The sequence below is a fragment of the Scleromatobacter humisilvae genome, from assembly GCF_023231945.1.
In the GTDB taxonomy this organism is placed as follows: Bacteria; Pseudomonadota; Gammaproteobacteria; order Burkholderiales; family Burkholderiaceae_C; genus Scleromatobacter; species Scleromatobacter humisilvae.
Genome location: NZ_JAJLJH010000008.1, coordinates 167,452 through 224,444, shown reverse-complemented (window position 1 = coordinate 224,444; position 56,993 = coordinate 167,452). Strand labels below are relative to the sequence as shown.

The window sequence follows — 56,993 nt, the reverse complement described above, 5'->3', positions numbered from 1 at the left end:
GCGGGCGGCTGCACGGCGAGGTTGATGTCGGAGACGCCCTCGCCCATGGTCGCGGCGAGTTCCTTCTGCACGATGCTGACGAGCACCTGGCCCGGCGTCAGCGAGGCGACGACCTCCTGGCCCAGCGCCTTGTCCTTGACCCGCGCGATGAAGTCGCGCACGACGGGCAGCGCGACGTCGGCCTCCAGCAGGGCCATGCGCACTTCGCGCAGCATGTCCTGGACGTTGGATTCGGTGATGCGGGCCTGGCCGCGCATCGTCTTGACGAGGCGGGACAGGCGGTCGGTGAGTGCTGAAGCCATGGGTGCGTGGGGCAGCAAGGATGAGCGCGGCGCGCCCCAGTAAACTGCGAGGGTGATTCTAACTTCCGCTCCTATCCACGCGCTGGCCTGGGCCGCCGTCGCGGCCTACGTCCTGTCGGCGTTCTCGCGCCCGCCGTGGGGCACGCGCGCGCAGGTCCTCGCCCTGGTGCTGCACGGGCTGTCCATCGCGGCGTCGTTCGGTCTCGAAGCCGATGCGGGGCAAGGTATCCGCTGGGGCTTCGCGCCGGTGCTGTCGCTCACGGCCTGGCTCGTGCTGACCGTGCACTTCACCGAGTCGCGGCTGGTGCCGATCGCCGGGCTGCGACGCATCTTCGCGGCGATCGGCGCGGCGAGCGTGCTGCTGGCGCTGGCGTTTCCGGGCGACGTGGTGATCGTCTCGTACTCGGTCTACGCGCCGCTGCACTGGACGCTGGGCATCGCCGCCTACGCGCTGTTCGGCGTGGCGGTGGTGCACGCGGCCATGCTCGATCGCGCCGAGAGCCAGATGCGCCAGAAGGGCGGCGCGGGGCTGCTGGGCATGCCGCTGCTGTCGCTGGAGCGGCTCACGTTCCTGTTCGTCGAGGCCGGCTTCGTCGTGCTGACGCTGGCCATCGTCATCGGCCTGCTCACGATGGGGCACTGGCGCTGGGGCGACCACAAGACGGTGCTGTCGCTGGCCAGCTGGGCCACGTTCGCGGCGCTGATCGTGGGGCGCCGCACGCGCGGCTGGCGCGGCCGGCAGGCCACGCGCTGGGTCTACGCCGGGGCGGTGCTGATGCTGCTGGCCTATGTCGGCTCGCGCTTCGTGTTCGAGGTCGTGCTGCAGCGCGCGCCGACCGGGCTGGGTGGCTGATGGTGGGACGCGTTCTGCTGTGGGCGATCGTGGGCTTCGTGGTCTGGTGGCTGCTGCGGCCGCGCCGCAAGGTCGCTGCGCCGCCGCGGGCCGCGGCCGCGAATCCCGTCGCGCCGCCCGAGGCGATGGTCGACTGCGCGGCCTGCGGCCTGCACTTCCCGGCGTCCGAGGCCGTGCGCGACGGCGCGCTCGTCTACTGCTGCACCGCGCATCGCGATGCGGGCCCGCGTGTCGAGTGATCCTGCCGTGAGCGGGACGGAGGCCGTCCATGTGGGGTAGCCGCCAGCGCAGGGAACGTCGCGCCGCGCAGTCGCGCGAAGGCGCCAACGCGGGCCTGCCCGAGGAATCGTGGTTCAGCGCGCTCGAGGGCCAGGCCGACGAGGCCGCCGCGGCCGACGGCAGCCGCTGGAACGCCAACCGTCCGGTGCTGCGGCCGCTGGCCGGCCATGCGCTGCGCCGCATCTTCGGCACCTACGTCGCGGCCCGCGCCGCACTCGGCGTCGCGCTGGTGCTGGCGATCTCGCTGATGGGCGCGCTGACCGCGCGCTACCTCACGCCCCCGCTGATCCTGTGCGCGGCCTACGTCGTGCAGGCCTTCATCTGGTGGCTCACCGACCAGCTGCGCGTCTTCAAGGCGTTGCAGTCGGCGCGCTGGCAGTGGTGGATGACGATCGGCGTCGACCTGCTCGTGTTCGGCGCGATCCACTGGATCGACCCGACCTCCAACCTCAACTTCACCGCGCTGCTCGTGCTGCCCGTGCTGATGGCCGGCATCCTCACGCCGCGGCTGCCGGCGCTGGCGACCGCGGCGGGCGTGGCGCTGATGCTGCTGGCCGCGGCCGGGCGCGTCGCGGGCTCGGTGCCGGACTCCGCGGCGCTGATGTCGCAGGCCGGCCTGAGCGGCATCGGGCTGTTCGTGGTGGCGCTGTTGTCGGGCGAGCTGTCGATGCGGCTCGCGCACGAGGAGCGCACCGCGCGCGACAGCCGCGAGCGCGCGCGCCAGCAGGCCCAGCTGAGCCGCCTCGTCATCGAGGACATGGCCGACGGCGTGCTCGTGATCGACCGCCAGTTGCGCGTGCGCGCCGCCAATCCGTCGGCGCGCCGGCTGCTGGTGGCGCAGGCCGCGCGCTGCCCGTCGCCGCCGTTCTCGCTGCGGCTGCATCCCGGCTGGCTGGTGCTGGCCGACGAGGTCGACCAGGCCTTCGCGCGCGGCAACTGGCCGTCGGCGCCGATGGATCTCAACATCCAGCTGGAGGACGGCTCGCGCCGGGCGCTGCACATCCGCGCGCGCTTCACGCGCAGCCGTTCCGACGGCAACGACACCGCGCCCGCCGACGAGCCGCTGTGCGTGCTGTTCATCGAGGAGCTGCGCGCCGTGCAAGCGCGCCTGCGCCAGGAACGGCTGGCCGCGATGGGCCGCATCTCGGCCGGCGTGGCGCACGAGATCCGCAACCCGCTCGCGGCGATCTCGCAGGCCAACGCACTGCTGGAGGAAGACGAGCTGCGCCCCGACCAGCGGCGCCTGATCCGCATCATGACGGACAACATCGACCGCCTGCGACGCATCGTCGACGACGTCATGGAGGCGGCGCCGGGCTCGCTCGCGCCCTCGCGCACGCTGGACGTGACCGCCGAGATCGCCAGCATCTGCAGCGAATGGGCGCGCACGGTGGGCCTGATCCTCGGCAGCGCGAGCCGGCTCCAGGTGCTGCTGCCGCCGGCGCCGGTGGGCGTGGTCTTCGACTCCGACCACCTGCGCCGCGTGCTGGTCAACCTGCTGGACAACGCGATCCGCCACGCCAGCCCGCGGCCGGGCGGCGTGCGCGTCTCGCTCGAGCCCAGCGAGGACGGCGCGTGGGCGCGGATGTCGGTGGCCAGCGACGGGCCCCCGATCCCGCAGGACGTCGAGCCCTACCTGTTCGAGCCCTTCCATTCCACACGCAGTCGTGGGACAGGCCTCGGGCTGTACATTTGTCGCGAACTCTGCGAGCGTCACGGCGCCCGCATCGATTTCCGGCGCCACGACGAGCGCCATTGCAATGTGTTCGAGGTGATGATGCCGCGTGAGTCGCTGACTTCGGCTGAAGGACGTTTGGTGCTATGAGCGTACGCACGGCCGCTCCGAAGGGAGCTCGCACCGCAGGCCGCAGGCCGGAGGTCTGTCTATGACCGCCACTGCGAGTGCCACTCCAACCGGGACGAGCGCCGTCCAGGCCAGCAGCGTGCTGGTGGTCGACGACGAGCCCGACCTGCTGACTCTCTATGAGTTGACGCTGCTGCGCGAGGGCCTCGAAGTCGAGACGGCCTCGAGCGTCGCGCAGGCGCGCGAGGTGCTGCAGTCGCGCGTGTTCCGCGCGGTGATCAGCGACATGCGCCTGCCCGACGGCACCGGCCTGGACCTGCTGCAGTGGCTGGAAAAGAGCGGGCGGCCCGAGAAGGTGATCGTCGTCACGGCCTACGGCTCGCCCGAGAACGCGGTCACCGCACTGAAGGCCGGCGCGTTCGACTACCTCACCAAGCCGGTCGACCTGCGCCAGTTCCGCGCGGTCGTGGCCTCGGCGATGGGCCGCTCGCGCGCGACGCCGCCGCCCGCCGCCGACGCCGCGCCGGCCGACGGCCGTGGCGATCCGCTGCGCCGGCTGGTCGGCAATTCCGAGGCGATGGCGCAGGTGCGCAGCCTGGTCGAGAAGGTGGCACGCAGCATGGCGCCGGTGCTGGTGCAGGGCGAGTCGGGCACCGGCAAGGAACTCGTCGCGCGCGCGATCCACGACGTCAGCGCACGCGCCGGCCAGCCCTTCGTGGCGGTCAACTGCGGCGCGATTCCGGAGACGCTGCTCGAGTCCGAGTTCTTCGGCGTGCGCAAGGGCGCGTTCACCGGCGCGAACGCCGACCGCGACGGCTTCTTCCAGGCGGCCAACGGCGGCACGCTGTTCCTCGACGAGATCGGCGACCTGCCGTTCGCCATGCAGTCCAAGCTGCTGCGGGCGATCCAGGAACGCGCGGTGCGCGCGGTCGGCGGCACGTCCGAGCAGACCATGAACGTGCGCATCGTCAGCGCCACCCACAAGGACCTGGCCGCCGAGGTGCAGGCCGGCCGCTTCCGGCAGGACCTGTTCTACCGGCTCAACGTGATCGACATCAAGGTGCCGCCGCTGCGCGATCGCCTGGTCGACCTGCCGGCGATCGCCGACGCGCTGCTCGCGCGCCTCGCGCGCGACGTCGGCGTGACGCCCGCGCGCCTGACGCCCGACGCGCGCGCGCTGCTTGCGCGCTACGCCTTCCCGGGCAACGTGCGCGAGCTCGAGAACCTGCTGCACCGCGCGGTCGCGCTGAGCGACGGCGAGGCCATCACCGGCGCCGACCTCGCGCTGCCCGAGGCCTTGCTCGCCGGCGCGTCCGCGGTGCGCGATCCGGAGGCGAGCGCGATCGCCGCGGTCGTCGTCGAGGATGCCGCCGGGCCGACCGTGGCCGAGGCGATGGGCGCGGCGCCGCCGGCCGGCCCCGCGACGCCGGCCGCCGAGGAGCCGGTGCCCGACGACCTCGTGCGCTATCTCGACGAGGTCGAGCGCGTGATCCTCGTGCGCGCGCTCGAACGCCAGAACTTCAATCGCACCGCCGCCGGCGCCAGCCTCGGGCTGTCGCTGCGGCAGATGCGCTACCGGATGGCGCGGCTCGGCATCACCGAGTCCGAGTCGTCCGACCCCTGACATGACCGACGCCTGGGAGGCGGGCTGGTGGCGCGGCGCCACGCGCGTGCCGTCGCCCAACTTCAGCGCGCGGCCGGCCGGCGCGCGCGTCGACACCGTCGTGCTGCATTCGATCAGCCTGCCGCCGGGCGAGTATGGCGGCGACGGCATCCGGCGGCTGTTCACGAACACGCTGGACTGGTCGGCGCATCCTTATTACGAGACGATCCGCGGGCTCGAGGTCTCCGCCCATTTCGTCGTCCGGCGCGACGGCAGCGTGCTGCAGTTCGTCTCCATCGACGAGCGCGCGTGGCATGCCGGGCGTTCGAGCTGGGAGGAGCGCGAGGCGGCCAACGACTGGTCGATCGGCGTCGAGCTCGAGGGTCTCGAAGGCGACACCTTCGAGCCGGCTCAATACGCCGCGCTCGAGAAACTGTTGCCGGCGATCGACGCTGTCCGTGCGATCCGTCACGTCGTCGGGCACGAGCACGTGGCGCCCGGACGCAAGATCGATCCGGGCCCGGGCTTCGATTGGACGGATCTCGCGGCGCGCCTGCAATGGGACGCGCAACGCATCCCCGCCGCCAAGCCGCGACAGGCCTGACGCTGCGCTGCAGCGAGCGCGGATCCATGCGGTCTCGCGGCGCGTGATGCGTGTCCGCGCAAGCATCCATGCGGGTCTGCGCGAGCCGGTCCCGCAACGGCGCGGGTTCGGCGCGAGGCCTGTCCGCGGCCTTGTCATCAAGATTTCGTCAATCGTCCGGTGACACTACGGGTAGTGCCTTAGAGGTTTTTTAACGCTACGTATAGCGTTCACTTGCCCCGGGTGGTAAAGTCATTCATCGGTCTAACCGGTTGTACAAACCTCAATGACTACCTCCGTTGACGCACTCTGCGAGGACGCTGCCGGCACCTGCCGGTGTTCGCCACGATGCAGAGCGCAGTCCTCGGCCGCGCCGAGCGGGTAGTCCCACACCAAACGTCGTCCAGCAAGCTCGCCTCGAGCGAGTCTGGGCGAAGCTTTGTGTGTTGAAAACCGAGGTTGCGCACACGGTACGCACAAGTCATCCACAGGTTTTCGTTTCAGACAATTCAGATAGAGGGGTCGCCATGCAAGGAATCGCATCCGCCATCAACGAGAGCAGCACCGTCGCGCGTGTCGCGCCGACCCAGACGGTCGCCGGCTCCCACAACGCCTACCAGGGCTACCAGATCCTGCGCCGCAACGGCGCGGTCGTCTCGTTCGAGCCGAGCAAGATCGCCGTTGCGCTGATGAAGGCCTTCCTGGCCGTTCACGGCACGCAGGGCGCGGCCTCGGCCAGCGTCCGCGAGACCGTCGACGGCCTGACCGAGAGCGTCGTGCGCGCGCTGCTGCGTTCGCGGCCGGCGGGCGGCACCTTCCACATCGAGGACATCCAGGACCAGGTCGAGCTCGGCCTGATGCGCGGGAGCCATCATGAAGTGGCGCGCGCCTACGTGCTGTATCGCGAGCGCCGCGCGCAGGATCGCGTCAAGGCCGGCGTGTCCGAAGTCAAGGTCGCCGAGCCCGAGCTGTTCGTCACCGAGAACGGCGAGCGCGTGCCGCTGGACGTGGCCCACCTGCACTCGCTGATCGTCGCGGCCTGCGCCAACCTCGGCCCGGACGTCACCGCCGAGCCGGTGTTCGCCGAGACGCGCCGCAACCTGTACGACGGCGTGCCGATGGACGAGGTCTACAAGGCCGCGATCCTGGCCTCGCGCACGCTGATCGAGAAGGAGCCCGGCTACACGCGCGCCACCGCGCGCCTGCTGATGCACACGATCCGCCGCGAGATCCTGAAGGAAGAAGTCTCGCAGGAGCAGATGGGCGAGCGCTACGCCGAGTACTTCCCCAAGTTCATCAAGCGCGGCGTCAAGGCCGAGCTGCTGGACGAGAAGCTGCAGCAGTTCGACCTCGCCAAGCTGGGCGCCGCGCTCGACGCGTCGCGCGACATGCAGTTCGACTATCTCGGCCTGCAGACGCTCTACGACCGCTACTTCCTGCACGACAACGACGAGCGCATCGAGCTGCCGCAGGCGTTCTTCATGCGCGTGGCCATGGGCCTGTCGCTGGGCGAGATCGACCGCGAGGCCCGCGCGATCGAGTTCTACAACGTGCTGTCGACGTTCGACTTCATGTCCAGCACGCCCACGCTGTTCAACGCCGGCACGCGCCGCTCGCAGTTGTCCAGCTGCTACCTGACGACCGTCGCCGACGATCTCGACGGCATCTACGAGGCGCTGAAGGAGAACGCGCTGCTGTCGAAGTTCGCCGGCGGCCTGGGCAACGACTGGACCAACGTCCGCGCGCTCGGCTCCTATATCAAGGGCACCAACGGCAAGAGCCAGGGCGTCGTGCCCTTCCTCAAGGTGGTCAACGACACGGCGGTCGCCGTCAACCAGGGCGGCAAGCGCAAGGGCGCGGTCTGCGCGTACCTCGAGACGTGGCACCTGGACATCGAGGAGTTCCTCGAGCTGCGCAAGAACACCGGCGACGACCGCCGCCGCACGCACGACATGAACACGGCGAACTGGATCCCCGACCTGTTCATGCGCCGCGTGATGGAAGGCGGCGACTGGACGCTGTTCTCGCCGTCCACCTGCCCCGACCTGCACGACCTGGTGGGCCTCGAGTTCGAAGCCGCCTACACCGCCTACGAGGCCAAGGCCGACCGCGGCGAGCTGAAGCTGTTCAAGCGCATCCCGGCCAAGGACCTGTGGCGCCGCATGCTGTCGATGCTGTTCGAGACCGGCCATCCCTGGATCACGTTCAAGGACGCCTGCAACGTGCGCTCGCCGCAGCAGCACGTGGGCGTGGTGCACTCCTCCAACCTGTGCACCGAGATCACGCTCAACACCAGCGAGACGGAGATCGCCGTCTGCAACCTCGGCTCGGTCAACCTCGCGCAGCACCTGGTCGCCACGGCCGACGGCACGATGGTGATCGACCACTCGAAGCTGCAGAAGACCGTGCGCACCGCGATGCGCATGCTCGACAACGTGATCGACATCAATTACTACGCGGTCAAGAAGGCGCGCGACTCCAACCTGCGCCATCGCCCGGTCGGCCTCGGCATCATGGGCTTCCAGGATTGCCTGTACCAGCTGCGCACGCCGTACGCGAGCCAGGCTGCCGTCGAATTTGCCGATCGCTCGATGGAAGCGGTGTGCTACTACGCGTACTCCGCGTCGACCGAGCTCGCGGCCGAACGTGGCCGCTACTCGTCGTTCAAGGGTTCGCTGTGGGACAAGGGCATCCTGCCGATCGACTCGATCGACCTGCTGGCCAAGCACCGCGGCGGCTACGTCGAAGTGGATCGCTCGACGACGCTGGACTGGGACGCGCTGCGCGCCAAGATCGCCCAGCACGGCATGCGCAACTCCAACTGCGTGGCCATCGCGCCGACCGCGACGATCTCCAACATCATCGGCGTGGACGCGTCGATCGAGCCGGCCTTCGGCAACCTGTCGGTCAAGTCCAACCTGTCGGGCGAGTTCACGGTGGTCAACGAGTACCTGGTGCGCGACCTGAAGCGCCTGGGCCTGTGGGACTCCGTGATGCTGATGGACCTCAAGCACTACAACGGCTCGCTGCGCGCGGTCGACCGCGTGCCCGAGGAACTGAAGGCGCTGTACGCGACGGCGTTCGAGGTCGACGCGACGTGGCTGGTCGAAGCCGGCGCGCGCCGCCAGAAGTGGATCGACCAGGCGCAGTCGCTCAACATCTACCTGTCGGGCGCGTCGGGCAAGAAGCTCGACGAGACCTACAAGCTGGCGTGGCTGCGCGGCCTGAAGACGACGTACTACCTGCGCACGATGGGCGCGACGCACGCCGAGAAGAGCACGGTCGACCGCAAGCAGCTCAACTCGGTGTCGTCCGGTTCGACGTCCGGCGGCCTGTCCGCGATGGACGTCGCCGCGGCCCAGGCACAAGCCATGCTCAGTGAAACACCGGCCACCGACATCAAGTTCTGCGGCGTCGACGACCCGACCTGCGAGGCCTGCCAATAAGGCTTCGCGACAACGAGTCCATCGCGCGCCGCGGCACGCGATGGACCTCGAGCCGCAACGCACACACGACTCATGCGATACCTCACTCACGTACCTGCACGCGCTCGCGATTCGAGCGCGCCGCGGATGCGTGACGAGGGCGATCGCGATCACGCGAAATGCTGCGAAGCACATGAGTCGAACGACGCTTCTTCGATGCGAAGCCGCAACAACGAGAGCGGCTCGCTGTCAATAAGTGCTTGGTGTTTCAACACAACACTCCGATAATTCAGAGCATAGGAAGCACACACATGCTGGTCTGGGAAGACGACCTCCGGTCTCCACAAAGTTCTCTGCCGACGACGTCCACCGCGTTCAACAACGATGGACGGATGGCCTCTCCGTCGCTTCGCGATGTGCAGTCCGCGCCGGTGCTCACGCAAGCCGTCGACTCTCGCGCCGTGCCGCACTCCGAGCCGCAAGTCTCGCCCGCGATCTCCATCGCCGCGACGCACGCGACGAAGTCCGCGCGTCGCGTCACGGCCGCCGAGAAGCGCATCATCAACGGCCAGACCGACGTCAACCAGCTGGTGCCGTTCAAGTACAAGTGGGCGTGGGAGAAGTACCTCGCCACGTGCGCGAACCACTGGATGCCGCAAGAGGTCAACATGTCGCGCGACATCGCGCTTTGGAAGGACCCGAACGGTCTGACCGAAGACGAGCGCCGCATCATCAAGCGCAACCTCGGCTTCTTCGTGACGGCCGATTCGCTGGCCGCCAACAACATCGTCCTCGGCACGTACCGCCACATCACTGCCCCCGAGTGCCGCCAGTTCCTGCTGCGCCAGGCCTTCGAGGAAGCGATCCACACGCACGCGTACCAGTACATCGTCGAGTCGCTCGGTCTCGACGAGAGCGAGATCTTCAACGCGTACAACGAAGTCGCCTCGATCCGTGACAAGGACCAGTTCCTGATCCCGTTCATCGAAGCGATCATGGATCCGAACTTCCACACTGGCACGCCGGAGAACGACCAGACGCTGCTGCGCAGCCTGATCGTGTTCGCGTGCCTGATGGAAGGCATGTTCTTCTACGTCGGCTTCACGCAGATCCTGTCGCTGGGCCGCCAGAACAAGATGACCGGCGCCGCCGAGCAGTACCAGTACATCCTGCGCGACGAGTCGATGCACTGCAACTTCGGCATCGACCTGATCAACCAGGTCAAGCTCGAGAATCCGCACCTGTGGACGGCCGAGTTCAAGAACGAGATCAAGGGCCTGTTCATGAAGGCCGTCGAGCTCGAATACCGCTACGCGGAAGACACGATGCCGCGCGGCGTGCTCGGTCTCAACGCGTCGATGTTCAAGGGCTACCTGCGCTACATCGCCAATCGGCGTGCACAGCAGATCGGCCTGGAGGCGCTCTTCCCGAACGAGGAAAACCCGTTCCCGTGGATGAGCGAAATGATCGACCTGAAGAAGGAACGCAACTTTTTTGAAACCCGCGTCATCGAGTACCAATCCGGTGGCGCACTGTCCTGGGACTGACCGTTCCGTGGCCCGCATTCGGCGGGCGCGATCGGTTTCAAGGGCGTTGTAGAGAGATCAAGATCCGCGGAGCCAGAAGAATCGCCGTCAGATGCGATTCGCTGGCACTGCAACCCAGTTCATCGTCATGCAAACCACCTGCTGCCTCGTGCGGTGGGCAAGGCAAGCGGGCGATGAATGCCGCACCGGTTTTTGGGGCGGCGTTTCATGCAACTTGATCAAGGAGATTGAAATGGCAACTGCGAAGAAACCGGTCGCGAAGAAGGCGGCTCCGGCAAAGAAGGCTCCGGCCAAGAAGGCGGCTCCGGCGAAGAAGGCTGCGGCCAAGAAGGCTCCGGCCAAGAAGGCGGCGCCGGCGAAGAAGGCCGCTCCGGCCAAGAAGGCTGTCGCCAAGAAGGCTCCGGCCAAGAAGGCGGCACCGGCGAAGAAGGCCGCGGCCAAGAAGCCGGCTGCGAAGAAGCCGGTCGCCAAGAAGGCCGCTGCGAAGAAGGCGCCTGCGAAGAAGGCCGCCGCCAAGAAGGCGCCTGCGAAGAAGGCTGCGCCTGCGAAGAAGGCCGCCGCCAAGGCGCCTGCGAAGAAGGCTGCTGCCAAGGCGCCTGCGAAGAAGGCCGCTGCGAAAAAGGCGGCGCCCGCGGCGCCCGCTGCGCCTGCTCCGGCTCCTGCGCCGGCTGCGAAGACCGCTCTGAGCCCGGCAGCCGCCTGGCCGTTCCCCACGGGCAACAAGCCCTAAGGACAGCGTTCTCGCTTGACTGGAAGCCCGGCCTCGGCCGGGCTTTTTCTTGGTTGACGCAATCCGAACATCGCGAAAAGCGCATGACCGATCAAGTACTCGACGACATCTTCCATGCGGGGCTGAGGCATCTTCTTGCAGACGATCCGTTGTCCGGGTGGAGTGGCCTGCCGGAAATCGTGGGCTTGGCGAGCGACAATATCCGCGGCTACGAGGCGGCGTGGGCCATTGTTGGCGCGCGGCTCTTTCTGGTTGCATTCAGCGGGATATCGAGTGACCAAGCCGATGTGGACATCGAGCACTTGTTTCCCGGAGCGGATTCGCCGGCCCCACCCTGCAGTCCCTGAACGCCGCAGGTATTCGGCGCGTCGGAGACCTCGTACAAATGCTGGAAGCCGACCTCATCAAGGCCTCGATCCTGGACGTCGATGCCGTCATTGCCGTTCGAGAAGCGCTGGCCTGTCGTGGATTCGCGCTCGGTTCGAGGCTGTCCGGTTGGCCGTCGAAAGGGTGAATCGACATGGAACTGTTGTTGCTCGTTGCCGCAGGCATTGTCGTGTTCGTCGGGCTCAAAGCCGCGCGCAGCCGCACGTATCCTCACAGGTTGATGGATCTGGAGCAGGCCCTGAGGCTACACGCGACCGCGAGACGGCAGAGCGACCCCGAAGGAGCCGCAGAGTTGATGCAACTCGCCGACGACTTGGCGCACGCGCAGAGACTTGTCAACGGTGGCGACATGGCTCTGCGCGCCGAATGGCGCCGGCTGCGGCCCCAGTTGCTGCATCTGACGGGCGAGGCCGCTCTGCAGCGCGTCGACCTGTTCTATTCGGACAGAAAGAACTCGATCCAGCAGGCCGTCTACGACCTGGTCAAGCGCATCGATGCCAGGACGAACTGAGCGCCCATGCCGGCAAAGACGGAGTCCTCCTGCCTGTCCGTCCACGGCAACGGCGTGCTGCTCCAACTGAGCGTCGTGCCCAACGCCAGGCGCACCGAAGTCGACCGCCTGCACGACGGCGCGTTGCGCGTGCGGCTCGCGGCGCCGCCCATCGACGGCCGCGCGAACGAGGCGCTGATCGCGTGGCTCGCCAGGTCGTTGGGCGTTGCCAAGCGCGATGTCGAAGTGCTGCGCGGCGAGTCGAGCCGACGCAAGCAGGTGGCGATCGCCGTGTCGCACGACGTCGCCGCGGCCTGGCTCAGCGCGGTACTGAGCGACGCCGGCAACTAGGCCTCAGACGCCCAGCGCCGCCTTGTCGACCGGGTGGTTCTGCCCGCCGCGATACGCGATCTTCACGGCACCGATCCTGTTGCCCAGCCTGACGCAATCGATCAACGGCCAGCCGAGTTCCAGCCCATACAGCAGCGCGCCGCGGAAGGCATCGCCGCAGCCGGTCGGGTCGATCACCTCGGTCGCGGCCACGCCCGGCACGTGCGTGCGCACGCCTTGCTCCCACACCTCGCAGCCCTGGTCGCCGAGCGTCACGATCACGCCCTTCAGGTGCGAGGTCGACAGCTCCGCCAGGCTCAGGCCGGTGCGGTCGCTGAGCATCTTGGCCTCGTAGTCGTTGACTGTGACCCACGTCGCCTGCGCGATGAACGCGCGCAGGTCGTCGCCGTCGAACATCGGCAGGCCCTGGCCCGGGTCGAACACGAACGGAATCTTCGCAGCGGCCAGGTCGCCGGCGCGGCGGATCATCGCGTCGCGGCCGTCGGGGCCGATGATGGCCAGCTTGATGTCGCCGCGCGCGGGCAGGCCCGCCTCGTGCGCCTGCATCATCGCGCCCGGGTGGAACGCGGTGATCTGGTTGTTGGCGGCGTCGGTGATGATGATGGCCTGCGCCGTGTAGTTGTCGGCCGCGACGTAGACGCTGTCGCTCGAGACGCCCAGCTTCTTGAGGTGATCGAGGTAGCTCGCGCCGTCGTTGCCGAGCGCGGCCAGCACCACCGGCTCGCCGCCCAGCAGCTTGAGCGTGTAGGCGATGTTGCCGGCGCAGCCGCCGAACTCGCGCCGCAGCGTCGGCACCAGGAACGACACGTTCAGGATATGCAACTGCTCGGGCAGGATCTGGTCGGCGAACTTGCCCGGAAAGACGGTGATCGTGTCGAACGCGAGTGAACCGCAGACGAGGCTGGCCATGGGATGCTTTCGAAAGTCCGGTAAAGGACGAGGTCAGGGATAGAACAGGTCGGCCTGGAAGCCGCTGGCCGGCAGCGTGCCGACCTGCAGCCGCGCGTGCACGTGCAGCTCGCCCTCGGCCGGCAGCGACGCCTGGTGGATGCCGATCTGCTCCGGCGTGAGCACCTTGCGCGCGACGATCTCGCCGTTCAGGTCCATGAACGTGACGTCGAACGACGGCACGCGCACTTCGTGGTCGGCGCGGTTGTGCAGGTCGGCGGAGAACAGCAGCACGTGTTCGGTGTCGGTGCGCGTCAGCGAGCTGCCGTCCAGCGCCAGGCTCGCGATCGCGCGCGGCGCCTCGATGCGGCACTCGGCCTGCTCGCACAGCCAGTCCCACGCGGGGCGCGTGACGGGCCAGCGCGCGGCGAGCGTGTCGCGCATCGGCCAGGCCACCTGGCCGGCCGCGGCGACGATCAGCAGCAGCAAGGCAACGCTCAGCGCCGCGCGCACCCACGGCCGGCGCCAGCGCGCGCCGCTGCGGGCCTCGCGCAGGAAGCGCGGATCCTTGGTCTTGTCGACGAGCGCGACCTCGGTCGACGCGGACGCCGGCTCGGCGGCGCGCCTCTTCGTGCGCTTGGGCGGCCACTCGCCGGCGTCCTCCGGCAGCATGGACGCGAGCGTCGGCGGGCCGGCGCGCGCCTCGTCATCGTCGACCGGCCGGCTGAGCGGCACCGCGTCCTCGGGAACGGGCGCGACCTCGGGTGACGCGGCGGGCGCCGGCTCGGAGATCGGCTCGGGCGCCAGGGCTTGCGGCGCCGGGGCGGCGAACTCGGAGGCCAGCTCCGCGGCGCTCGGCGCGGGCGACGGCTCGGGGATGGGCGTGACGAGCGGCGTCTGTGCGCGCGCAGGCTCGGGCGCGGGCTCGAGCGCGGGCAGGGCGTCGAGCTCGACCGGCGCGGTCGGCGCGAAGGCGGCGGGGATGGGCGTCGGTGCCGGCGCCTGCCCGCGCGCGGCGGCCTCCTCCGCGAGACGTGCCGCGAAGCGCGGCGCGATCGTGCCGCGCGTGGCCACCGGCTGGATCGGCGTGGGCGCCGGCGGCGGCAACGGCGCGGGTGGTGGAGGAGGCGGCGGCTGCATCGGCCGCGCCGCGGGCGTGAAGCCGGTGTAGCCGGGGCGGATGGGCGGCGGCGCCGGCGGGAAGCCGGAGCTGCCGAAGGCCGACGGCGTGGCCGGCACGGTGCGTGGTGCGGCGGGCGGGACGGTCGCCGACGGCCGCGCGGGAATCGCGATCGGAGACGGCGGCGTCGAGACCGGCGCCGGGATGGGCGCGTTCGCGCGCTGCTCGGCGAAGACGCGCGTCGGCGGCGGCGCGGCCGGCGGGCGTGCGGCGGCGCGGCGGGCCGCGATGGCGGGATCGCTGTCGAGATCGAACAGCGCCTCGATGCCGTGGAAGACCTCGTGGCACTGGCCGCAGCGCACCCAGCCTTCCGAGACCTTGAGCTGGTCCTGCACGACACGGAAGATCGTGCCGCAGGCGGGGCAGCGGGTGGCGAGGCTCATGCCTCAATCATACGATGCGACGAGGGAGATTCCGGGCTGGAAGAACCATGACGCGATACCCCATGGGGTACCAAGTCGTCACGTGCCGTAACGACACGTCAGGCCGGCTCTGCCGGGGTTGCACGATGCCCGCCTGCGGCGGTCGCCGTTCAACCCGGCTTGCGCCCCGGGGCTGCACGATGCCCGCCTGCGGCGGTCGCCGTTCAACCCGGCTTGCGCCCCGTCATCAGGATCCAGCCATCGACCGTGTTGCTCACCTCGAGCGCGATCCACGGCGCGTACGCGGCCTTGAGCTCGTCGGCCTGGCGATCGAGGATGCCGGCCAGCACGAGATGCCCGCCCTGTGCGACGTGGCCGCACAGCAGCGGGGCCAGCATCTTCAGCGGCGTGGCGAGGATGTTGGCCAGCACCAGCGGGTACTCGCCCGACGCCATGTCCGGCGCGCCGGAGCGCAGCGTCACGCCGTTGTCGGCCGCGTTCTGGGCCGTCGTGGCGATCGCGGCCGGGTCGATGTCGACCGCGTCGATCGGCGCGCCGCCATGCAGCGCGGCACCGATCGCGAGGATGCCCGAGCCGCAGCCGTAATCGAGCACGCGGCGGCCGCGGATGTCGGCCTCGTGCGCGGCGATCCAGCCCAGGCACATGCGCGTGGTCGGATGCGTGCCGGTGCCGAAGGCCATCCCCGGGTCGAGGCGGATCAGGCGCGTCGCGGCCGCGGGCGGCTCGTGCCAGGTCGGCACGATCCAGAACGTCGGCGTGATCTCCACCGGGTCGAACTGCGATTGCGTCAGGCGCACCCAGTCCTGCTCCGCGACCTCGTGCAGTGCGGTCATGCTGACGCTGGCGCCGGGCTGCGTGGCCCAGTCCTGCGCGAGCAGCAGCGTCGCCGCCTCGCTCGCGGCGGCCTCGGACTCGAACAGCGCCTTCAGGGTCGAGCGCTGCCAACCGGCGCTGGGCGCGGGCATGCCGGGCTCGCCGAACAGCGCCTTCTCGGCGTCGGTGTCGGCGTCGGAGTCCTCCACCGAGACCGACAGCGCGTCGAGCTCTTCCATCAACGCATCGGAGACCGACTCGACCAGCGACTCGGGCGCCTGCAGCACCAGCTCGAACATTAGCGCTGGTGCTGGGCCAGCCAGCCTTCGAGATAGTGGATGCTGGTGCCGCCCTCGATGAACTTGGCGTCCACCATCAGCTCGCGGTGCAGCGGGATGTTGGTCTGGATGCCTTCGACCACCGTCTCGGACAGCGCCACGCGCATGCGCGCGAGCGCCTGGTCGCGCGTGTCGCCGTGCACGATGATCTTGCCGATCATCGAGTCGTAGTTCGGCGGCACGTAGTAGTTCGTGTAGATGTGCGAGTCGACGCGCACGCCCGGGCCGCCCGGCGGATGCCACATCGTGATGCGACCCGGCGACGGCGTGAACTTGTACGGATCCTCGGCGTTGATGCGGCACTCGATCGAGTGGCCGCGCATCTGGATCTGGCGCTGCGTGAACGGCAGCGCCTCGTTTGCCGCGACCTTGATCTGCATCTGCACGATGTCGATGCCCGTCACCAGCTCGGTGACCGGGTGCTCCACCTGCACGCGCGTGTTCATCTCGATGAAGTAGAACTCGCCGTTCTCGTAGAGGAACTCGAAGGTGCCGGCGCCACGGTAGCCGATGCGCTTGCAGGCGGCGGCGCAGCGCTCGCCGATCTTCTCGATCACGCGGCGCGGGATGCCCGGCGCCGGCGCTTCCTCGAGGATCTTCTGGTGGCGGCGCTGCATCGAGCAGTCGCGCTCGCCCAGCCACACCGCGTTCTTGTGCTGGTCGGCCAGGATCTGGATCTCGATGTGCCTCGGATGCTCGAGGAACTTCTCCATGTAGACGTTCGGATTGTTGAACGCCGCGCCGGCCTCGCTGCGGGTCATCTGCACCGCGTTGACGAGCGCCGCCTCGGTGTGCACGACGCGCATGCCGCGCCCGCCGCCACCGCCCGCCGCCTTGATGATCACCGGGTAGCCGACCGCGCGCGCGATGCGAATCAGTTCCTTCGGATCGTCGGGCAGCACGCCTTCGGAGCCCGGCACGCAGGGCACGCCGGCCTTGATCATCGCCTGCTTGGCCGACACCTTGTCGCCCATGATGCGGATCGACTCGGGCGTCGGACCGATGAACGTGAAGCCGCTCTTCTCGACGCGCTCGGCGAAGTCCGCGTTCTCGGACAGGAAGCCGTAGCCCGGATGGATCGCCTCGGCGTCGGTCACCTCGGCCGTCGAGATGATCGCCGGCATGTTGAGGTAGCTCTGCAGCGAGGACGCCGGGCCGATGCACACGGCCTCGTCGGCGAGCTTGACGTACTTGGCGTCGCGGTCGGCCTCGGAGTAGACGACGACGGACTGGATGCCCATCTCGCGACAGGCTCGCTGAATCCGGAGGGCGATTTCCCCCCGATTCGCGATCAGGATCTTCTTGAACATGGCGCTGGTCCGCTTATTCGATGATGAACAGCGGTTGACCGAACTCGACGGCCTGGCCGTTCTCGACCAGGATCTTGCTGACCGTGCCGGACATGTCGGCCTCGATCTCGTTCATGATCTTCATCGCCTCGACGATGCAGATCGGATCGCCTTCCTTGATGGCCGCGCCGACTTCCGCGAACGGCTTGGAGCCCGGGCTGGCCGAGCGGTAGAACGTGCCCACCATCGGCGACTTGACGACGTGGCCGGTCGGCGCGGCGACGGGCTCGGCCGCCGGGGCGGCGGCGGGCGCGGCCTCGCCGGCGGGCGCGGCTTGCTGCTGCGGCGCCATCATCATCTGGCCCGCGGGCTGCATCATCATCGTCGTCGGGACGCCGTAGCCGGCCTTGACGATGCGGACCTTGCCTTCGGCTTCGGTAATTTCGAGTTCGGAGATGTTGGACTCCGAAACGAGGTCGACCAAGGTCTTGAGCTTGCGCATGTCCATGATGGAACGGTCTCCTGGATAGAAAGGCTTGTTGGCGGCGCGGGTGGCGCCGGGCCGAATGGGCTGAGCTAGCTGCGTGCGGGTGCGCGCGCCAGGGCGAACTTCAGCGCCAGGGAATAGCCCTGGGCGCCGAGCCCGCAGATCACGCCTTCGGCGAGGTCGGAAAAATAGGAATGGTGCCGGAACGGCTCGCGGCGATGGATGTTCGACAAGTGGACCTCGACGAACGGGATGGACACCGCCGCGAAGGCGTCGCGCAGCGCCACGCTGGTGTGCGTGAAGCCGCCGGGATTGATCACGATGAAGTCCGTGCCGTCCGTTCGCGCCGCGTGGACGCGGTCGATCAGTACGCCTTCATGGTTGCTCTGCAAGGTCTGCAGGCTGGATCCGGCTTCTTTCGCGATCTGCGTCAACTCGCGGTCAATGTCCGGCAACGTGGCGCTTCCATACACCGCCGGCTCGCGAGTTCCGAGCAGGTTCAGGTTGGGGCCGTGAAGCACGAGGACGTTCATGCGGTGCGCAGGGCGGCGTAAGAGCCGGACGTGTCAATTCGAAAGAAGCGAACTTTACGCTTTGTTGAGTACTGTTCACGCCACTAAGCGAGAATTTACCCTAAAAAGAGTGCTTGACAACTCTTGTCGCGATTGGCAACGCGGATGAGCGCAGATCGACGCTCCGGGACACTGCAGCGGGGCAACCGGCGCGCCGGATGCTGCGAGTTCGATCAGGAAGGGTGCACCCAGTCGGCCAGTTCGGCCGCGTTGGTCGCGCCGAACTTGTGCTGGGCGAGTTGCTGCGAGCGATCGAACACGGCCGTGAATGGCAGGGCGACATTGGGATCATTGCTGAGGCGCCTCGCCCAGGCAAGTCCCGCATACCCGAGGATGGAGATCGGATAAGAGACGGGATGCGCCGCGAGGAACTTGTCGATGGCCGGCTGCTCATCGATCGCCAGGCCGATCACCAGCGCGTTCCTGCCCGCCTCGGAACGCGCGAAACCGTCGATGTCGGGCATCTCGCGCACGCACGGCGGGCACCAGGGCGCCCAGAAATTGAGCACGACGAAGCGGCCGCCGATGTCGGCGTTGCTCAGCGTGCGGCCGTCGGTCGTGTGGATGGGCGACGGAATCGGCGTCAGCGGCGGGAGCGCGATGCCCGCCGCGGAGGCGGCGGCCGCGGTGGTGTCGCCCATCTCGACCGGCGCCTGGCGGTGGCGCATCCAGGCGCCGAAGCCGAGCGCCGCGGTGCCGAGCCCCAGGCCCGCGACCCATTCGCGGCGTGTCAATGCACTCATGCGCGTTCTTCTTCCAGCAGTCGTTGCAGCGCGGTGGCGTCGCCGCGCCAGGTGTGGCCGCGGGCATCGGGCTTGAGCGCGCCGCGCAGGTCGTCCAGGTCGAGCACGTTCAGGTGGATCGTGATCCAGTCGTCCAGCGCGGCACTGCGCTCGGCCAGCACCAGCGTCAGCGAGTGCTCGCCGCGGCCGAGGGGCTCGCTGACGGTCTCGTACTCGACGCCCTTGTTCAGCAGCGCGATCTCCGGCGCCTTGGTGTCGTCGCAATACAGGTCGATGCGGACGATGGACTGCCGCGTCGCCGTCCCGCGCCAGACCGCCCCGCCCACGTAGGGCCGGAATTCGGCCAGCCGCAGCATCCAGCGCAGCGCCGCCTCGCGCAGCGCGCGCAGTTCGACGGGCTGCGTATCGGCGCAGAAGATCGCGATGTGGGCGCGGACTTCGTCCTCGATGGCCTCGTTGCTGGGCGCATCGCGCAGGCGCCGACCGCCGTCGCCGTGTTCCTGCAGCGCCTTGCGGCGGGCGCTGGCGTAGTCCAGGCCGTCCTCGACGATCATCCGGGCGGCGGCCTGGGCGACTTCCTGTTGTTCTCGATCCAGTTCCATGGCGATGTCAGCGGCCCGTCGCGGGCCAGTCAACTCGCGACTATGGCAGGTCCACGCCGCCCATGCGGGCAACGATGGTGGCCGACCGCCCCAGCACATACGGCGACGCCGGCGACCTCTCGAACTTCTTGGGTGCCGGCAGCATCACCGCCAGCCGTGCCGCCTGCGCGGGTCCGAGCGTCGCCGCGCTGGTGCGGAAGTAGTGCTCGGACGCGGCCTGCGCGCCGAACACGCCCTCGCCCCACTCGACGCTGTTCAGGTAGGTCGTGAGGATGCGCTGCTTGCCCAGCACGATCTCGAGCATGTAGGTGATGACCAGCTCCTGGCCCTTGCGCAGGATGTTGCGCTCGCCCGAGAGGAACAGGTTCTTGGCGAGCTGCTGCGAGATCGTCGAGCCGCCGACGACCTTGGGCGTGACCACGCGCGGCTTGCCATCGGCGCCGCGCCGCGTCGACGTGCGACTCTGCTGCGCCTCGACCCGCGCCTCGGCCTTCTCGTTCTTGTTCCAGGCCTTCTCGACCGCACCCCACTCGACGCCGTGGTGATCGACGAAGCCGGCGTCCTCGCTCGCGATGACGGCGCGGCGCAGGTTGTCGGAGATGCGGTTGCCCGGCACGCTTTCCTGTGCCCACGGCAGCTGGTGCTTCTCGACGGCGATGCGCCAGATCTCGCTGCGCTGGAACGACGTCGACTCGGGCGCGACGACGAGCATCAGCGCGATGCGCAGCAGGAAGAACAGCTGCAGCGCCAGCACCGCGACGGCCAGCATGCCGAACAGCCGGCCGACGCCGCGCACACCGGCGTTCAAGCGGAGGCTCCGGCCTTCGCGGCCTGGGCGTCGACCTCGCGGCGCAGCTCGGTGAGCACCTGGAACGTGCTCGGGCGCACGCCCATCCAGACGAAGTAGGCCTCGGCGGCCTGCTCGACCAGCATGCCCAGGCCGTCGCGCGCGACCGCGCCTTGCGCGCGCGCCCAGCGCAGGAAGGGCAGGGCGGCGGCGCCGTACATCATGTCCAGCGCCAGCGCGCCGGGCTTGAGCGTGCCGGCCGGCAGCGGCGGCACTGTCGCCTGCAGGCTGGCGGCGGTGGCGTTGATCAGCACGTCGAAGCCGGCGCCGGGGGTCTCGAGCGCGGCGGCTGACAGCGGTACGTCGAGCCGCGCGGCACTGGCGGCGAAGCGTTCGACCAGCGCCTGCCCCTTGGCGAGCGTGCGGTTGGCGACGACCAGCGCCGCCGGCCGCGTGGCCAGCAGCGGATCGAGCGCACCGGCCGCGGCGCCGCCGGCGCCCAGCACCAGCACGCGCCTGCCGCGCAACCCGACGCCGGCGTTGAGTTCGATATCGCGCACCAGGCCGGCGCCGTCGGTGTTGTCGCCGAGCCAGCCCTCGCCGTCGAACACGATCGTGTTGACGGCCTGCGCGCGGCGCGCGCGCTCGCTCAGGCGCGCGCAGGCCGCGAAGGCCTCGCCCTTGAACGGCACGGTGACGTTGCAGCCGCGTGCGCCGGCGTCGGCGAACGCGCGCAGCGTGGCGACGAAGCCGTCCAGCGGCGCTTCGATGCGCGTGTAGTCCACCGCGTGGCCGGACGCCGCGGCAAAGCGCGCATGGATCTGCGGCGAGCGGCTGTGCGAGACGGGATTGCCGACGACGGCGAGACGGACGGGGTTCGCGGCGGCGCTCAAGAATCAGCCTCCGTTGTTGGTCATCGTGGCCTGCATGCCCTCGGCCTTCGTGAAGCGGAAGCGCGAGGTCACGACGATCTGGTCGGCCTTCTGCTTCATGTCGTCGCTGAAGTTGCCGAACGGCGCCGCCGCATTGGCGATGGCCAGCGCGCGCTGGTCGAGGAAGCGCGAGCTGGAGCTATGGATGATCTCGGACTCGACGATGCGTCCGCGCGCGTCGATCGTGAGGTTGACCGTCAGCTCGCCGTACAGCTTGTGGCCGTTGAGCGTCGGGAAGTTGGCGGTGCCCTTGTCCTCGATCCGGTGGCGCAGCTTGTCGTAGTAGATCGCGTAGACCTCTTCGCGCGTGGCCGGGCTGATGTAGCGGCGGCGCGGACGCGCGTTCTCCTCGTTGATCCGCTTCTCGATCACCGCGAGCAGCCGCAGCTTCTGCTGGCGCAGCTCCTCGGTCTGGCGCTCGGACTGGGTCATCGAGGTCTTGCGCGGATCGGGCACCGGCATCGCGGCGATGTCGCGCCGGATCTGCGACAGCAGCTGCTGCTGTTCCTGCTGCTGCTGCTGGATCGCCTTGGAGGAGTCCGATTGGTCGTCGCCGACCAGCTCGCTCGGCGACGGCGGCAGCGGCGACGTGGCGATGCCGACCTCGGCCTCGCCGCCACCGGCGAGGTTGGCCTGCGCGATGGCCTGCGCCTTGGTCGGCGCCTCGGTCGAGCGCGCGTTGACGAGGACGACCTCCAGCGGCGTGTCCTGGAACACGCGGTTGAAGTCCTCCGGATCGACGAAGCGCACGCCCAGCACCGCGGCATGCAGCGACACGGAGATCGCCAGCGCCAGCTGCATCACGCTCGGCCGCCAGGCGCGGAGACGGACCGACAACGGTTCCTGCGCGAACATCTCGCGCGGCTTCGGAGGCTTGAAGTTCTTGTCCATGCGGGGCGGGTTCAGGCCGGCGTGGCCGCGCCTTCTGCGGGCGGCGTCTCTTCGTTGACGTCGATGGCCAGCGTCAGCGGGCCGGCGCTGACCTCTTCGACGTCGTCGGCCTCCTCGGAGGTGGCGCCGGCATCGGTCGTCTCGTCATCGAGCTTGGCGATGAGACGGGCGTGCAGGTCCAGCGTGAGCAGGTCGACGCCGTCGACACGCACGCGCACGTGCGTCCCGCGCGCGAGGCCGTCGCAGCCGGCGGCCTTGAACACGAGCGGCAGCGTGTCGGCGCGCACCAGGCCGTCCTTCAGTACCGCGGCGTCGAGCTCGGTGACCTCGTTCTGCTGCAGCCAGCGCAGCGTCCAGAAGCGCTCGATGCCCGTCTGGAAGCCGTTGTAGGCGGCGTAGGCGGTGTCGAAGCCGGAGATGATCGAGAACAGCGTCGCGTCCTTGGGCTTGAAGTGCGCCGACAGCGGCGCCATGCGCCCGTTGCGCACGCACGCGATGATCTGCCACTGGTTGACGAGGTCGACGTAGCGCCGCAGCGGCGACGTGGCCCAGGTGTATTGCGCCACGCCCATGCCGGCATGCGGCGCGGGGCGCACGCCCATGCGCACCTTGACGCCCGGCGCGAGGCTCGCCTGGCTGCGGTAGATGCCCGGCACGCCCATCTCGGCGATCCAGCCGCCCCACGTGCTGTTGGCCAGGATCATCGCCTCGGAGACGATGAGATCGAGCGGCGCGCCGCGCCGGCGCTCGCTGATCGTGACCTTCTCGTCGCCCTTGGGCTCCGTCGTCGGCGACGTGCCGTCGGCGGTCTCGAGGCGGAAGTTGTAGTCGGGCCGGTTGAAGTTCTCCGGCTTGCCGCGCACGATCTCGCGCAGCGCCTTCAGGTGGCGCGCGAGGCGGAACGTGAAGGCGAGCTCGGTGGCGAACGGATAGTCGGCCGGCGCCTCGCCCAGCAGCGACGCCTCGGTGACGAAGGCGTCGAGCTTGTCGTGGCGCAGATTGGCGACGATGGGCACGAGCTCCAGCTTCGTCTCGCTGGACTTGATCTCCAGCGTCGCCTCGTCGAACGTGACGTACAGGCTCAGCGCCGGGCAGTCGCGTCCTTCGGCCAGCGTGTACTTCTCGACGATGCTGTCGGGCAGCATCGTGATCTTCCAGCCCGGCATGTAGACGGTGGACAGGCGGTCGCGCGCGACCTTGTCGATCGCCGAGTCCGGCAGGATCGCCAGGCCCGGCGCGGCGATGTGCACGCCGAAGACGACCGTCCCCGAGCCCAGGCCGCGCACGGACAGCGCGTCGTCGATCTCGGTGGTCTGCGAATCGTCGATCGAGAACGCGGCGACGTCGGCGCGCGGCAGGTCGTCCTTGATGGCCGGCGCCTCCAGCGGCGGGAAGCCGGTGCCCTTGCCCAGCTCCTCGAACAGGAAGCGGCGCCAGTGGAACTGGTACGGGCTCGAGATGGCGCCCGCGGCCTTCAGCAGGTCCAGGGGCGAGCGTTGCGCCTGCTTCGAGGCCTCGACGACGGCCTTGTATTCGGCGGCGTTCTTGTCGGGGCGGAACAGGATCTTGTAGAGCTGGTCGCGGATCGGCTGCGGCGTCTGGCCGGCGACGAGCTCCCTGGCCCATTCCTGGATCTGCAGCGCCTGCAGGCGCTTGCGTTCGATGCCCAGAAGCGCGGCCTTGACCGTCTCCTCCGGCGCCTTGCGGAAGACGCCCTTGGCCATGCGGCGGAAATAGTGCGGCGCGTCGAACAGGCGGAACAGCGCGGCGGCCTGCTGCACCGGGCCGGCGGACTTGTCGAAGTAGTCGCGCGCCAGGTCGGCGAAGCCGAATTCGCCCTCGCTGGCGAACTCCCAGGCGAGGTCGAGGTCGATCTCGCCCGCGAGCGCCTGGCCCTGCGCGATCAGTTCGGCGGGCAGGGGCTTGTCGAAGCGAAGGAGGACGTGCGAGGCCTTGACCTTCACACGCTTGCCGGAGTCGAGTTCGACCTGGATCGAGCTGTCCGCCTCGGACATCACCCGTCCGGCGAGGAACTTCCCGGAGTCATCGAAGAGAGCGTAATTCACCCGGCGATTGTCGCCGAGTTCGGCCGGGCGCCCGCCCGCCCGAGGACGGAATGCGACGGGCGTTGCGGCTGTTACGCCGAACGGCAGGATTCGCGCGTCCCGCTCGATGCCGAAGGCGCCGCGAAAGGCGCGCGCCCATGAAAAACGGGAGCCGAGGCTCCCGTCGATCGATCGAGCGCGAAAGGCTCAGGCTTGCGTGTTCGAGCGGCGACGCGCCAGCGTGGCGACCAGGCCCAGGCCCGCGAGCAGCATCGCGAAGCTCTGCGCTTCCGGGATCGCCGGCAGGCCGTCGGTCGCGCCGAAGGACGTGTACTTCGTGCCGTCGGTGCTGAACTGGACTTGCATGTTGCCCGAGCAGCAGTCCTCGAAGCCGTAGATCGTCAGCGTGTGGACGCCGACGGACAGATTGGCGCTGCCGGCCAGGAACTGGCTGGCGTCCGAGTAGCTGTAGTTCCACCACATGTTGTTGCTCTTGGTGTCCAGCGCCGTGCCGTCCAACACCAGCGTGCCGCCGCCGCCCAGGTCGACGCCCGCGCGGAAGTCGAAGGTCTCCGGCGAGGTGACGTCGAACTTGATCGTCGCTTCGAAGGCCGAGTTGCTCAGGGCGAAGCTGGCGTTGTCGAAGCTGGCGAGCGCGACCGGGGCGCCGACGAGGCCGCTGACGGCGCTCTGGTAGGCGGCCGAGTCGGCCAGGCCGGCTTCGAAACCGGCACCGGTCTGGTAGGTGATGCCGCTGGCGCTGGCCGCGCCCGCGACGACAGCCAGCGAGACGGCTGCTGCAAACTTCTTCATGGAAAACCCCTTGGATGGATCTGATTGTTCGATGCTTCGGGACCACGGGACACGCGTTGCGACGCATCCGGCAGAGTTGCCCTCGAGCAACTGGACGGTATCACGGCGGCCCAGGGTTTACGCTCCCCGAAAAGGGGGTGTCGGACACCTGATCGATGTCGCCGCGACCCGGTCGGGTGCGTGCTCTTCAGAGCTGCAGGTGGCGCAGCAGATCGGGCACGTGCGACTCGAAATCCGTCAGCCCGTGGTCGCTGCCGGCGATCAGCTTCAACCGGCCGCGGGCGTAGCGGGCGGTCATCTCGCGCCAGTCGAGCACCTCGTCGCCCTTCGCGACGATGGCCAGGATGGTCTCCGGATGCGCGAGCGGCTCCGGCGGCGCCATGGCGCGCAGCTCGTCGACGTACTCGGCGCGGAAGTCGAAGCTCTCGCCGGCCGAGTGGTACATCGTCTGGCGGCCGATGTGGGCCGCGAGGTCGCGCGCGGGATCGACGGCCGGATTGACCAGCACGGCGCGGCAGCCCCGCGACTGCGCGAAGACCGTCGCGTAGAAGCCGCCCAGCGAACTGCCGATGACGCCGGTCGTGGCCGCGGGCCAGCCGGCGGTGATCGCGTGGATGTCGTCCAGCGCCGCGGCCGGCGACGGCGGCAACTGCGGGCAGGCCCACACGAGATCGGGCCGGTGCACCGCGACCCAGTCGGCCATCCAGCGCGCCTTGGCCGATTGCGGCGACGAGCGGAAGCCGTGCAGGTACAGCAGGTGGGTCAGCACGCGGCGGAGGTCACGTATGCGGTGCTTCCAGCGCGGCCAGCAGCTTGGCGTGCACGCCGCCGAAGCCGCCGTTGCTCATGCACAGGATGTGGTCGCCCGGCTTGGCCGCGCGCGCCACGGCGGCCACCAGCGCGCCGATGGTGTCGCACACGACGGCCTGCTTGCCCATCGGCGCCAGCGCCTCGGCGGCGTCCCACGACAGCCCGCCGGAGTGGCAGAACGACAGGTCCGCCTCCTCGAGCGCCCACGGCAGCTGCGCCTTCATCGCGCCCTGCTTCATCGTGTTGGAGCGCGGCTCGAACACGGCCAGGATGCGCTGCGCGCCGACCTTGCGGCGCAGGCCGTCGATGGTGGTGCGGATCGCGGTGGGGTGGTGCGCGAAGTCGTCGTAGACACGGATGCCGTTGACCTCGCCCTTGAGCTCGAGCCGGCGCGCGACGTTCTCGAACGACGCCAGCGCCGCGGCCGCCGTGGCCGGCGCGACGCCCACGTGTTCGGCGGCGGCGATCGCGGCCAGCGCGTTCATCTGGTTGTGCTCGCCCAGCAGGTGCCACTCGACGCGCGCGATCTTCATCGAGCCGCGCAGCACGTCGAACGCATGCGGCTCGCCGCGCGCCCGCAGCGCGCCGGGCTCTTCCTTGCGCGCGCCGAAGCGCTGCACCTCGCTCCAGCAGCCGCGATCGAGCACGCGCTGCAGCGATTCCTCGCGCGCGTTGACGACGAGGCGTCCGCGCGACGGCATCGTGCGCACGAGGTGGTGGAACTGCGTCTCGATGGCGGCCAGGTCGGGGAAGATGTCCGCGTGGTCGAACTCGAGGTTGTTCAGCACCGCGGTGCGCGGGTGGTAGTGGACGAACTTGCTGCGCTTGTCGAAGAACGCCGTGTCGTACTCGTCGGCCTCGATGACGAACGGCGTGCGTGCGCCGCCGTCGCCGCGCACCTTGCCCAGGCGTGCCGAGACGCCGAAGTTGCGCGGCACGCCGCCGACCAGGAAGCCGGGCTCGAGCCCGGCCTGGTCGAGGATCCACGCCAGCATCGCCGTCGTCGTCGTCTTGCCGTGCGTGCCGGCCACCGCCAGCACGTGCCGGCCTTCGAGCACGTGCTCGGCCAGCCACTGCGGGCCGCTGGCGTAGGGCAGGCCGTCGTCGAGGATGGCCTCCATCAGCGGATTGCCGCGCGAGACGGCGTTGCCGATCACAAACAGGTCCGGCGCCAGCGCCACCTGGTCGGTGCCGTAGCCGTCGATCAGCTCGATGCCGAGGGCGCGCAGCTGGTCGCTCATCGGCGGGTAGACGTTGGCGTCGCAGCCGGTCACCTTGTGGCCGGCCTCGCGCGCCAGCGCGGCGAGACCTCCCATGAAGGTGCCGCAGATGCCGAGGATGTGGATGTGCATGACGGAATCGTTCTTGTTCGGTCCCGCGAGGCCATGCACGTTTCGCGCCCAGCCTCCAGGATGTCGGCCGGCGGGCGGCTGGACCGCCCCGGCACGTGGATATTCTCGGCTAGCCGGCGATGAAAGTCTGCATGCCGGCCCACTCGTCGCCGGGCGAAAGCGTGACGGGATCGATGACCCGCGCCGCTTCGACGCACAGCATCTTCTGCCAGTCGTCGTCGGGCAGGTCGTCCAGCTGCGCGGCCTTGACCGGGCCCGGGTTCCAGACGACGACGTCGGTGAACCCGCTCTGCGCGATCGAGACCTTGCGGCCCAGCTCGCGCAGCGTCAGCGGGCTCGGGGCGTCGTGGTACAGACGGTCGACCTCGCCGACCACCTGGGTGACGTCGCCCCATTGCTGCTGCCACTGGCCGGTGGTGTTGTCCTCGTACTTGACGCCCTGCAGTCCCTCGAGCTGGGCCTTGAGCACGTCATTGGTGCGCAGGTAGCTGTGCAGCGCCACGGCGAACTCGAAGCCGGCGTCGCCGGTGTTGGTGACGGCGAACTCGATGTCGAGCTGCTGGCCGATCAGGCTGACGGTGATCTCGGCCTCGAACTCGTGCGGCCACAGCGCGCGCGTTCGGTCGTCGGCGACGAAGCGCAGCACCGCCTGGGCGTGCTTGCCGTGCGACGGCATCTCCACCAGCTGCCAGCCGCGCGTGCGCAGCAGGCCGTGGCGAGGCAGCGTGCCGCGGCTGGAGAACTGCGGGAAGATCACCGGCACGCCGCCGCGCACGGCCTGGCCCTCGCCGTATTCGCTGGTGGGCGAGACGTAGAGCTGCTCCTGGCCGCCGGCCGGCACCCAGCTGACGAGATGGCCGCCGTGCAGCAGGATCGTGGCGCGCGCGCCGTCGGACGACTGCAGCGCCACCGCCGGGTGCCCGTTGTATTCGGTCGGTTTTACGGAAGCCACGGATGTCAGGTTCGCAATGCCGTGAAAGCGGCACGAGCGGCCTTCAAGGTGTGTTCGATCTCGGCTTGGCCGTGGGCGGCGCTGACGAAGCCCGCCTCGTACAACGCCGGCGCAAAGTACACGCCCGCGTCCAGCATCGCGTGGAAGAAGCGGTTGAAGCGCTCCTTGTCGACCGCGACGGCGCTGGCGTAGTCGTGCGGCAGCGCGTCGGCGAAGAAGAAGCCGAACAGGCCGCCCTCGCTGTCGACCGCCAGCGGGATGCCCGCGGCGTCGGCCTCGGCCTTCAGCCCGTCGACCAGCTCGCGCGTGCGCTCGCCAAGCGCCTCGTGGAAGCCGGGCTTGGCGATCTCGTGCAGCGTGGCCAGGCCGCAGGCCGTGGCGACGGGGTTGCCCGACAGCGTGCCTGCCTGGTAGGCCGGGCCCAGCGGCGCAAGCTGCGCCATGATCGTGCGCGACGCGCCGAACGCGGCCAGCGGCATGCCGCCGCCGATGACCTTGCCGAATACGCTGATGTCGGGCACGAAGCCCTGCATCCGCTGCGCATAAAGGCTTTGCGCGCCGCCGAGCGCGACGCGGAAGCCCGTCATCACCTCGTCCATGATCAGCAGCGCGCCGTGCTTGTAGCAGAGCTCGCGCAGCCACGCCATGAAGGATTCGCTCGTGCGCACGAAGTTCATGTTGCCGGCGATCGGCTCGATGATCACGCAGGCCAGCTCGTCGCCGTAGGCCGCGAAGGCCTCCTCGAGTTGCTGGATGTTGTTGAAGTCGAGCACCGTCGTGTGCTGCACGACCTCGGGCGGCACGCCGGCCGAGGTCGGATGGCCGAACGTGGCCAGGCCGGAGCCGGCCTTGACCAGCAGCGCGTCGGCGTGGCCGTGATAGCAGCCCTCGAACTTGATCAGGCGCGAACGTCCGGTGGCGGCACGTGCCAGGCGGATCGCGCTCATGCAGGCCTCGGTGCCCGAGCTGACCAGGCGCACCTGCTCGACGCTGGGCACGTGGCGGATGATCTCCTCGGCCAGCTCGACCTCGCGCTCGGTCGGTGCGCCGAAGCTGAAGCCGTCGCGTGCGGCCTTCAGCACGGCCTCGAGCACGGCCGGATGGCCGTGGCCAAGGATCATCGGCCCCCACGATCCGATGTAGTCGACGTAGCGCCTGCCTTCGGCGTCGACGATCCAGGCGCCTTCGCCGCGGGCGATGAAGCGTGGCGTGCCGCCAACGGCACGGAACGCGCGCACGGGCGAGTTCACGCCGCCGGGGATGACCTTCTGGGCGCGGTCGAACAGCTGCTCATTAGTGGACACTGCGCGAGCCTCCCACCTCGGTCGCGTCGTCCGACAGCGCCTCCTCGATCGTCTCGTCGCCTTCCTCCTCCTCGCCGGGCGGCAGCGCCCAGAAGAAGCGGTCGGGCACGACGCCGCCCATGCCGGGGCGGAACCCGGCGTCCAGGCTCTGGTCGAGGAACTGCAGCGCCTCGCCCACGGCCGCCTGCAGCTCGGCCGCGGCGCCCAGCAGCGCGGCCATCGCGGCCGACAGCGTGTCGCCGGCGCCGACGAAGGTCGCCTCGAACATCTCGAACTTCTCGCCCGTGAGCGCGCCCTGCGGCGACGCCAGCACGTTGTCGATGAACTGGCCCGCGCCCTTGGCCGGCAGCATCACGCCGGTGACCAGCACGAAGCGCGTGCCGTGCTCGGCCGCGGCGACGGCCAGCTCGCGCGGCGAGGCCGGGCGGTCGGAATCCCAGTCGGGCAGCAGGAAGTCGGTCAGCGTCTTGTGGTTGCCGATCAGCACCTCGGTGGCCGGCAGGATCAGCTCGCGGAACGCGTCGAGGTAGGTGTTCTGGTCGTCGTCCTCCATGAACGACAGCCCCGGCAGATAGGACACGACCGGCACGTCGGGATAGTCGGACAGCACCTCGGCCACCGCGCTGACGTTGTCGGTATTGCCGAGGAAGCCCACCTTGATGCCGGAGACGGTGATGTCCTCGAGGATGCAGCGGGCCTGCTCGACCACGGCGTCGGCGTCGATGACGTGCTGGTCGAAGACCTCGGCGGTGTCGCGCATCAGCAGCGCGGTGACCACGGGCAGGGCATGGGCACCCATCGCCGCGATGGTCGAGACGTCGCCCGCGATGCCTCCGGCGCCGCTGGCATCGCTGGCGTTGAAAGTCAGGATACAGGCCGGAGCACTGGCTTCTTCAGCGTTTTCGTCGGGCGTTTCCGCGCCGGGAGGGAGGTCCATTGCCATGTCCGGTGGGGGGCAAGCCGTGAAGCTTGCCCGGAAAATGTGATTAGTTTGGCCCTTAGCGCGTCGTTAACCGCTCGGGGCCGTGGCTACAATCCAGACGATTGTAGTGACCCTGAACGCGAACGACTGTGAACGAACCTCAAACCTGGATGTGCCTGATCTGCGGCTGGATCTACGACGAAGCTGCCGGGGATGCGGAAACTGGTTTGCTGCCGGGTACCCCCTGGGCCGCGGTTCCGATGAACTGGACGTGTCCGGAATGCGGTGCACGCAAGGAAGACTTCGAGATGGTCCGCATCTGATGGAAGAACCCACGATGGCGCATGTTCTGAACGAGAGCTTCAATGGCTGATGCCACGCCGGCCCCCTCCGCCGCACCGGCGCAGCCCGCGGTACGCGTGCTCGTCATCGACGACAGCAACACCATCCGGCGCAGCGCCGAGATCTTCCTGCGCCAGGGCGGGCACGAAGTGGTGCTGGCCGAAGACGGTTTCGACGCGCTTGCCAAGGTCAACGACCACACGCCCGACCTGATCTTCTGCGACATCCTGATGCCGCGGCTCGACGGCTACCAGACCTGCGCGATCATCAAGCGCAATCCGCGCTTCACGGCGGTGCCGGTGATCATGCTGTCGTCCAAGGATGGCGTGTTCGACAAGGCTCGCGGCCGGATGGTCGGCTCCGAGGATTACCTGACCAAGCCTTTCACGAAGGAACAGCTCCTGCGCGCGGTGGCCCAATACCACCCGGCGAAGCTTTCCAGCGAACAGTAAGCAAGAGTTTCTCTCCCGAATATCGCGGGCCGCGACAAGCGGCCGGATAAACGGGCCAAAAGCGCAACCCAGGCGCGTTTCAAGGACATACCATGCCGATCCAGCACATTCTCCTGGTCGATGATTCGAAGACCGAATTGGCTTATCTCTCCGACCTGCTCGCCAAGCGCGGTTTCACCGTTCGCACGGCCGAGAATGGCGAAGACGCGATGAAGCGCCTGGCGGAAGGCAAGCCCGACCTGATCCTGATGGACGTCGTGATGCCCGGAACCAACGGCTACCAGCTGACCCGCTCGATCACGCGCGATCCGCGCTACTCCGACGTGCCGGTGATCATGTGCACCAGCAAGGGCCAGGAGACCGACCGCGTCTGGGGCCTGCGCCAGGGCGCGCGCGATTACGTCGTCAAGCCGGTCGACACCGACGACCTGATGGCCAAGATCAAAAGCCTCGGCTGACCCCGTCGGCCTGAACTCGACCACCTCGCACGCACCCCTCCATGGCCAATAAAGATGCCCTGCGCGAACTGCAAACCCGGCTGGCGAGCCGCCTGCAGGCCGCCAAGACGCAGCCGCGTGCGCGAGGCTGGCTCGCCGTCGAATGCGCCGGCGTCGGACTGCTGCTGCCGCTGGCCCAGGCGGGCGAGATCTTCCCGCTGCGCGCGCTCCTGAAGCTGCCGCACGCCAAGCCCTGGATGACCGGGGTGGCGCAGCTTCGCGGCGACCTGTACACCGTCATCGACCTGGCAGCCTTCCTGGGCCTGCGCGCGCCCAAGGCCAACGACCCGGCGGCGCTCGACGGCCAGCTCGTGATGCTGGCGCCGTCGCTGCAGGTCAATGCCGCGCTCCGAGTCGACCGCCTGGCGGGCCTGCGCGGCGAAGAACAATTGACGCGCGAGGCCGAGCCGGCCGAGAGCGTCGGCGCCCGGCCCGCATTCGCGGCCGGCCGCTGGAAGGACGCGCTCGGCGCGTCCTGGCAGGAGATCGATCTGGGGGCGCTGGCCGTGGACGGCGCGTTCCTGGATGTCATGAGCTGAAGAGGGTCCGGTCGCGACGACGCGCCGTGCCAACGGCGCCAAGGCACCCAAGTGCGTCGGACGGCCGTTCGGGATTAGTTGGGATTTGAAATCTAGCGTGAAGAGGGCGAGATGAACTTGTCAGACCAAAGCAATGGCAACGTGCTGAAGCAGCACGGCGCCCACACCGAGGGCGGCCTCGAGAACGTCTATCCTCCCGTCGCTTCGGAGGCCGGCGCGCACGCGCGCGAGGTCGCGCTGGCGGACGTCGATCTCGGCGATCCGGTCGATTCGCACCGACAGTCGCTGCACGACTCGGACGACGGCCCCGGCCTGGGCCACCAGGATCACGAGACGCACGCGCTGTCCACCGGCGGCGCGGTGCCGACGCTGGATCTCGACGTCCACGCGATGGGCCACTCGGCCTTCCCGCTCGACGGCGCCGGCCCGGGCCAGGACGACGACCACGGCGTCGTGCACTCCGAGAACAACCTGTCCATCGACCTGCCGCTCGAAGGCGTCGACACGGCGACGATGAACGCGTCGACGCTGGTGCCCGACCACGCCGACGCCGCGCCCACGCGCCTGCTCGATGCCGAGCCCGCGCAGGCCGAGCCCGCGCCGGTCGACGAGGACAACACCGGCCTGCCGCTGATCGGCCGCCGCTCGGTGAGCTACCAGCAGCGCTTCGTGTTCACGCTGACGGCCATCGGCATCGTCGGCCTGCTCGCCTCCGGCTACTTCGCCTTCAGCGCGGCCAACGCCCACTCGCAGCAGGTGGAGGCCACCGGCGCCGCGCTGATGCAGTCGCAGCGCCTGGCCAAGTCGGTCTCGCAGGCCATGATCGGCAGCCCCGCGGCCTTCCCGGAAGTCAAGGAAAGCGGCACCGTGCTGGCCAACAACGTGCGCGGCCTGCACACCGGCAACGACCTGGTGAGCGCGGTTCCGGCCGGCGTGCAGGACACCGTCGCCCCGCTGATGACGCTGGTCGACCGCGCCGAGAAGAACTCGCAGATCGTGCTGGCGCAGCAGAAGACCCTGACCCAGGTGGGACAGGCGCTGCGCACCATCAACCGCCAGTCTTCCGACCTGTTGGAGACGGCCGAGACCGTGTCGTCCCTGAAGCTGCAGGGCGGCGCCTCGGCGGCCGAGATCTCCGCCGTCGGCCAGCTCGTGATGTTGACGCAGCGGATCGGCAAGAGCGCGAACGAGTTCCTGACCTACGAAGGCGTGTCGCCAGAAGCCGTGTTCCTGCTCGGCAAGGACTTGAACACCTTCCGCGAGATCGCCGACGGCCTGCTGCAAGGCAACGCCGACCTGCGGCTGCCCGGCACGAAGGAGCCCGCCACGCGCGAGCGCCTCGAGCAGCTGATCCAGCAGTACGAGCAGACGCGCAGCCAGTCCAGCGCGATTCTGGCCAACCTGCAGGGCCTGGTGGCCGCGCGTGAAGCGCAGGCGCAGATCGTGGGCGACAGCGAGCCGCTGCGAAAGGGCCTCGAAGGCGTGCAGAACCGCCTGGCCAGCGTCGGTACGCTGTCGGTCGGCTACATCGCGGCACTGCTGGTGTCGCTGGTGCTGCTGGTCATCGGCGTGTTCGGCATCCTGCGACTGTTCGTGGCCAGCCAGCGCCAGCGCGCGACGGCCGCCGAAGCGCAACGGACGGAATCGGAATCGCGCCAGCGCGAAGCGCAGCGCGTCAACGACGCCAACCAGGCCGCCATTCTCCGCCTGATGAACGAACTGCAGTCGGTCGCCGAGGGCGACTTGACGCAGCAGGCCACCGTTACCGAGGACATCACCGGCGCCATCGCCGACTCGGTCAACTACACCGTGGAAGAACTTCGCACGCTGGTGGCGCAGGTGCAGGGCACCGCCAACCGGGTGACGGACACCACCGGCCAGGTCGAACAGACGTCGACCGAGCTGCTCGCGGCCTCGACCGAACAGCTGCACGAGATCCGCGAGACCGGCGAGTCCGTGCTGCAGATGGCCGGCCGAATCAACGACGTGTCGCAACGCGCCCAGGAAACCGTGGCAGCCGCCCAGCAGTCGCTGAACGTGACGCAGACCGGCCGCCGCGCGGTGCAGGACGCCATCGAGGGCATGAACTCGATCCGCGACCAGATCCAGGAAACCTCGAAGCGGATCAAGCGCCTGGGCGAATCGTCGCAGGAGATCGGCGAAATCACCGAGCTGATTTCCGACATTACGGAACAGACGAACGTGCTGGCCCTGAACGCCGCCATCCAGGCCGCCTCGGCCGGCGATGCGGGTCGCGGCTTCTCGGTCGTTGCGGAAGAAGTGCAGCGGCTGGCCGAACGCTCCGGCGACGCGACGCGCCAGATCGCGGCGCTGGTGAAGGCCATTCAGACCGACACCGGCGATGCCGTGGCCGCCATGGAGCGTTCCACGCAGGGTGTGGTGCAGGGGGCGCAGCTGTCCGACGCGGCCGGTGCGGCGCTGGTCGACATCGACCGTGTGACGCGCGAACTGTCGGCGCTCGTCGAGAACATCTCGGCGCAGGCGCAGAGCGAGGCGCAGTCGGCGAACGTCGTGGCCTCCAACATCCAGCACATCTTCGCGGTGACGGAACAGACCGGCGACGGTACGCGTTCGACCGCGCAGATCGTTCGCGAGCTTTCTCGTACGGCCGAAGAATTGCGCCAGTCCGTTTCCCGATTCAAGATCGGCTGACCGTTCGACGATCTCGTCGAACGGTTGAGACCCCCTTGCGTGCACGCCTCGACGAGGCGGCGCGCTGGAGATGACGTTGAGTGAACAAACAGCGCACGCAGTGCCTGCAGACCTGAGCACCTTGGCCTGGGTGGCCGACGAGCTTCGCCGTACCCTCGACAACGCCCACAAGGCGCTGCGGCGCCAGGTGCGCGAGACCGAGGCCGCGCCGCAGGGCACCGAGATCGACGGCACCGCTTCGGCGGCGATGCAGCAGGCCCGCGCGTTGTTCCATCAGAGCGCCGGGGCGCTCGACATGGTCGGCCAGGTCGAAGGCGCCCGCATGCTGCGCGCCAGCGAGCAGGCCGTCGTGCGGCTGATGCAGAAGGTGCGCCAGCTCGACGCCAACACCGCCACCACGATCGAACGCTCGTCGTTCGCGCTGCTCGACTTCCTGCGCCGCCGCCTGTCCGGCAAGGACGTGTCGCCGCTCGCGCTGTTCCCGCAATACCGCGAAGTGCAGACGCTCGCAGGCGCCGACCGCATCCATCCGGCCGACCTCTGGCAGGGCGACTCGCAGTCCACGTCGCTGAACGACGCCGCGCCGGCGCTCGTCAAGGCTTCGGCCGGCACGCACGTGATGGCGCTCAAGCCCGACGCGGATACCCGTGGCCGCATGGAGCAGTGCATGCTCGCGCTGCTGCGCGGGCCGGTGGGCCCCGCCGCCACGCAGATGAGCCAGCTGTTCGCCGGCCTCGCCGCCGGCGCCAGCGGCAAGCTGTCGGGCCTGTGGTCCGTGGCCGCCGCCTTCTTCGAGGCGCAGGCGCAGGGCCGCCTGTCGGCCGACGTCTACAGCAAGCGCCTGACCTCGCGCCTGCTGGCACAGGTGCGCCTGGCCGAGCGCGGCCAGGCCGACGTCTCCGACCGCCTCACGCAGGATCTGCTGTTCTTCTGCGCCCGCGCACTGCCCGGCGACGACGCCAAGGCGCCGCGCCTGGTGGCCGTGCGCAAGGCGTTCAAGCTGGGTGCGCAGCAACCGATCGACTACGAACAGGAAGCGCTCGGCCGGTACGACCCGGCGCTGATCCCGCTCGCACGCCGCCGCGTCGAAGCGCTGAAGGAATCGTGGTCGCAGGCGACCGCGGGCCAGTCCGGCCTCGCCGCCAGCCTGCGCGAACAGGCCACGCTGGTGGCCGACTCGGTGCGCAAGCTGCATCCCGAGGGCGAGCACATGGCGCGTGCGCTCGACGCCGCCGTCACGCAGGTGGCCGACGGCTCGTCCGTGCCGTCGCCGAACCTGGCGATGGAAGTCGCGACGAGCCTGCTGTGCCTGGACGCCGCACTCGACGACGCCGACATCGCCGACGCCTCGTTCGGCACCCGCATCCACCAGCTCGCCGAGCGCATCGACCTCGCGCGCCAGGGCCGGCAGCCCGGCCCGATCGAGCCGTGGATGGAAGACCTGTATCGCCGCGCGTCCGATCGCCAGACGATGGGCAGCGTGGTGCAGGAGCTGCGCTCGTCGCTGGCCGACGTCGAAAGCCAGCTCGACAAGTTCAGCCGCAACCCGGCCGACCGCGAGACGCTCGTTCCCGTGCCGGCCAAGCTGTCGGCCATGCGCGGAGTGCTGTCCGTGCTGGGCCTCGACCAGGCCGGCCACGCCGTCGTGCGCATGCGCGACGAGGTCGACGCCGTGCTGGCGCAGTCTCATGACGACGCCCCTAACGCGCCGACGGAGCGCGCGCTGTCCGAGCAGGCCGTCGGCCGCCTCGCCGCCAACGTCGGCGCGCTGGGCTTCCTGATCGACCTGCTGGGCGTGCAGCCGCAGCTGGCCAAGTCGCTGTTCAGGTTCGACGCCGACTCCGGTCGCCTCGAGACCGTCATGGGACGCACCGACGAGATCGTGCCGTCCGAGCCCGACGCGCCGGCCGCCGGCGAGAGCGAGCTGATGGAGCAGGTGCAGCAGCTGGCCGCGGCCGCGGGCGACGACGCCGCGTCCAAGGCCGACATCATCCACAAGCTCGACGAGCTGGCCCACCAGGCCGTCGCGTCCGACGAGAAGAGCATCGCCGACGCCGCCCGCGCCGCGAGCAAGGCGCTCGCGCGCAGCGACGAGTCCGGCGCCACCGAGGTGCGCCAGGAACTCGCGCAGGCGATGACCGATTTCGCCGCCCCGCCTCCGCCGCCGGCGCCGACGGTCGCGCCGGCCGCCGTCGTCTCCGACACGGCCACGGCCGAGGACGACGAGATGCTCGAGGTCTTCTTCGAGGAGGCCGAGGAAGTCATCGCCGGCGCCCGCGAGAGCCTCGGCAAGCTCGCCGAGGACCCGCAGCACTTCGAATCGATCTCCACCGTCCGCCGCGCGTTCCACACGCTCAAGGGCAGCTCGCGCATGGTCGGCCTGAAGGACTTCGGCGAAGCCGCCTGGGCCTGCGAGCAGTTGTACAACGCGCGCCTGGCCGATCACGTGATCGAGGCCAGCCCGGAGCTGCGCACGTTCTCGCTGAACGTGCTCGACGAGCTCGAGGGCTGGGTCAAGGCGCTTGCCGCCAGGAACGCCACCGGCTTCCACAGCGCGCCCATCGTCGCCGCGGCCAACGCGCTGCGCGACGGCGTCGATCCCGATGCCGAGCCGGTCCAGGCCAAGCCGTTCGTTGCCGACGCGACGGCGGTGCTTGCGCCGACGCCGCACAAGCCGTCGCCCGAGGACGCGTTCGAACCGGCACCCGAGGAGGCCGGCGATACCGAGATCCTCGACGACTTCGAAGTCACCGGTCCGGGCGAACTGACGGCTGCGGCGGATAAGCCCGCGCAGGCGCCTCACGAGCCGGCGTTCACGCTCGACCTGCCGTCGGACGCGCCCGACACGTCGCATCCGACGACCGAGCTCATGGAAGAGCGCACGGTCGTGCAGCCGATGGACCACACGCCGGAATATGCCGCGCCGAACTTCGAGTTCGACCTCGGCGATCTGGACAAGTCCGCCGACAGCACGGTCATCGAGAAGCGCGGCGACATGCGCGCCGAGGCGCCCGAATCCGAGCACCATGACACCGGCCCCGACACCGTGCCGGCCGCGCTCGACGACACCGCGTTCGACCTGCTGCCGTCCGAGCGCACCGCCGAGCCGGCCGCCAACGACGCCGCCGTCGCGCAGCCGCCCGCCACGGGCACGCACGCGTTCGACACGCTGACCGTCGGCGACCAGCTGCCGGCCGACGAGGCCGAGAACTACAAGGTCATCGGCCCGCTGCGCATCGGCCTGGGCCTGTTCAACATCTTCCTCAACGAGGCCGACGAGCAGTCGCGCCGCCTGTGCACGTCGCTGGCCGAGTGGGTGCTCGAGCTGCCGCGCGCGGTCGGCGAGGAGGCCGTGTCGCTGGCGCATTCGCTGGCTGGCAACTCGGCCACCGTGGGCCATTCCGATCTGTCGTCGCTCGCGCGCCGCCTGGAGCACGCGCTCGAGGTCTCGCAGTCGCGCCTGGTGACGCCGGACGAAGCGCGCCTGTACAACGACGTCGCCGAAGAGATCCGCCGCCTGCTGCACCAGTTCGCCGCGGGCTTCCTGCAGTCGCCCGCCGCGCCGCTGCTGGCCCGCTTCGATGCCTTCCAGGCCTCGCTGCAGGCCCAGGTCGCGCAGGCCACGCACGACGAGAGCGTCCAGCGCGCCCGCGAGGCCGAGGCCGCCGCGCAGGCTGCCGCCGAGGCCGCCGCCGCCGAACAGGCCGCGGCGCAGGCCCAGGCCGCTGCCGAAGCCGAGGCCGCTGCGCAAGCCCGCGCCGCCGCCGAAGCCGAGGCTGCCGCCGAGGCGAAGGCCGCGGCGGACGCGCAAGCCGCTGCCGACGCGCAGGCCGCCGCCGAAGCCAAGGCCGCCGCGGACGCCGTGGCTGCCGCCGAAGCGGCTGCGCACGCGGCTGCCGCGCCGGCCGAGGAGCATCATTTCGCCGAGCTGCCGATCGCCGCGGCGGACGTCATCGATTCGCCCGACACCGAGATCGGCGCCGACGAATTCGAGGCGCTCAACGCCGCCGCCGACGCGGCCGTCGCGCCGGCGGAGCCCGTCGCCGAGGTCGCGCCGGTGGCGCATGCCGCGATCCCCGAATCCGGCCTCGGTGCCGTCAAGTTCAGCGTGCTGGACGACAGCGTCCGCGCCGAACCGGGCCAGCGCCACGAAGTGGCCGAGCCGCAGGACGAGGGCACGGGCTTCGCGCAGGACCTGGACGCGCAGGACGCGATCGACCCCGAGCTGTTCGAGATCTTCTCGGAAGAGGCGCAGGAATTGCTGCCGTCGCTGGCCTCGCACCTGCGGGCATGGGAAGAGTCGCCGGAGATGCAGTCCGAGGCCTTCGGGGCGCTGCGCGCGCTGCACACGCTCAAGGGCAGCGCCCGCCTCGCCGGCGCGATGCGACTGGGCGAGCTGGCGCACCGCCTGGAGTCGGCGTTCGAGGAACGCGTGGGCGGTCGCTCGGTCAACCCGCCGACGATGGCGATGCTGCACACCGGCGTCGATGCGCTCGACGAGGAATTCCAGCGCCTGCAGAAGGCGCCGCGCGCGCCCGAGCCGGTCGCTGCCCCGGCGCCCGCGCCGGTGGCGGAAGCGCCCGTCGTGGCCGAGCCCGTCGCCGAGCAACCGGTGCCCGCGGCGGAAGTCGCCGTGCCGGAAGTGCCGGCCGCGCCGGTCGAGGCCGCGCCCGAGTCGACCATCCGCCAGTTCGTGCCCAAGGCGCTGTCCGATGCCGCGCCCGCGACCATCGACTGGGCGCGCTTCAGCGCCACCAACCCGTCGCGCGTGCAGCGCGTCGTCGAGGCGGCCACCGGCAATCCGGCCACCGCCACGGTGCGCGTCAAGGCGCCGCTGCTGGACCGCCTGGTCAACCAGGCCGGCGAAGTCTCGATCACGCGTTCGCGTCTCGAGAGCGACGTCACGCAGATGCGCGCGTCGCTGCGCGAACTGACGGAAAACCTGGATCGCCTGCGCCGCCAGCTGCGCGACATCGAGCTGCAGGCCGACACGCAGATCGCGTCGCGCCTCGAGGCGAGCAAGAGCTCGTCGGTCGAGTTCGACCCGCTCGAGATGGACCGCTTCACGCGCTTCCAGGAACTGACGCGCATGATGGCCGAGTCGGTCAACGACGTGGCCACGGTGCAGCGAAGCATCACCCAGACGGTGCAGTCGGCCGAAGACGAGATGGCCGCGCAGGCGCGCCTGACGCGCGCGCTGTCGGAAGACCTGCTGCGCGCTCGCATGGTGCCGTTCGACGCGCTGTCGGAACGTCTCTATCGTGTCGTTCGCCAGGCCGCCAAGGAAACCTCGGTGCAGGTGCGCCTGAACGTCGAGGGCTCGTCCATCGAGCTGGATCGAAGCGTGCTGGACCGCATGGCCGGCGCGTTCGAGCACTTGCTGCGCAACGCCGTCGTGCACGGCATCGAGTCGCCGGACGCGCGCCGCGCGCAGGACAAGGATCCGGTCGGCACGATCGACGTCACGCTGGCGCAGCAAGGCAACGAGGTGCGGATCCAGATCCGCGACGACGGCTCGGGCCTGAACCTGCAGCGCATCGAGGCGCGCGGGCGCCAGAACGGCCTGATCGCGCCCGACGCGACCCCGACCGACGCCGAGCTGGCCAACCTGATCTTCACGCCGGGCTTCACCACCACGGACGAGGTGACGGAACTGGCCGGCCGCGGCGTCGGCATGGACGCCGTGCGCACCGACATCACGGCGCTCGGCGGCCGCATCGAGACCGCCTCGGCCGCGGGCCGCGGCACGGCCTTCACGCTGTTGCTGCCGCTGACCACGGCCGTCACGCGCGTCGTGCAGCTGCGCTGTGGCGACCTCACCGTCGCCATGCCGGCCTCGCTGGTGGAGGTGGTGCGCCGCACCCCCAACGCCGACGTCGAACAAGCCTATTTGAGCGGCGTGTTCCGCGACGGCGCCAACGACGTGCCGTTCTTCTGGCTCGGCGCGCTGCTGCAGTCCACGCCGCACGGCGTGCTGGCCGGCAAGACCACCTCCATCGTGCTGGTGCGAAGCGCCGAACAACGCGTCGCGCTGCACGTCGACCAGGTCGTGGGCAACCAGGAAGTGGTCGTCAAGAACCTGGGGCCGCAGCTGGCGCGCCTGCCGGGCCTGGCAGGCATGTCGCTGCTGGCCACCGGCGAGGTCGTGCCCATCTACAACCCGGTGGCGCTCGCGGCCGTGTACGGCCAGCGTCCGACAGCGGAGGCCGGCGCGCCGCACGTGCCGGTGGTGGTCGAGGAAGTCCAGGAAGCCAAGGCGCCGCTGGTGCTGGTGGTCGACGATTCGCTGACCGTGCGCCGCGTCACGCAGCGCCTGCTGACCCGCGAAGGTTTCCGCGTCACCGTGGCCAAGGACGGCCTCGATGCGCTGGAGCAGCTCGAGGTCGAGCGTCCGGCCGTCATGCTGACCGACATCGAAATGCCGCGCATGGACGGCTTCGACCTGCTGCGCAACGTGCGCCACGATCCGCGCTGGCAGGGCCTGCCGGTGATCATGATCACGTCGCGCATCGCGCAGAAGCATCGCGACCTGGCCATCCAGCTCGGTGCCGACCACTATCTCGGCAAGCCGTATGATGAGGAGCAACTGATTGGACTGATCCAGGAGAATGTCGCGAAGACGATGCCTGCCTGAGAATCCGTGAACAATTCCGGCATATTCGCCGGGGGGCCTCGCGAATTCCGTATTTCAGTCGGGGAGATACTCGACCGATAACAGGGATCACCGCTCCAAAAATCCATGTCGGAAATCATTGATCACCTTGCCTCGCTGACCGGGCTGCGCGACCGCGACACGCTCGACGTCAGCCTGGCGCACGCCATGCGCGATTTCCTCGCGCCCCAGCGTGTGGCCGTCTACCGGCTGGTGGGTGACCAGGGCGAGGAGCGCTGGCTGACGCGTGCGGCCCTGCTGGCGGATTCGCCGGCGGCCACCGCCGACCCGGCCTGGGTCGACCTGGATTCGCTGCCGCGCGCCGTCGAGCGCCCGACCTGGCTCGAGTGCCTGACCACCGGCAAGATCATCGAGACGCGGGTCGACGGCATCATCACGACGCTGTTCCCGGTGATGTCCGACACCGGCGCCGTCGGCGTCATCGAGATCCAGAACACCCGCGGCATCGGCACCAAGTCGCGCCGCCTGGTGTTCGGCGTGCTGCGCATCTACCGCAACGTGCAGACGCTGCTCGACTACAGCGAGCGCGACACGCTGACGGGCCTGCTCAATCGCAAGATCTTCGACGACAGCTTCTACAAGGTGTCGTCGCTGCCGCTGCTTGACGCCAAGCTCGACGAGGGCGAGCGCCGCCATGCATCGGGCTCGCGCTACTGGCTGGGCGTGGTCGACATCGACCACTTCAAGACCGTCAACGACCGCTTCGGCCACCTGATCGGCGACGAAGTGCTGCTGCTGCTGTCGCGCATCATGCGCGGCGCGTTTCGCTTCTCCGACCAGCTCTATCGCTTCGGGGGCGAGGAGTTCGTCGTGCTGCTGCTGTGCAACGACGAGGGCGACGCCGCCGCCGCGTTCGAGCGCTTCCGCCACGTCGTCGGCGAGTATCCGTTCCCGCAGGCCGGCAAGATCACCGTCAGCGTCGGCTTCACGGCCATCGAGGTCGGCGACACCCCCGCCGCCGCCTTCGAGCGCGCCGACCGCGCCGTGTACCACGCCAAGCACAACGGCCGCGACCAGGTGAGCAACCACGCCGAGCTGATGCGCAAGGGCATCATCGAGGACGGCACGCGCGTCAGCGACGTCGAGCTGTTCTGACCGCGCGGGCGTCGCAGCGCCCGACCGGCGACGGCCGCTCTGACCGGCGCTTCGCCGACTTCCATCCCTGCATCGTGGGGTAGTCAACACCCACCGGCCTCGACGACAGTGCGCGCTGTTCAAACAGCCCACGCGTCCGATGAGCCTGCAGACGACCCCGTTCCAACGTCCTCTCTTCGTCGCCGCGGCGTTGCTCGCCTGCAGCACCCTCGCACACGCGGCGCCGCCCGCGCCCGACGGCTGGACGACGCACGCCGCCAGCGACGTGCAGCTCTACGAGTTCGAGCACGGCGGCCATCATGCCGAGCTGCGCCTGTTCGCCGTCGAGACGGCGCCCGCCAGCTTCGACGCCTGGTTCGATGCGCGCATCGCGCGGCCGATGCAGGGCGTGCTGGCCCAGAAGTTCAGCGCCAGCTCGCCGGCGCCGCTGCCGACGTTGCATGTCGCGATGGCGGCCGGGCGCGACGGCGCCGGCGCGCGCCTGGCGCTGGTGCGCGTCGGCTGCCAGCGTGCCGACCACCGCGTCCTGTTCGCGGAGATGGTGTTTCCCGACGATGCATCCACCCGCAAGGCCGTCGTCGATGCGGCGTTCGCCGTCGTCACCAATGCCTGCCGCGATTCGGCGCCGCCGGCGACCGCCGCGGTGCCAGCGGCGGTGGCGGCGTCCGCGGCCGCGCAGCCGCCCAGGCGCGACTATGCGTTCGAGACCGCCCAGCCCGGCACCGGCGTCAAGCCGTCCCAGATCGAGGCCGTGCTCATGTTCTGGCGCAACGAGCAGGCCGGCATGACGATGCAGGTCCACACCTACTTCTACCTCTTGCTCAAGGACGGCAGCTTCCGGGACGGGCTGCCGCCGGTGCAGTTCGGCGACATCGACGTTGCCGCCGCGAAGAAGGGCGAGCCCGACCTGTGGGGCCGCTGGAAGCGCGAGGGCACGTCCTATCGCCTGGCCTGGCCCAACCAGTACAACTGCGTACTGGACGCCAGCTCCTTGCGCCAGCCGGCGCGCCCGGGCGAGATGCTGGACGGCGAGTATCGGGGCTTCTCGGCTTATTCGACGATGTATTCAGTGTCGCAGTCGAACTGGTCGGTGCAGTTCAGCCGCGACGGCCATTTCCTCAAGAGCGCCAACCGCAGCGTCGTCGGCAGCGCCACTGGCGGCGCCACGGTGGGCGGCGCGATCCACAGCGACGACAACGGCACGACCTCCAACATGGGCGGCGGCAACTTCGCGACCTCGCGCAGTCGCCCCGGAGGACGCCCGGTGTCCAGCCGCTCTGGCACGTACAAGCTCGATGGCTACAACATCGAGCTGGATTACGACAACGGCGTCGTCGAACGCCGGCCGTTCGTCGCGACGCCGAGCCGCGACGCGATCTGGTTCGAGGGCGACGAGCTCAATCGCCCGCGGAAATGACCGGCGAGCCGCTGCCGCGCGAGCCGAAGCGCGCCAGCGTCTTCTCGCGCGCGACGTCGTGGTCGACGATGGGCTGCGGATAGTCGCGCCCCAGCGCCAGCCCCACCGCGGCGAGTTCGGCCGGCTTGGCCGTCCACGGCGCGTGGATCGCCTTGCCGTGGAGCTTCGCGAGCTCCGGCACCCAGCGCCGGATGAAGGCGCCCTGCGGGTCGAAGCGCTCGCTCTGCGTCACCGGGTTGAAGATGCGGAACCACGGCTGCGCATCGCAGCCCGTCGACGCGGCCCACTGCCAGCCGCCGTTGTTGGAGGCCAGCTCGAAGTCGTTGAGGTGCCGCGCGAAGTAGGCCTCGCCGCGCTGCCACGACACGCCGAGATCCTTGGTCAGGAAGCTGGCCGTGATCATGCGCAGCCGGTTGTGCATGTAGCCGGTGGCGTTGATCTGGCGCATGCCGGCGTCGACCAGCGGATAGCCGGTGCGGCCCTCGCACCAGGCGGCGAAGTGCGCGTCGGCGTGCTCACCCTGCTCCCAGCGTATCGCGTCGCAGTCGGCGCGATATGCGTGGCCGACGACGTGCGGATGGTGGAACAGCACCTGGTGGTAGAAGTCGCGCCAGACCAGTTCGGACAGCCAGGTCTGCGCGCCGCGGCTGCCGCCCTCGACGCGCTGGCTCGCGAGCGTGACCAGCCGGCGCAGCGACAGCGTGCCGAAGCGCAGGTGGATGCCGAGGTGGCTGGGGCCGGGCGTCGCGGGGAAGTCGCGCGTGGCGTCGTAGTCGTCGATGCGGTCGACGAACTCGTCGAGCAAGGCCTCGCCACCGGTCGCCCCCGGCCGGAGGCCAGGGTCGTCCTGCGGCGTTGTCGCCCGATGCGAGAAGCCGAACTCCTCGAGCGCCGGAACGGCCGCGCCATCCTTCCACGGGCCGCGCGGTGCCGCTGCGAGCGCACGGCCGTCGACGTCGCTGCCGCAATCACCCAGCAGCTCGGGCCGCGCATGCAGCGCCTTCAGCCACGCGTTCTTGTAGGGCGTGAAGACGCCGTAGGGCGTGCCGGCGCCGGTGAGGATCTCCCGGCGCTCGAAGATCACGTGATCCTTGAAGCCGTGCATCGCGCGCCCGTCCGCGCGCAGCTGCTCGTACACGCGGGCGTCCCGCGCGCGCGCGGCGGGTTCGTCGTCGCGGTGGAAATGGACGGCCTCCACGTCGAGTTCCGCGGCCAGCCGCGGGATCTCGTCGGCGGCGTCGGCGTGACGCACGATCAGCCGGGCGCGGCCGCCGGACAGCGCGGCGATCTGCTCGTCCAGGTCGACCAGGCTGGCACGAATGAACGCGACGCGGCGGTCGTCGGGCGGCAGGCCGGCCAGGATGGCCTTGTCGAGCACGAAGGCGCACCAGACGGCCTCCGACGTGCGCAGCGCGTGCGCGAGGGCGGGGTGGTCGGCGACGCGCAGGTCGCGCCTGAACCAGACCAGCGCGCGTTTGCCGTGTGAGATCTCCATGGCGGGCGATTGTGGCCCGGGGCTGTCCTAAAATCGCCGCAATGGCCTCCGAACCGATCAACCTGACCAACCAGTTCCTCATCGCGATGCCCGGGATGGTGGACGAGGCGTTCGCGGGCGCCGTCGTCTACCTGTGCGAGCACAGCGAGAAGGGCGCGCTCGGGCTGATGATCAACAAGCCGGTGGACATCCGCCTGCGCAACCTGTTCGAGAAGGTCGACCTCACGCTCAGCAGCGACGACCTCGCCGAGCAGCCCGTGTTCTACGGCGGCCCGGTGCAGACCGAGCGCGGCTTCGTGCTGCACGAGCGCATGGAGGGCTCGACCCAGTACAACTCGACGTTGTCGGTGCCCGGCGGCCTCGAGATGACCACCAGCAAGGACGTGCTCGAGGCCATGGCCGTGGGCAACGGCCCGCGCCGCGTGCTGGTCACGCTCGGCTACAGCGGCTGGGCCACCGGCCAGCTGGAGGACGAACTGGGCCGCAACGGCTGGCTCAACGTCGACGCCGCGCCCGAGATCATCTTCGACACGCCGATCGAGAAGCGCTACGAACGCGCGCTCGCCCTGCTGGGGATCGACCCGCGCATGCTGAGCCAAGAGGCCGGGCACGCATGACGGAGCAGGCGCCCGCCGCGAGCGGAAGCCGCGCTGTCCGTTCGTTCCTGGCTTTCGACTACGGCACGAAGCGCGTCGGCGTCGCCACCGGCAACACGCTGATGAAGCTGACGCAGCCGCTGCGCACGCTCGCGCTCGAAGGCGATGCCCGCTTCAAGGCCATCGAGGCGCTGATCAAGGAATGGTCGCCCGATGCCCTGGTGATCGGCGTGCCCTTCCATCCGGACGGCGCCGAGCACGACAATACCGTCCGCGCCCGCAAGTTCGGGCGCCAGCTCCACGGGCGCTTCCGGCTGCCGGTGCACGAGGTCGACGAGCGCTACACCACCGTCGATGTGGAGTCGGCCGGCGCGCGCGACGCGGACTCGGCCGCGGCGGCACTGATCCTCGAACAGTTCTTCAGAGAAAACGAATGACAAACCTCCTGCTGGATGCGGAGCAGCTGTACGGCGAGCTCCGCGCGGGCGTCGGCCGGCTGATGACGCCCGACACCGTGCTCGTGGGCATCTGGTCGGGCGGCGCCTGGCTGGCGCAGCGCCTGAACGCCGACCTGAAGACGGGCCGCCCCGTCGGCACGATCTCCAGCACGTTGCACCGCGACGACTTCGGCGAGCGCGGGCTCGGCGGCGTCGAGGCGACCACCGAGCTGCCGTTCGAGATCGACGGCGCGCGCATCCTGCTCATCGACGACGTGCTCGCCAGCGGCCGCACGATCCGCGCGGTGGTCAACGAGCTGTTCGACTACGGCCGGCCGGCCTCGGTGGAGCTGGCGGTGATGGTCGACCGCGGCGGCCGCGAGCTGCCGATCGCGCCCGTCTTCGCCGCCGCCAAGCTCACGCTGCCCGCCAACCAGCGCCTGTCGCTCGCGCGCGAGAGCGACGGCCGCTTCACCTTCGCCGTCAAGGAGACCACCTGATGCTCGCGCGACGAAATCCGCAGCTCAACGCCCACGGCGAGCTGATCCACCTGCTGTCCATCGAGGGCCTGCCGCGCGCCATCCTGACGCAGATCCTGGACACCGCCGGAACATTTCTTTCGGTCAACGATCGGGACGTCAAGAAAGTCCCGCTGCTGCGCGGCAAGAGCGTGTTCAACCTGTTCTTCGAGAACTCGACGCGCACGCGCACCACGTTCGAGATCGCGGCCAAGCGGCTGTCCGCCGACGTGATCAACCTCGACATCGCGAAGTCGTCGGCCTCCAAGGGCGAGAGCCTGCTGGACACCATCGCCAACCTGTCGGCGATGCACGCGGACATGTTCGTCGTGCGCCACAGCGAGTCGGGCGCGCCGTACCTGATCGCCAAGCACTGCGCGCCGCACGTGCACGTGGTCAACGCCGGCGACGGCCGCCACGCGCACCCGACGCAGGGCCTGCTGGACATGTACACGATCCGGCACTACAAGAAGTCGTTCAACGAGCTGACGGTGGCCATCGTCGGCGACATCGTGCACTCGCGCGTCGCGCGCTCCGACATCCACGCGCTCACCACGCTGGGCGTGCCCGAGATCCGCGCCGTCGGCCCGAAGACGCTGGTGCCGGGCGACCTGCGCGAGATGGGCGTGCGCGTCTGCCACGACATGCGCGAGGGCGTGAAGGACGCCGACGTCATCATCATGCTGCGGCTGCAGAACGAGCGCATGAGCGGCGCGATGCTGCCCAGCGCGGGCGAGTACTTCAAGAGCTACGGCCTGACCGAGGAGATCCTTGCGCTCGCCAAGCCGGACGCGATCGTGATGCACCCGGGCCCGATCAATCGCGGCGTGGAGATCGACTCGCGCGTGGCCGACGGCCCGCACAGCGTCATCCTGCCGCAGGTCACGTTCGGCATCGCCGTGCGCATGGCCGTGATGTCCATTCTTGCCGGGAACGACGCATGAAGATCCTGATCCGCAACGGTCGCGTCGTCGACCCCGCGAGCGGCCGCGACGAGGCCGCCGACGTCGCCATCGCCGCCGGCCGCATCGTCGCCATCGGCAACGTGCCGTCCGACTTCACGCCCGAGCGCACCATCGAGGCCGACGGCTGCGTCGTCGCGCCGGGCCTGGTCGACCTCGCCGCGCGCCTGAAGGAGCCGGGCCCCGGCGCGCTGGAAAGCGAACTGGAGGCTGCGGCCGCCGGCGGCGTGACGAGCCTGGTCTGCCCGCCCGACATGGATCCGCCGCTCGACGAGCCGGGTCTTGTCGACATGCTGAAGTTCCGCGCGCGCAAGCTGAGCCGCTGCCGCCTGTTCCCGCTGGGCGCGCTGACGCAGCGCCTGCAGGGCGCCGAGCTCACCGAGATGGTCGACCTCACCGAGGCCGGCTGCGTCGGCTTCTCGCAGGCCGAGCACCCGATGAAGGACAACCTCACGCTGTCGCGCGCGATGCTCTACGCCAGCACGCGCGGCTACGCCGTGTGGCTGCGGCCTCAGGACGCGTCGCTGAGCGGCGGCGTGGCGGCGAGCGGCGCCGTGGCGACGCGGCTGGGCCTGTCGGGCGTGCCCGTCGCCGCCGAGACGATCGCGCTGCACACCATCCTCGAGCTGGTGCGCCAGACGGGCGCGCGCGTCCACTTCTGCCGCCTCTCGAGCGCGGCCGGCGTCGAGCTGGTGCGCCGCGCCAAGGCCGAGGGCCTGCCGGTGACGGCGGACGTCAGCATCAACTCGCTGCACCTGACCGACGTCGACATCGGCTACTTCAACGCCGACATGCGCCTGACGCCGCCGCTGCGCCAGGGCAAGGACCGCGACGCGCTGCGCGCCGGCCTGGCCGACGGCACCATCGACGCGCTCGTGTCCGACCACACGCCCATCGGCAATGACGACAAGATGCTGCCGTTCGGCGAGGCCGTGCCCGGCGCGACCGGCCTCGAGCTGCTGCTGAGCCTCGCGCTGAAATGGGGCAACGAGTCGAGGCTGACGCTCGCGCAGGCGCTCGCGCGCGTGACCAGCGAGCCCGTGCGCGTGCTGGGCGAGGCGCTGGGCTCGCTGGGCCAGAGCGCGGGGCGGCTGGTCGAAGGCGGCGTCGCCGACATCTGCGTGTTCGATGCGAACGCCGAATGGCAGGTGACGCCCGAGACGCTGCGCAGCCGCGGCAAGCACACGCCGTTCGACGCCGCGACCAGCGGCACGCGCATGCCGGGCCGCGTGCGGCACACGCTCGTGGCGGGCACGCTGGCCTACAGCGCCGCGTCAACGTCGGAATCGACCACCGCTTGAGGACGCTCGTCGCGATCTGGCGCATCCTGTGCGTCGTCGGCATGGTGGCGCGCGGGCTGTGGCTCGCGGGCCTGGTGATGCCGCGGCGCGATGTAGCCGGCCGTCGCGCGATCGTGCAGCGCTGGAGCGTGCGCATGCTGCGCTGCCTCGGCGTGGAGGTGCGCGTGTCGGGCAGCGCGCATCCGGGCGCGGTGCTGATGGTGGCCAATCACGTGTCCTGGCTGGACATCCCCGCGCTGCACGCGAGCGCGCCGCAGGCCCGCTTCGTGTCGAAGTCGGCCATTGCGCACTGGCCCTTGCTGGGCCGGCTGGCGCGCGCCGGCGGCACGCTGTTCATCGAGCGCGAACGCAAGCGCGACGCGATGCGCGTGGTGCACGAGATCGCCGACGCGCTGCGCCAGGGCGACGCCGTCGCCGTCTTCCCCGAGGGCACGACCGGCGCCGGCGACGCGGTGCTGCCGTTCCACGCCAACCTGCTGCAGGCCGCCATCACCACCGCCACCGTGGTGCAGCCGGTCGTGCTGCGCTACAGCGAGCCCGGCCACGCGGTGAGCATCGCGGCGCAATACACCGGGGACACGACGCTGGTCGAAAGCCTGATGAAGGTCTGCCGGGCGCGCGGGCTGGTCGTCGAGGTGAGCTTCCTGCCGGCCGAGCCGGTTGGCGAGCCCGACCGTCGCGCGCTCGCTCAACAGCTGCACGACCGCGTCGCGGACGAGTTGCGCCAGCGCATCGCCGCGGGCTGACGAGCGCGGGCGCCGTGTTGCAGCGCGGCGGTACGTGCCTTGCCCTTCCAGCAACGAAAGGGCAACCATCATGAACGACAGCAACTCCCAGACGGCCTACGGCGTGTTCAAGCCGGTCGGCCACGTGCTCGCCTCGTTTCCCACCGAACGCGACGCGCGCTCGGCCGTCGAGGCGCTGAAGCAGGCCGGCTTCCCGAACGTGGCGTTCTACCCTGCCGAGGAGGTGCGCGAGCGCGCCGAACGCGACATCGCCAACGCCGGCGTGCTGGCCTCGATCGGCCAGGAGCTCAACCTCGTCAAGCAGCAGCGCGACCTGGCCGAGGAAGGGCACCCGTTCGTGTCGGTGCTGGCGCCGGAGGACGAGGCGGCGCGTCGCGCCGCGGACATCGTCGCGCGCTACAACGCCGACCGCGCGCAGAAGTTCGGCCGCCTCATCATCGAGGAGCTGATCGAGCCCGGCACCGGCCAGCGCCAGGCCAAGGAATCGCCCGACACGGGCCTCGATCCGCAGACGCGCTCGGGCAACGAGTCGGGCACCGGGCCGACGACGCACTAGGCGACGCGCCGACCCGTCGCTCGCACCTTCGCGACGATCGACAACGCGATCGCCGCCGCGCCGGCCAGCGCGAGCCAGGCGTCGCCAGCGGACGTCCACCGGTGCCCACGCCCGTAGGCCTCGGCCGGCGGCAAAAGGGTGCTGATGTCAGGATCCTGCGGGGCGTAGAACACGAGCATGGGGTCGCCGACCCGGGCCGTGCTGCAATCGATCGCGCCGTCGACGGACCGGGCGACGTAGGTGCGCGAACCTGCCTGGAACGCGACCGAGACGGCGTCGCGGTCGGCGCAATCGACGCGGCTCACGTGGCCGGTGGTCGTGACGTGATTGGAGACCAGGTCGTGCCACGGGTCGCCGGCGTCCTCGCAGCCCGCAAGCGCGCACAGCAGCGACAGCGCGAAGGGGCTTGATCGAAGCGTGGCCATGGCGTCAGAACTGGCTCGCGACGTCCGCATCGGCCGCACGCGCGCGGATGGGCGCCTGCGCGGGCAGTCGCGCCATCCACACGGCGATCGCCACGCAGCCGACCCACAGCAACGCGAGAAAGCCCAGCACGCCCGGCCAGGCGCCGGCCTGCCACGCGTGGCCGCCGAGCCAGCCCATCGAACTTGCGCCGAGGTAGTACGCGGTGAGATAGACCGCCGACGCGAGCGCCTTCGAGCGCAACGCAAGTCGCCCGACCCAACTGCTCGCCACCGAGTGCGCGGCGAAGAAGCCGAACGTGAACAGCGCAACGCCGACGATGATCACCGGCAGCGCCGAGGCCAGGGTCAGCGCGAGTCCGGCCGCGCACAGCGCCAGCATGGCCGCGAGCACGCGCGACGAGCCGAGGCGATCGGCCTGCCGTCCCGCCCACGGCGACGAGAACATGCCCACGACGTAGAGCAGGAAGATCGCGCCGATTGCCGCGTGCGACAGCGCGAACGGCGCCTGGCCGAAGCGGAAGCCGAGGTAGTTGTAGAAGCTGACGAAGCTGCCCATCAGCAGCAGCGCGAGGCCGAACAACGGCACCAGCCCGCGCTCGGTGAACACGCTGCGCAGGTCGGCCAGCGCGTGGCGCGGGTGCAGCGGACGCGGGCGATGGCGGCGCGAGGGCGGCAGGCTGCGCCAGAACTCGAACGCGGCGATCGCTCCCAGCGCCCCCAGGCCGGCGAACGCGACGCGCCAGCCCACGAGGTCGGCCAGCACGCCGCACACGAGGCGGCTCGACATCCCGCCCGCCGCGTTGCCCGCGATGATCAGCCCGACGGCCTGGCCCAGCGCCTTCGGATCCATCTCCTCGGCGAGCCACGCCGACGCCACCGCCGGCAGCCCGGCCAAGCTCAGGCCCAGCAGCGCGCGCAGCGCGATCAGCGCCGGATAGCTGGTCGCCACCGCGCACAGCAGGCTGCACAGCGCGCCCAGCACGATGGCCGACAGCATCACCGGCTTCGGCCCGAAGCGCTGCGCCAGGAAGCCCGCCGGGATCAGTCCCAGCGCCATTGCGCCGGCCGTCGCCGACAGCACGCCACTCGCCTGCGCCGGCGTGAGGTCGAACGCCGCGCCGAACAGCGACAGCAGCGGCTGCGGCCCGTAGAACATCGCGAACACCGCGAAGCCGCCGACGAACAGCGCCCACTTGGCCGAGCGGTGCGCGGCACTTCCGGCCTCCAGCGGCGGCGGCAGCGCCTCGCTCGCGCGCGACGACGGGCTCGACGGGAGATGGGCAGGAATCGCGGACATGGCGGAAGCTTAAGGATTCGTATTTAGTCAGTCCAATATATGATTCATGAACAACTGAGACGTCTGAAGACTCAATGGAGCTGCGTCACCTGCGCTATTTCGTCGCCGTCGCGGAGGAACTGCACTTCACGCGCGCCGCACTGCGCCTGAACATGGCCCAGCCGCCGCTGAGCCAGCAGATCCGCGCGCTGGAGGACGAACTCGGCGTGCAGCTGTTCGCGCGCACGCGCCGCTCCGTGGCGCTGACCGATGCCGGCCACGCCCTGCTCGAGCGCGCGCGGTCGCTGCTCGCGGGGACGCAGGCGCTGCCCCAGGAACTGCAGCGCGTGGCGCGCGGCGAGGTCGGCCTGCTGCGCATCGGCTTCTCGTCGACGCTGCCGCTGACCAAGGTGCTGCGCGACGTCGTCGCCGACCACCGCCGCAGCCACCCCGACGTCGCGCTGAACCTGCGCGAGATGCATTCGCAGCTGCAGTTCGACAGCCTGCGTCGCGGCGAGCTCGACGTCGGCCTGGTGCGCTACAACGAAGGCGTGCCCGAGGGCATCTCGCTGCGGCTGCTGCGGCGCGATCCGCTGCGGCTGGTCGTGCCGGCCGGGCACCGCTTCGCGCGCCGCAAGTCGGTGGCCATCGCCGAGTGCCGCGACGAGGCCTTCATCGGCTTTCCCGGCGACGCCGGCACCGGCACCGGCCCGCTGCTCAAGCGCCTGGCCGCGCAGGCCGGCTTCGAGCCGCGCATCGCGCAGGAGGCGCGCGAAGCGACGACGCAGATCGGCCTCGTGGCCGCGGGCCTGGGCATCGCGGTGCTGCCCGCGCCGCTCGAGGCGGTGCGCATCGAGGGCGTGCACTACGTGGCGCTGGAGGGCAAGGACGCGCTGCTGGTGATGTCCGTCGCGACGCGGGCGGACGAGGCGTCGGAGCGAGTGCTGAGCTTCGTGCGGAGGGTTGCCGCGATGGCGACCGTGCGGACAGCGAGAAGTTCGTCTTCAGTTTGAAGACAGGTCGATGCCTTTCGGGCCGCAAGGTCGATGCAAGAATGCAGACACATGCCCTTACAGGTGTGCGTGAAGACAGAACATGACCACCGGCAAAGAGTGGTCGTCGAAGCGTCGCCGATAACGGCGCGACATGTGAAACGAGGGAGGAAACAATGCGGAACGTCGTCGCGGGCCTTTGGCTGGCCGTCGGTCTTGGTGCGAGCTCGCTGCTGGGGGGCTGCGGCGGCGGTGGCGGCGGTGGCGGCGGTGATTCCGCGCCGCCGCCGCCCCCGCCGACGCTGAGCTTTGCGCAGGCCAGCTATGCGGAGAACGTGCAGTTCGGCCAGGTCGGCACCGGAACGGTGACCGCCATCGTCGCGAATGCGAGCTCGATCACGGGCACCCTGTATGTGCAGGTCGCGGGCGCTGACGCGGTCTTCTCGACCGACTGGTCGCTCGCCGCCATCGACGCCACGCACTACGGCATCACGCTTCACAGCCTGCCGTCGCTCGCGACCGGCCATCACACCGGCCAGATCGCCGTTACGCTGTGCAAGGATGCCGCGTGCCACACGCCATACACGGCAACTCCGGCCGCGCTCCCGTTCGACGTCGACGTGGAGCCGTCGCCGTTGCAGGCGACTCCCGTCTCGTCGACGGCGTCCACGGTGCACTGGGGCGCCAGCGACGGCGACGTCGTGCAGATCCAGGTGAGCGGCGACGGACTGAACTGGACGGCCGCGGCCGGTGCGAGCTGGCTGTCCCTCGACTCTGCCGCCGGCAGCGGCGCCGCGGCGCTGACGGTGCGCTACAAGACGACTGCCGCGCTCGACGCCGGCGACTACACCGACAGCGTGACGATCGCGTCGAACGACGGCCAGTCGGTCAAGATCCCGTTCACGCTGCACGTGCTCCCGGCGGCCTTCCAGCTGGTCGGCGGCGTCCCGAGCTTCAACGCCGTCAATGGTGCACCCATCGCGTCGCAGGACGTCGCGTTCGATGTCGACACCGGGGCCTCGAGCGCGTGGACGCTGTCGTCCGATGCGTCGTGGATGTCGGTGACGGCCTCGGGCAACGCGACGCCGGGCACCGCGACGTTGCAGCCGGATCCGGGCATCGGCTCGCTCGCGAGCGGCAGCTACACGGCGAACCTGCAACTCGGCGATGGCACGAACACCAACGTGACGGGTACCTCCTTCGCGTCGAGCCTGACGCTCGTGACACCCACGCTGTCCACGTCGGTGCCGACGATCACGCTCGGCGGCTCGCTCGGACGCGACCTGTCGGCGCAGTCGCTCTCCCTTGCGCTGAACACGGGCGCGAATGCCTTCCCGTGGACGGCGAGCGGAGCGCCGGCCTGGCTGTCGACGACGAAATCCGGCGTCGTGAACCAGGCAGGCACGACGCTGTCGGCCGCGCCCGTCGCCGCCGCGGCCAGCGCGGGTTCGACCAGCGCCGTCGTCACCTACTCGGCGGCCGTCAACGGCGACACCGTCACGGCGCCCGTCACGGTCAACCTGAACCTGGATCAACGCCGCCTGCTGCCGTCGACGTGGGGTATCGGCCTGGCGAGTTCGCCGACCGGAACCGTGCTGACGCGCACGATCACGATGCGGGACAATTTCGGCGGCAACATTGCCTGGACGGCGAGCTCGGACAGCGCATGGTTGTCGGCGACGGCCGCCGGCGCGACGGGCGCCAGCCAGGCTTCGCTCGTGCTGACCGCCGATCCCTCCGCGCTGCCGGACGGCGCGACCAGCCTTGCCGTCGTCACGGTTTCCAGTCCGGTCGCCGGTGTCGCGCCGGCGAAGATCCGGGTCGGTCTCTGGAAGGACCCGAGCGGGCTTGCCTCGACCACCATGATCGGCGGAGTCAGCGTCAAGGCGATGGTCGCCGATCGCGTCCGCCCGTTGGTCTATGTCGTCGATGGAAGCTCGACGGTGTCCATCTACAACGCCTACACCGCGAGACTGGTGGGTACTGTGCCGAATGTCGGGCAGTACCTGACGGACCTGGCCGCGTCGCCAGATGGAAGCCGCCTGTTCGTACTCGACTTCCTGGCTGCCTCGGTCAAGGCCATCAATCTGGATACTTTGGCCGTCACGGACACGTGGCCCGTCACCGGCTATCTGGGCCATCCGAGCAGCCTGGCGGCCATTCGACCGAACGGCGTCGACGTGCTGCTCGTCAATGACGGCATGTACCAAGGCAAGGCGTATGTCGAAGGGCGCTTCGTCGGGGATGTGAGCCCGATCGGCCAAGTCGGCATCCTGGGACGGATGACGGCCACGGACGACGGCAACCACGTCTACGCCACGCCTGGCTATTCGCCGTCGCTGACCATGCCGACGAACGTCGACTATTCGGCGGTTTCCGGGGGCACGATCCTTTGGTCCCAGGCAGGGCCCTACAGCGTCGACTTCAAGGGCGCGCTCGCCGTGACTGGAGACGGTTCGGCGCTTTATGCAAGCGGCAACATCGGCTGCGAGAAGCTGTCGCCGGTCGATCTGTCGCCGATCGCGCAGTTGCCGGGCGCCGTGGTTGGAGCGAGCTCGATCGCGACCACATGGGATGGCCGCGTCGCCTGCGCATTCGCTGCATTCAGCTATATGGCGACCGGCCCGGACATCATTCTCTATTCGGCCAGCGGCACCACGCTGGGCAGCTACTACAACATCGCAAACATCACGGGCAACGGAGTGGGCGCGGTGATGTTCTCGCCGGACGGTCTGCTGATGATCGCCGCTTCGGCGGACCACAATCTGGGCTTCATTCCCATCGGTCGCTGACGCGGTGCGGCAAGAGAGACCGCTCGATCAGCGCCGCCCGTGGCGCCGATCGAGCGATCGCCCGCTTCAAGGCTGCGTAGCCAGCACCAAGGGCACATCCAGCTCCGGCCGCACCGGGTCGTTGGACTTCACCACGAACGTCGCGTTGGCCGGGGGCGTCGCTCCCGGCGCTACGCCCACGCCGACGTAGCAGAACGACAGCGGCGCGATCGGAATACCTGCGAAGCAGTTGCTGAAGCCGGAGTTGGCAGGCGTGATCTGGAATGCGGCCGGGTTGGCGCCGCCTATGCTGATCGAGTTGAGCACCAGCGTCACGCCGCCGGTGTTCTGCAGCACGAACGTGGCCGGCGCCGATTGAGGCAGGAAGACGAGCGGATCCTCCGGCGTCCCCAGCACCGGCCGCGTCGGCAGGCCCGTGCCGGTCAGCGCGATCTGCACGACGCCGGCCACGGAGGTGAAGACGACGTTGGCCGTTCGCACGCCCTCGGCCGTCGGCCTGAACGTGATCTGGATCGCCTCGACGGCGTCCCTGTTCGCGGGCAGCACGGTCGCCGCGGCGGCGCTGATCGTCTGCGGCGAGATGACGAAGTCGCCCGGGTTCGCGCCGGTGATCTGGATCTGCGTGACGGTCAGCGGCACCTTCTTGCTGGTGTTGTAGATCAGCTCGGTGGCGCTGCGGCTGGCGCCGACGGCGATGCCGCCGGGCGTCATGTTCTGGATGCGGCCGAAGTCGATGTCGGTCGTCGATCCGG

General features: G+C 69.7%; 52 protein-coding genes (2 of these 52 only partly in view). 29 read left to right on the top strand and 23 right to left on the bottom strand.

The window, feature by feature from the left end:
* Positions 1-302, bottom strand: the start of a protein-coding gene (ffh, locus tag LPC04_RS22395) for a signal recognition particle protein (RefSeq protein ID WP_275684511.1). The gene continues 1,084 nt to the left of window position 1, outside the view; only the first 302 of its 1,386 coding nucleotides appear in the window; the start codon lies at positions 300-302; its stop codon lies beyond the left edge, outside the window.
* A gap of 52 nt (positions 303-354) precedes the next feature.
* On the opposite strand from ffh, the gene LPC04_RS22390 reads away from it, so the two are divergent.
* The 12 genes from LPC04_RS22390 to LPC04_RS22335 all read left to right on the top strand — a co-directional run bounded on the left by LPC04_RS22390 (position 355) and on the right by LPC04_RS22335 (position 12,354).
* Positions 355-1,155: a cytochrome C assembly family protein gene (locus tag LPC04_RS22390; RefSeq protein ID WP_275684510.1), complete on the top strand. Its 801-nt coding sequence runs from the start codon at positions 355-357 to the stop codon at positions 1,153-1,155.
* A gap of 2 nt (positions 1,156-1,157) precedes the next feature.
* Positions 1,158-1,394 (top strand): PP0621 family protein, encoded by a 237-nt coding sequence (locus LPC04_RS22385; RefSeq protein ID WP_275684509.1) that lies wholly within the window; start codon positions 1,158-1,160, stop codon positions 1,392-1,394.
* A gap of 29 nt (positions 1,395-1,423) precedes the next feature.
* On the top strand, positions 1,424-3,259 hold the full coding sequence (locus LPC04_RS22380) for an ATP-binding protein (RefSeq protein ID WP_275684508.1): 1,836 nt from the start codon (positions 1,424-1,426) through the stop codon (positions 3,257-3,259).
* A gap of 61 nt (positions 3,260-3,320) precedes the next feature.
* Entirely contained in the window at positions 3,321-4,862 is a 1,542-nt protein-coding gene (locus tag LPC04_RS22375; RefSeq protein WP_275684507.1) for a sigma-54-dependent transcriptional regulator, read from the top strand.
* 1 nt (position 4,863) lies between these two features.
* Entirely contained in the window at positions 4,864-5,445 is a 582-nt protein-coding gene (ampD, locus tag LPC04_RS22370; RefSeq protein WP_275684506.1) for a 1,6-anhydro-N-acetylmuramyl-L-alanine amidase AmpD, read from the top strand.
* Between the two features lie 506 nt (positions 5,446-5,951).
* On the top strand, positions 5,952-8,870 hold the full coding sequence (locus LPC04_RS22365; RefSeq protein WP_275684505.1) for a ribonucleoside-diphosphate reductase subunit alpha: 2,919 nt from the start codon (positions 5,952-5,954) through the stop codon (positions 8,868-8,870).
* 290 nt (positions 8,871-9,160) lie between these two features.
* Positions 9,161-10,396, top strand: coding sequence for a ribonucleotide-diphosphate reductase subunit beta (locus LPC04_RS22360; protein WP_275684504.1), 1,236 nt, complete (start codon positions 9,161-9,163; stop codon positions 10,394-10,396).
* A gap of 232 nt (positions 10,397-10,628) precedes the next feature.
* Positions 10,629-11,126 (top strand): histone H1-like DNA-binding protein, encoded by a 498-nt coding sequence (locus LPC04_RS22355; RefSeq protein WP_275684547.1) that lies wholly within the window; start codon positions 10,629-10,631, stop codon positions 11,124-11,126.
* A gap of 83 nt (positions 11,127-11,209) precedes the next feature.
* Complete coding sequence (locus LPC04_RS22350; RefSeq protein ID WP_275684503.1) at positions 11,210-11,473, top strand: hypothetical protein; 264 nt, start codon at positions 11,210-11,212, stop codon at positions 11,471-11,473.
* 38 nt (positions 11,474-11,511) lie between these two features.
* Positions 11,512-11,640: a hypothetical protein gene (locus LPC04_RS22345; RefSeq protein WP_275684502.1), complete on the top strand. Its 129-nt coding sequence runs from the start codon at positions 11,512-11,514 to the stop codon at positions 11,638-11,640.
* Positions 11,641-11,646: 6 nt separating this feature from the next.
* Positions 11,647-12,024: a hypothetical protein gene (locus tag LPC04_RS22340; protein ID WP_275684501.1), complete on the top strand. Its 378-nt coding sequence runs from the start codon at positions 11,647-11,649 to the stop codon at positions 12,022-12,024.
* Positions 12,025-12,030: 6 nt separating this feature from the next.
* Entirely contained in the window at positions 12,031-12,354 is a 324-nt protein-coding gene (locus tag LPC04_RS22335; RefSeq protein WP_275684500.1) for a DUF167 domain-containing protein, read from the top strand.
* A 3-nt stretch (positions 12,355-12,357) separates the two neighbouring features.
* Here LPC04_RS22335 and LPC04_RS22330 read toward each other — a convergent pair whose 3' ends face one another.
* The 18 genes from LPC04_RS22330 to thiD all read right to left on the bottom strand — a co-directional run bounded on the left by LPC04_RS22330 (position 12,358) and on the right by thiD (position 30,478).
* On the bottom strand, positions 12,358-13,263 hold the full coding sequence (locus LPC04_RS22330; protein WP_275684499.1) for a carbohydrate kinase family protein: 906 nt from the start codon (positions 13,261-13,263) through the stop codon (positions 12,358-12,360).
* A 33-nt stretch (positions 13,264-13,296) separates the two neighbouring features.
* Positions 13,297-14,805, bottom strand: a complete 1,509-nt coding sequence (locus tag LPC04_RS22325; protein WP_275684498.1) for a DUF3426 domain-containing protein — start codon at positions 14,803-14,805, stop codon at positions 13,297-13,299.
* Positions 14,806-15,008: 203 nt separating this feature from the next.
* Positions 15,009-15,917, bottom strand: a complete 909-nt coding sequence (gene prmA / locus LPC04_RS22320) for a 50S ribosomal protein L11 methyltransferase (protein WP_275684497.1) — start codon at positions 15,915-15,917, stop codon at positions 15,009-15,011.
* Positions 15,917-17,266 (bottom strand): acetyl-CoA carboxylase biotin carboxylase subunit, encoded by a 1,350-nt coding sequence (accC, locus tag LPC04_RS22315; RefSeq protein WP_275684496.1) that lies wholly within the window; start codon positions 17,264-17,266, stop codon positions 15,917-15,919. The genes prmA and accC overlap by 1 nt, the downstream gene beginning before the upstream one ends.
* Positions 17,267-17,279: 13 nt before the next feature.
* Positions 17,280-17,753 carry an acetyl-CoA carboxylase biotin carboxyl carrier protein gene (gene accB / locus LPC04_RS22310; protein ID WP_275684495.1) on the bottom strand — a complete coding sequence of 158 codons (474 nt, stop codon included), beginning with the start codon at positions 17,751-17,753 and terminating at the stop codon, positions 17,280-17,282.
* 68 nt (positions 17,754-17,821) lie between these two features.
* Positions 17,822-18,265, bottom strand: a complete 444-nt coding sequence (gene aroQ, locus LPC04_RS22305; protein ID WP_275684494.1) for a type II 3-dehydroquinate dehydratase — start codon at positions 18,263-18,265, stop codon at positions 17,822-17,824.
* Between the two features lie 212 nt (positions 18,266-18,477).
* Entirely contained in the window at positions 18,478-19,047 is a 570-nt protein-coding gene (locus LPC04_RS22300) for a TlpA family protein disulfide reductase (RefSeq protein ID WP_275684493.1), read from the bottom strand.
* Positions 19,044-19,649: a hypothetical protein gene (locus LPC04_RS22295; RefSeq protein ID WP_275684492.1), complete on the bottom strand. Its 606-nt coding sequence runs from the start codon at positions 19,647-19,649 to the stop codon at positions 19,044-19,046. The genes LPC04_RS22300 and LPC04_RS22295 overlap by 4 nt, the downstream gene beginning before the upstream one ends.
* Before the next feature lie 40 nt (positions 19,650-19,689).
* Positions 19,690-20,445, bottom strand: coding sequence for a transglycosylase domain-containing protein (locus LPC04_RS22290; RefSeq protein WP_275684546.1), 756 nt, complete (start codon positions 20,443-20,445; stop codon positions 19,690-19,692).
* Positions 20,446-20,453: 8 nt separating this feature from the next.
* Positions 20,454-21,329 (bottom strand): shikimate dehydrogenase, encoded by an 876-nt coding sequence (gene aroE / locus LPC04_RS22285; protein WP_275684491.1) that lies wholly within the window; start codon positions 21,327-21,329, stop codon positions 20,454-20,456.
* Between the two features lie 3 nt (positions 21,330-21,332).
* Complete coding sequence (locus tag LPC04_RS22280) at positions 21,333-22,223, bottom strand: TonB family protein (protein ID WP_275684545.1); 891 nt, start codon at positions 22,221-22,223, stop codon at positions 21,333-21,335.
* 47 nt (positions 22,224-22,270) lie between these two features.
* Positions 22,271-24,325 (bottom strand): ribonuclease catalytic domain-containing protein, encoded by a 2,055-nt coding sequence (locus tag LPC04_RS22275; RefSeq protein WP_420854756.1) that lies wholly within the window; start codon positions 24,323-24,325, stop codon positions 22,271-22,273.
* 186 nt (positions 24,326-24,511) lie between these two features.
* Positions 24,512-25,117: a CCXG family PEP-CTERM protein gene (locus tag LPC04_RS22270; RefSeq protein ID WP_275684490.1), complete on the bottom strand. Its 606-nt coding sequence runs from the start codon at positions 25,115-25,117 to the stop codon at positions 24,512-24,514.
* Positions 25,118-25,304: 187 nt separating this feature from the next.
* Positions 25,305-25,886, bottom strand: a complete 582-nt coding sequence (locus LPC04_RS22265) for a YqiA/YcfP family alpha/beta fold hydrolase (RefSeq protein ID WP_275684489.1) — start codon at positions 25,884-25,886, stop codon at positions 25,305-25,307.
* Between the two features lie 10 nt (positions 25,887-25,896).
* Positions 25,897-27,279 (bottom strand): UDP-N-acetylmuramate:L-alanyl-gamma-D-glutamyl-meso-diaminopimelate ligase, encoded by a 1,383-nt coding sequence (mpl, locus tag LPC04_RS22260; RefSeq protein ID WP_275684488.1) that lies wholly within the window; start codon positions 27,277-27,279, stop codon positions 25,897-25,899.
* Between the two features lie 109 nt (positions 27,280-27,388).
* Positions 27,389-28,231, bottom strand: coding sequence for a D-hexose-6-phosphate mutarotase (locus LPC04_RS22255; RefSeq protein ID WP_275684487.1), 843 nt, complete (start codon positions 28,229-28,231; stop codon positions 27,389-27,391).
* Between the two features lie 5 nt (positions 28,232-28,236).
* The gene (hemL, locus tag LPC04_RS22250; protein WP_275684486.1) at positions 28,237-29,535 is read right to left on the bottom strand and encodes a glutamate-1-semialdehyde 2,1-aminomutase; all 1,299 of its coding nucleotides are present in this window, start codon (positions 29,533-29,535) and stop codon (positions 28,237-28,239) included.
* A complete protein-coding gene (gene thiD / locus LPC04_RS22245) occupies positions 29,525-30,478 on the bottom strand; it encodes a bifunctional hydroxymethylpyrimidine kinase/phosphomethylpyrimidine kinase (RefSeq protein WP_420854755.1) in 954 nt (317 codons plus the stop codon). Before thiD ends, hemL begins: the two co-directional genes overlap by 11 nt.
* Positions 30,479-30,627: 149 nt before the next feature.
* Between thiD and LPC04_RS22240 the strand changes: the two genes are divergently transcribed.
* The 8 genes from LPC04_RS22240 (at position 30,628) to LPC04_RS22205 (ending at position 44,145) form a co-directional block, all read left to right on the top strand.
* Positions 30,628-30,780 carry a rubredoxin gene (locus tag LPC04_RS22240; protein ID WP_420854758.1) on the top strand — a complete coding sequence of 51 codons (153 nt, stop codon included), beginning with the start codon at positions 30,628-30,630 and terminating at the stop codon, positions 30,778-30,780.
* 42 nt (positions 30,781-30,822) lie between these two features.
* Complete coding sequence (locus LPC04_RS22235) at positions 30,823-31,251, top strand: response regulator (protein ID WP_275684483.1); 429 nt, start codon at positions 30,823-30,825, stop codon at positions 31,249-31,251.
* Between the two features lie 92 nt (positions 31,252-31,343).
* Positions 31,344-31,709, top strand: coding sequence for a response regulator (locus LPC04_RS22230; RefSeq protein WP_275684482.1), 366 nt, complete (start codon positions 31,344-31,346; stop codon positions 31,707-31,709).
* A 41-nt stretch (positions 31,710-31,750) separates the two neighbouring features.
* Positions 31,751-32,287 (top strand): chemotaxis protein CheW, encoded by a 537-nt coding sequence (locus LPC04_RS22225; protein WP_275684481.1) that lies wholly within the window; start codon positions 31,751-31,753, stop codon positions 32,285-32,287.
* A gap of 513 nt (positions 32,288-32,800) precedes the next feature.
* Positions 32,801-34,960, top strand: a complete 2,160-nt coding sequence (locus LPC04_RS22220; protein ID WP_420854757.1) for a methyl-accepting chemotaxis protein — start codon at positions 32,801-32,803, stop codon at positions 34,958-34,960.
* Positions 34,961-35,060: 100 nt separating this feature from the next.
* Positions 35,061-41,594: a hybrid sensor histidine kinase/response regulator gene (locus tag LPC04_RS22215; RefSeq protein ID WP_275684479.1), complete on the top strand. Its 6,534-nt coding sequence runs from the start codon at positions 35,061-35,063 to the stop codon at positions 41,592-41,594.
* Between the two features lie 105 nt (positions 41,595-41,699).
* Positions 41,700-42,728, top strand: a complete 1,029-nt coding sequence (locus LPC04_RS22210; RefSeq protein WP_275684478.1) for a GGDEF domain-containing protein — start codon at positions 41,700-41,702, stop codon at positions 42,726-42,728.
* 139 nt (positions 42,729-42,867) lie between these two features.
* The gene (locus LPC04_RS22205; protein WP_275684477.1) at positions 42,868-44,145 is read left to right on the top strand and encodes a hypothetical protein; all 1,278 of its coding nucleotides are present in this window, start codon (positions 42,868-42,870) and stop codon (positions 44,143-44,145) included.
* Here the strand turns inward: LPC04_RS22205 and LPC04_RS22200 are convergent.
* Positions 44,126-45,640, bottom strand: a complete 1,515-nt coding sequence (locus tag LPC04_RS22200) for a cryptochrome/photolyase family protein (RefSeq protein ID WP_275684476.1) — start codon at positions 45,638-45,640, stop codon at positions 44,126-44,128. The genes LPC04_RS22205 and LPC04_RS22200 overlap by 20 nt on opposite strands.
* Before the next feature lie 41 nt (positions 45,641-45,681).
* Between LPC04_RS22200 and LPC04_RS22195 the strand changes: the two genes are divergently transcribed.
* The 7 genes from LPC04_RS22195 to LPC04_RS22165 all read left to right on the top strand — a co-directional run bounded on the left by LPC04_RS22195 (position 45,682) and on the right by LPC04_RS22165 (position 50,756).
* Positions 45,682-46,257: a YqgE/AlgH family protein gene (locus LPC04_RS22195; RefSeq protein WP_275684475.1), complete on the top strand. Its 576-nt coding sequence runs from the start codon at positions 45,682-45,684 to the stop codon at positions 46,255-46,257.
* Entirely contained in the window at positions 46,254-46,673 is a 420-nt protein-coding gene (gene ruvX / locus LPC04_RS22190) for a Holliday junction resolvase RuvX (RefSeq protein ID WP_275684474.1), read from the top strand. Before LPC04_RS22195 ends, ruvX begins: the two co-directional genes overlap by 4 nt.
* On the top strand, positions 46,670-47,173 hold the full coding sequence (gene pyrR / locus LPC04_RS22185; RefSeq protein ID WP_275684473.1) for a bifunctional pyr operon transcriptional regulator/uracil phosphoribosyltransferase PyrR: 504 nt from the start codon (positions 46,670-46,672) through the stop codon (positions 47,171-47,173). Before ruvX ends, pyrR begins: the two co-directional genes overlap by 4 nt.
* Positions 47,173-48,135, top strand: coding sequence for an aspartate carbamoyltransferase catalytic subunit (locus LPC04_RS22180; protein WP_275684472.1), 963 nt, complete (start codon positions 47,173-47,175; stop codon positions 48,133-48,135). Before pyrR ends, LPC04_RS22180 begins: the two co-directional genes overlap by 1 nt.
* Positions 48,132-49,454 carry a dihydroorotase gene (locus tag LPC04_RS22175; protein WP_275684471.1) on the top strand — a complete coding sequence of 441 codons (1,323 nt, stop codon included), beginning with the start codon at positions 48,132-48,134 and terminating at the stop codon, positions 49,452-49,454. The genes LPC04_RS22180 and LPC04_RS22175 overlap by 4 nt, the downstream gene beginning before the upstream one ends.
* Positions 49,451-50,200, top strand: a complete 750-nt coding sequence (locus LPC04_RS22170) for a lysophospholipid acyltransferase family protein (protein ID WP_275684470.1) — start codon at positions 49,451-49,453, stop codon at positions 50,198-50,200. The genes LPC04_RS22175 and LPC04_RS22170 overlap by 4 nt, the downstream gene beginning before the upstream one ends.
* Before the next feature lie 70 nt (positions 50,201-50,270).
* Complete coding sequence (locus LPC04_RS22165) at positions 50,271-50,756, top strand: hypothetical protein (protein ID WP_275684469.1); 486 nt, start codon at positions 50,271-50,273, stop codon at positions 50,754-50,756.
* Here the strand turns inward: LPC04_RS22165 and LPC04_RS22160 are convergent.
* Together LPC04_RS22160 and LPC04_RS22155 are read right to left on the bottom strand one after the other, a co-directional pair.
* On the bottom strand, positions 50,753-51,181 hold the full coding sequence (locus LPC04_RS22160; RefSeq protein ID WP_275684468.1) for a hypothetical protein: 429 nt from the start codon (positions 51,179-51,181) through the stop codon (positions 50,753-50,755). The two genes, LPC04_RS22165 and LPC04_RS22160, sit on opposite strands and share 4 nt — an antisense overlap.
* A 4-nt stretch (positions 51,182-51,185) precedes the next feature.
* Positions 51,186-52,478, bottom strand: coding sequence for an MFS transporter (locus LPC04_RS22155; protein WP_275684467.1), 1,293 nt, complete (start codon positions 52,476-52,478; stop codon positions 51,186-51,188).
* A gap of 74 nt (positions 52,479-52,552) precedes the next feature.
* Here LPC04_RS22155 and LPC04_RS22150 point away from each other — a divergent pair, with 74 nt between their 5' ends.
* Positions 52,553-53,470 carry a LysR substrate-binding domain-containing protein gene (locus tag LPC04_RS22150; protein ID WP_275684466.1) on the top strand — a complete coding sequence of 306 codons (918 nt, stop codon included), beginning with the start codon at positions 52,553-52,555 and terminating at the stop codon, positions 53,468-53,470.
* A gap of 155 nt (positions 53,471-53,625) precedes the next feature.
* Entirely contained in the window at positions 53,626-56,241 is a 2,616-nt protein-coding gene (locus tag LPC04_RS22145) for a YncE family protein (protein WP_275684465.1), read from the top strand.
* Between the two features lie 66 nt (positions 56,242-56,307).
* Here LPC04_RS22145 and LPC04_RS22140 read toward each other — a convergent pair whose 3' ends face one another.
* Positions 56,308-56,993, bottom strand: the 3' portion of a protein-coding gene (locus LPC04_RS22140; protein WP_275684464.1) for a choice-of-anchor D domain-containing protein. It continues 313 nt past the right edge of the window; the window shows 686 of its 999 coding nt (coding positions 314-999); its start codon lies off the right edge, out of view — the gene reads right to left on this strand; the stop codon is at positions 56,308-56,310.

Bases quoted from the DNA above. Each gene is read 5' to 3' on its own strand.
- LPC04_RS22380 (WP_275684508.1), top strand. From the start codon at position 1,424: ATGTGGGGTAGCCGCCAGCGCAGGGAACGTCGCGCCGCGCAGTCGCGC.
- LPC04_RS22375 (WP_275684507.1), top strand. From the start codon at position 3,321: ATGACCGCCACTGCGAGTGCCACTCCAACCGGGACGAGCGCCGTCCAG.
- ampD (WP_275684506.1), top strand. From the start codon at position 4,864: ATGACCGACGCCTGGGAGGCGGGCTGGTGGCGCGGCGCCACGCGCGTG.
- LPC04_RS22365 (WP_275684505.1), top strand. From the start codon at position 5,952: ATGCAAGGAATCGCATCCGCCATCAACGAGAGCAGCACCGTCGCGCGT.
- LPC04_RS22360 (WP_275684504.1), top strand. From the start codon at position 9,161: ATGCTGGTCTGGGAAGACGACCTCCGGTCTCCACAAAGTTCTCTGCCG.
- LPC04_RS22355 (WP_275684547.1), top strand. From the start codon at position 10,629: ATGGCAACTGCGAAGAAACCGGTCGCGAAGAAGGCGGCTCCGGCAAAG.
- LPC04_RS22350 (WP_275684503.1), top strand. From the start codon at position 11,210: ATGACCGATCAAGTACTCGACGACATCTTCCATGCGGGGCTGAGGCAT.
- LPC04_RS22345 (WP_275684502.1), top strand. From the start codon at position 11,512: ATGCTGGAAGCCGACCTCATCAAGGCCTCGATCCTGGACGTCGATGCC.
- LPC04_RS22340 (WP_275684501.1), top strand. From the start codon at position 11,647: ATGGAACTGTTGTTGCTCGTTGCCGCAGGCATTGTCGTGTTCGTCGGG.
- LPC04_RS22335 (WP_275684500.1), top strand. From the start codon at position 12,031: ATGCCGGCAAAGACGGAGTCCTCCTGCCTGTCCGTCCACGGCAACGGC.
- LPC04_RS22330 (WP_275684499.1), bottom strand. From the start codon at position 13,263: ATGGCCAGCCTCGTCTGCGGTTCACTCGCGTTCGACACGATCACCGTC.
- LPC04_RS22325 (WP_275684498.1), bottom strand. From the start codon at position 14,805: ATGAGCCTCGCCACCCGCTGCCCCGCCTGCGGCACGATCTTCCGTGTC.
- prmA (WP_275684497.1), bottom strand. From the start codon at position 15,917: ATGTTCGAGCTGGTGCTGCAGGCGCCCGAGTCGCTGGTCGAGTCGGTC.
- accC (WP_275684496.1), bottom strand. From the start codon at position 17,266: ATGTTCAAGAAGATCCTGATCGCGAATCGGGGGGAAATCGCCCTCCGG.
- accB (WP_275684495.1), bottom strand. From the start codon at position 17,753: ATGGACATGCGCAAGCTCAAGACCTTGGTCGACCTCGTTTCGGAGTCC.
- aroQ (WP_275684494.1), bottom strand. From the start codon at position 18,265: ATGAACGTCCTCGTGCTTCACGGCCCCAACCTGAACCTGCTCGGAACT.
- LPC04_RS22300 (WP_275684493.1), bottom strand. From the start codon at position 19,047: ATGAGTGCATTGACACGCCGCGAATGGGTCGCGGGCCTGGGGCTCGGC.
- LPC04_RS22295 (WP_275684492.1), bottom strand. From the start codon at position 19,649: ATGGAACTGGATCGAGAACAACAGGAAGTCGCCCAGGCCGCCGCCCGG.
- LPC04_RS22280 (WP_275684545.1), bottom strand. From the start codon at position 22,223: ATGTTCGCGCAGGAACCGTTGTCGGTCCGTCTCCGCGCCTGGCGGCCG.
- LPC04_RS22270 (WP_275684490.1), bottom strand. From the start codon at position 25,117: ATGAAGAAGTTTGCAGCAGCCGTCTCGCTGGCTGTCGTCGCGGGCGCG.
- mpl (WP_275684488.1), bottom strand. From the start codon at position 27,279: ATGCACATCCACATCCTCGGCATCTGCGGCACCTTCATGGGAGGTCTC.
- thiD (WP_420854755.1), bottom strand. From the start codon at position 30,478: ATGGCAATGGACCTCCCTCCCGGCGCGGAAACGCCCGACGAAAACGCT.
- LPC04_RS22240 (WP_420854758.1), top strand. From the start codon at position 30,628: ATGTGCCTGATCTGCGGCTGGATCTACGACGAAGCTGCCGGGGATGCG.
- LPC04_RS22235 (WP_275684483.1), top strand. From the start codon at position 30,823: ATGGCTGATGCCACGCCGGCCCCCTCCGCCGCACCGGCGCAGCCCGCG.
- LPC04_RS22230 (WP_275684482.1), top strand. From the start codon at position 31,344: ATGCCGATCCAGCACATTCTCCTGGTCGATGATTCGAAGACCGAATTG.
- LPC04_RS22225 (WP_275684481.1), top strand. From the start codon at position 31,751: ATGGCCAATAAAGATGCCCTGCGCGAACTGCAAACCCGGCTGGCGAGC.
- LPC04_RS22220 (WP_420854757.1), top strand. From the start codon at position 32,801: ATGAACGCGTCGACGCTGGTGCCCGACCACGCCGACGCCGCGCCCACG.
- LPC04_RS22210 (WP_275684478.1), top strand. From the start codon at position 41,700: ATGTCGGAAATCATTGATCACCTTGCCTCGCTGACCGGGCTGCGCGAC.
- LPC04_RS22205 (WP_275684477.1), top strand. From the start codon at position 42,868: ATGAGCCTGCAGACGACCCCGTTCCAACGTCCTCTCTTCGTCGCCGCG.
- LPC04_RS22200 (WP_275684476.1), bottom strand. From the start codon at position 45,640: ATGGAGATCTCACACGGCAAACGCGCGCTGGTCTGGTTCAGGCGCGAC.
- LPC04_RS22195 (WP_275684475.1), top strand. From the start codon at position 45,682: ATGGCCTCCGAACCGATCAACCTGACCAACCAGTTCCTCATCGCGATG.
- ruvX (WP_275684474.1), top strand. From the start codon at position 46,254: ATGACGGAGCAGGCGCCCGCCGCGAGCGGAAGCCGCGCTGTCCGTTCG.
- pyrR (WP_275684473.1), top strand. From the start codon at position 46,670: ATGACAAACCTCCTGCTGGATGCGGAGCAGCTGTACGGCGAGCTCCGC.
- LPC04_RS22180 (WP_275684472.1), top strand. From the start codon at position 47,173: ATGCTCGCGCGACGAAATCCGCAGCTCAACGCCCACGGCGAGCTGATC.
- LPC04_RS22175 (WP_275684471.1), top strand. From the start codon at position 48,132: ATGAAGATCCTGATCCGCAACGGTCGCGTCGTCGACCCCGCGAGCGGC.
- LPC04_RS22165 (WP_275684469.1), top strand. From the start codon at position 50,271: ATGAACGACAGCAACTCCCAGACGGCCTACGGCGTGTTCAAGCCGGTC.
- LPC04_RS22160 (WP_275684468.1), bottom strand. From the start codon at position 51,181: ATGGCCACGCTTCGATCAAGCCCCTTCGCGCTGTCGCTGCTGTGCGCG.
- LPC04_RS22155 (WP_275684467.1), bottom strand. From the start codon at position 52,478: ATGTCCGCGATTCCTGCCCATCTCCCGTCGAGCCCGTCGTCGCGCGCG.
- LPC04_RS22150 (WP_275684466.1), top strand. From the start codon at position 52,553: ATGGAGCTGCGTCACCTGCGCTATTTCGTCGCCGTCGCGGAGGAACTG.
- LPC04_RS22145 (WP_275684465.1), top strand. From the start codon at position 53,626: ATGCGGAACGTCGTCGCGGGCCTTTGGCTGGCCGTCGGTCTTGGTGCG.